Here is a 56,756-nt window from a genome sequence, read left to right on the forward strand (position 1 = left end):
CCCGCTGCTGTTCGTCGCGTACTTCCTCGCCACCGGGCGCTACCGCGACGCCGGCCGCGCGGTGGCGACGTTCGGCGCCTGCGCCGCGGTGGCGGCGGTCGTGCTGCCCGCCGAGAGCTGGACGTACTGGACCGAGGCGGTCCGGCAGACCTCGCGGATCGGCAACCTGGCCTCGCTGGGCAACCAGTCGGTGCACGGGATGCTGTTGCGCATCGGGGTCGACGAGGCGGCGCTGCCCGTGCTCTGGGCCGGGCTGGTGGCGGTGATCTGCGGGGCGGCGCTGCTGCGCGCCCGGCGGTTGGCCGGGCAGGGCCGGCCCGGGCACGCGGCGATCCTCGTCGGCTGCGCCACGGTGGCCGCGTCCCCGGTGTCCTGGACCCACCATCAGGTGTGGCCGGTGCTCGCCGCGATGCTGCTGGTCGGCGCGTCCGGCATCACCCAGCGGGTGGCCGGCGCGGCGTTGCTCGCCGCCATGGTCGTCTCGCTGGGCGCCGTCCTCGGCCCGGTGTCGACGCGGCCGGGCGTGCAGTTCCTGTTCGAGAACGCCCGAGCCGTCGGCGTGTGCCTGCTGTGCCTGGCCGGTTTCGGCGGTGTCGCGGTCGCGGCCGTCCGGAGCAACAGGCGATCCGCCGCCGGCCGGGCCTGGCTGCGGGTGGGCGTCTCGGCCGTGGTGGCTCTCGCCTTCTTCGCCGTGCAACCGCTGCCCGCCGGAGCGGACCCCACGTTCAAGGCGTACGTCCTCGACGACGTCGCCAATCCACGATATTTCTTCGTCTGCCGAGGCCCGGCCGAGTGCGCCGCCTACGCCACCGACGCGCCGGTCACCTTCGGCACCCGTGCCGAGAAGACGAAGGTCCGGGTCAACGGTGTGGTCTCCGCGCGGGTGGCCCGGCTGGCGTACTACTCCGCCCCGGGCGGAGCGCCCCGGGACATTCCCCTGCTGGCGGCCTACCCGGGTACGCGGACGTTCTCGTTCCGGTCGGCGAGCATGGCGCAGGGCCGACTCGTCGCGTACGCCGTGGACGGCCAGCCCATCGCCAGCTACGACGACGAACTCGCCGCCGCCCTGGAGACGGCCACCCGGTAGGCGGTCGTCCCAGGACGGCGGCGGTGCTCAGCGGGTGGCGGCGGCCAGCGCGGCGCGCAGTTTCTCGGCGTCACTCGACGCGGGGTGCTCCCAGTCGGTCGGCGTGGCGGCGTAGAGCGTGCCGTACGCCGGGGTGTCCGGCTGGTAACGCCACCCCTCGGCCAGCGAGCCGGCATCCACCGTGTCGTAGCCGATCCGGTCCAGGAAGGCGGTCACCTCGGCCTTCGCGGCGGCGTCGTCACCGGCGATCGCGAGGGCGCTGCGGTCGGCCGCCCCGGCCGGCCGGCCGAGCGAGGCGAGGGCCTTGAAGTAGATGTTGTTGAAGACCTTGACCACCCGCGAGGTCGGCAGGTGCTGCTGGAGCAGCTCGCTGCTGGTGATCTCACCCGCGTCCAGCTCCGGGAAGGCCCCGTCGCGCTGCGGGTAGTAGTTGTTGGTGTCGATGACGACCTTGCCGGACAGCGGCTGCGCGGGCACCGCCCGGTACGCCTTGAGCGGCACGCTGACCACCACCAGATCACCGATCTGCGCCGCGTCCTGCGTCGTGCCGGCGCTGGCCCGCTCACCCAACTCGTCGACCAGGTCGGTGAGCGTCTCCGGCCCGCGCGAGTTGCTCAGCACCACGTCGTAGCCGGCGTCCACCGCCAGCCGGGCCAGGGTGCCGCCGATGTTGCCGCTGCCGATCAGTCCCACAGTTGTCATGCTTCTTCCCAACTTCGTCCACCCACGACGCATTCCCGACCGGCGCGGTGGGTTATTCTGGTTACCCGACGCGGAGCGGCTGCGCGGACGGCCGGCGCGGTCCACCCGGCCGCGCGCCGAGCCGGTTCTGCTCACGCTACTGCTCGCGCTGGCCGCCAACCCGTCCCGCGGGGATGTGCCACCCGACGGTGGTCGGCCCGGGCACCGCCGCCCCGACCCGCACCTGGTGCTGGTGCTGGTGCTGGTGATCAAGAGGTTTGCGTCAGATGAAGGCTCACCCCTGACGCAAACCTCTTGATCACCGCGAGCAGGCCCGGCGCGGGCGGGCCGGGCGCGAGCAGGCCCGGCGGGGGCGGGCCGGGCGCGGGCGGGGTGGGTCAGGCGGGGGTGGGGAGGGTTTTCTCGATCGCCGTGCGGAGGTCGTCGGAGGTGGGTTCGACAGTGGGAGCGAAGCGGGCGGCGACCGTGCCGTCCGGGGCCACCAGGAACTTCTCGAAGTTCCAGCGGACGTCCCCGGTGTGCCCGTCGGCGTCCGGGGTCTCCACCAGGGCGGCGTACAGCGGGTGCCGGTCGGGTCCGTTCACGTCGACCTTCTCGGTCAGCGGGAAGGTCACCCCGTAGTTGACCTGGCAGAAGTCGCTGATCTCGGCCGCCGTGCCTGGCTCCTGCCCGGCGAACTGGTTGCACGGCACGCCCAGCACCACCAGGCCACGCTCGGCGTACGTGTCCGCGAGGGTCTGAAGGCCGGCGTACTGCGGGGTGAGACCGCAGCGGGAGGCGACGTTGACCACCAGCAGCGCCCGGCCCCGGTACTGGGCGAGGTCGGCGGGCCCGCCGCTGAGGGCGTCGATCGGGATGTCGAAGACGGTCATGGGCCCGAGGCTACGCGCCGGCCCGTGACCCCCGAGCGATGACCTGCGGCTCGGCGCGGGCGCAGTCCACGCACCAGGAGAAATCGAAACATGGACATCTTGACGAACTGATGACGGCGTGAGTACCGTCTCACCATCTCTTTTGGAAAGTTTCCTAACAGTTCGGGAGACGCCTTATGAAAAGATCGCTCCGCCGGGCCCTCTGGGCCGGTGCCGTGGTCGCCGTGACCGTCGCGGCGGTGCCGATGACGACCGCGTTCGGCGCCGGCACGGTCACCACCACGTTCGCCAAGGCACAGGACTGGGGGACCGGCCACGAGACGAAGGTGACCGTGACCAACGGCTCCAGCGCCACGGTCGCCACCTGGCGCATCGAGTTCGACCTGCCGTCGGGCACCACCATCAGCAGCGCGTGGGACGCCGACGTCACGAGCAGCGGCAATCACTACGTCGCGGTCAAGAAGAGCTGGGCCGGTGGGCTCGCCCCGGGCGCCTCGTTCAGCTGGGGCTACAACGGCACCGGCGCCTACAAGGCGCCGCTGAACTGCACCGTCAACGGCGCACCGTGCGGTGGCGGCACCCCGACCACCCCGCCGACCACGGCCGCGCCCACCACCGCGCCGCCCACGACCGCACCGCCGACCACGGCGCCGCCCACGACCGCACCGCCCACCACGCCACCGCCGAACACGGGCGGCAAGAAGGTCGTCGGCTACTTCGCCGAGTGGGGCGTCTACGGCCGTAACTACCACGTCAAGAACATCCAGACCAGCGGCTCGGCCGCCAAGCTGACCCACATCCTGTACGCCTTCGGCAACACCACCGGCGGTCGCTGCACCATCGGTGACAGCTACGCGGACTACGAGAAGGCGTACACGGCGGCGGACAGCGTGGACGGCGTCGCCGACACCTGGGACCAGCCGCTGCGCGGCAGCTTCAACCAGCTGCGCAAGCTCAAGCAGCTGAACCCGCACCTCAAGGTGATCTGGTCGTTCGGCGGCTGGACCTGGTCCGGCGGCTTCACCCAGGCCGCCCAGAACCCGGCCGCGTTCGCCGAGAGCTGCTACAACCTGGTCGAGGACCCGCGCTGGGCGGACGTCTTCGACGGCATCGACGTCGACTGGGAGTACCCCAACGCCTGCGGTCTGACCTGCGACACCAGCGGGCCCAACGCGTTCAAGAACGTGATCGGCGCCCTGCGGTCGAAGTTCGGGTCCAGCGCGCTGGTCACCGCCGCGATCACGGCGGACGGCAGCAACGGCGGCAAGATCGACGCCACCGACTACGCCGGCGCCATCGGCAACCTCAACTGGCTCATGCCGATGACGTACGACTACTTCGGCGCCTTCAACGCCCAGGGCCCGACGGCGCCGCACTCGCCGCTCACCTCGTACACCGGCATCCCGCAGCAGGGCTTCAACTCGGACGCGGCGATCCAGAAGCTCAAGAGCAAGGGCGTCCCGTCCAACAAGCTGCTGCTCGGCATCGGCTTCTACGGTCGGGGCTGGACGGGCGTCACGCAGGCCGCACCGGGCGGCAGCGCCACCGGCGCGGCGCCGGGCACCTACGAGGCGGGCATCGAGGACTACAAGGTCCTCAAGAACAGCTGCCCGGCCACCGGCACGATCGCCGGCACCGCGTACGCCAAGTGCGGCAGCAACTGGTGGAGCTACGACACCCCGTCGACCATCAACGGCAAGATGACGTACGCGAACAACCAGGGCCTCGGTGGCGCGTTCTTCTGGGAGCTCTCCGGCGACACGAGCAACGGCGAGCTCATCGGCGCCATCAAGGGCGGCCTCGGCTGAGCCGACGGTCGACGCACCACCCACACGGCGGGGAGGGGCCCGCACCGCCTCTCCCCGCCCGTGCCGTACCGGCCCGGTCGACGCCCAGCGTCGGCCGGGCCGCCGGCTTGGGTGGGTCGGGCCCGAGTCGCCGGCCTCAGGTGGGTCGGCAGGGGTCGCCGGCCTTGGGCGGGTCGGGCCCGATGTGGCAGACTCGCGGCTCGGCACGTCTCGATTTCCCCGTCGACGGAGGTGGTCATGCGCCCGATCCACCGCAGGCTGGCGGCCGCCGCCGCCGGGCTGGTGCTGCTCCCGGCCGCCCTGGTCGGCTGCGGGATCGGCGGCGGTGACGAGGACGAGTCGGCCGCCAAGCCCGAGCGTGCCCCCGCCGAGGAGGCCGGCACCCGGTCTCGTGAGCGCGTGCAGGCGTACCTCGACGCGATGACCGCCAAGGACGTCGCCGCCGGCCGCAGCCAGCTCTGCGAGCTGCTGCACGACGGGTTCGACCTCGCCGCCACCGGCCCCAACGGTGACTTCGCCGACCACTTCGAGGTGCCCGAGGCGGCCATCACCGACGTCCGGTCCGGGCCGCGCGGCCAGGAGGTCAGCGTCTCGGTCTCGGTCACCGCCGGCAAGAGCAAGGTCACCCGCCCGCTGGTGTTCACCGTCACCCGCGACGGCGGCGACTGGTGCATCGCCGGGGAGGCGCCGGGCGGCAACCCGGCCGCCAGCCCGTCGCCGAACGGGGTCGGCGCCTCACCGGTGTCCTGACCGGCATCGGCGGGGTTGATCTCCCATCTGCCGGAACCGTCCCCCTCGCCGCTCGGGTACGCCCACGGTCGCCGTACGCTTTCTCTCATGCGCCATGAGTGGCATCAGCTGAGCCATCCCGCGGTGGGCAGCCCGGGCCTGCAGACCAGCCGTCCGACAGTCGACTCCGCCGAGGACGCCGCCCTCGGTCTGGACCGCTGGCGGGAGCTGCCCCGCGAGCAGATCCCCCCGTGGTCCGATCCGGCCGCCGTCGCCGAGGTCTGCAAGGTCCTCGACACCGTGCCGTCGGTCGTCGCGCCCTACGAGGTGGACCAGCTCCGGCAGAAGCTGGCCCTGGTCTGCGAGGGTAAGGCGTTCCTGCTCCAGGGCGGTGACTGCGCCGAGACGTTCGTCGACAACACCGAGAGCCACCTGCTGGCCAACGCCCGCACCCTGCTCCAGATGGCGATCGTGCTCACCTACGGCGCGTCGCTGCCGGTGGTCAAGGTCGCCCGGGTCGCCGGCCAGTACACCAAGCCCCGCTCGCTGCCCACCGACGCGCGTGGCCTGCCCGCCTACCGCGGCGACATGATCAACTCGCTGGAGGCCGACCCCGCCGCCCGGGTCGCCGACCCGCAGCGCATGATCCGGGCGTACGCCAACTCGGCCGCCGCGATGAACATGCTGCGGGCGTACCTGGCCGGTGGGCTCGCCGACCTGCACGCGGTGCACGACTGGAACAAGGGCTTCGTGAAGACCTCCCCGGCGGGGGAGCGCTACGAGGCGATCGCCCGGGAGATCGACCGGGCGCTGGCCTTCATCCGGGCCTGCGGGATGACCGACGACGAGGCGCTGCGGACCGTCACCCTCTACTGCTCCCACGAGGCCCTCGCCCTGGAGTACGACCGGGCGCTCACCCGGGTCTCCGACAGTCGGGCGTACGGGCTGTCCGGGCACTTCCTCTGGGTCGGCGAGCGCACCCGGCAGATCACCGGCGCGCACATCGACTTCATCTCCCGGATCGCCAACCCGATCGGCGTCAAGCTCGGCCCGACCACGTCCCCGGACGAGGCGATCGAGCTGTGCGAGAAGCTCAACCCGGACAACATCCCCGGCCGGCTCACGCTGATCAGCCGGATGGGCAACCACCGGGTCCGCGACGCCCTGCCGCCGATCGTGGCCAAGGTCACCGCCTCCGGCGCCAAGGTGGTCTGGCAGTGCGACCCGATGCACGGCAACACCCACGAGTCGTCCAACGGCTACAAGACCCGGCACTTCGACCGGATCGTCGACGAGGTGCTCGGCTACTTCGAGGTGCACCGGGGCCTGGACACCCACCCCGGTGGCATCCACGTCGAGTTGACCGGTGAGGACGTCACCGAGTGCCTCGGCGGCGCCCAGGGCATCGAGGACCTCGACCTGCCCGACCGGTACGAGACCGCCTGCGATCCGCGGCTCAACACCCAGCAGTCGCTGGAGCTGGCCTTCCTCGTGGCCGAGATGCTGCGTGGCTGACGCGAGGAGTGAGCTTGCGAGCCCCGCAGTCGGCAGCCGAAAGGCAGGTCCCGAGGCTGACGCGAGGAGTGAGCTTGGTGTTCGAAGGGATGACAGTGGCTGATCAGTTCGTGGACCTGCGGTCCGACACGGTGACCCGGCCGACCGCCGGGATGCGGGAGGCGATGGCCGGCGCCGAGGTCGGTGACGACGTCTACGGCGAGGACCCCACCGTCAACGCCCTCGAAGCGGAGGTCGCCGCGCTGTTCGGGCACGAGGCGGCGCTCTTCGCCCCGAGCGGGTCGATGGCCAACCAGATCGCCCTGCAACTGCTGGTGTCACCCGGCGACGAGCTGCTCTGCGACGCCGACGCGCACGTCGTCACGTACGAGATCGGCGCCGCCGCCGCGTACGGCGGGATCTCCTCGCGGACCTGGCCGGCCGTCGGCGCGGACATCGACCCGGAGCTGGTCGCCCGGATGATCCGTCCGGACGGCTACTTCGCCGTGCCCACCCGCGCGATCGCCGTCGAGCAGACCCACAACCGCGGGGGTGGCGGCGTGATCCCGCTGGCCACCCTGCGGGAGCTGCGCGGGGTCGCCGACGACGCGGGGGTGGCGCTGCACTGCGACGGCGCCCGGATCTGGCACGCGCACGTCGCCGACGGGGTGCCGCTGACCGAGTACGGCCGGCTCTTCGACACGCTGTCCGTGTGCCTCTCCAAGGGGCTCGGTGCGCCGGTCGGCTCGCTGGTGGTGGGCAGCGCGGAGAAGATCGAACGGGCCCGGTTGATCCGCAAGCGGATGGGCGGCGGCATGCGCCAGGCCGGCATCCTCGCCGCCGCCGGTCGGTACGCCCTGGCGCACCACGTCGACCGGCTGGCTGAGGACCACGCGAAGGCGGCCCGGCTCGCCGAGACGGTCGCCCCGTTCGGGGTGCTCGCCGCGGCGGTCCGCACCAACCTCGTTCCGCTGGACCTGACCAAGCACGCGCTGGATGCCCGCGCGTTGGCAGCGGCCGCCCGCGCGGAGGGCGTACTGGTCTCGGTGCTCGGCCCGCGTACCGCCCGCCTGGTCACCCACCTGGGCGTCGACGACGCCGCGATCGACCGGGCGGCCACCGCCCTGGCCAGGATTCTCGCCGCCTGACCCACTCCCTGTTGATCAAGAGCTTTGCGTCAGATTCCGGTCTCCGCATGACGCACAGCTCTTGATCAACAGGAGGAGAAGGGATCAGGGGTTCAGGCGGTTCAGGGTTGCTATGTCGGCGGTGTGGCCGAGTTGCTTCTCGCTGGGGGTCTCCACCACCACGGGGACGCCGGCGGTGGCCGGGTGGGCCATCAGCTCCGCGAAGGCCGGCTCGCCGATGGTGCCCTTGCCGATGTTCTCGTGCCGGTCCCGGGTCGAGCCGCACAGATCCTTCGAGTCGTTGGCGTGCACCAGCCGCAAGCGGTCCGCACCGACCGTGGCCACCAGGGTGTCCAGGGTCGCGGTCATGCCGCCCTCGGCGGCCAGGTCGTGCCCGGCCGCCCAGGCGTGGCAGGTGTCGAAGCAGACCCCGAGCATCGGGTGTCGGTCCACCGCGTCGAGGTAGGGCCCGAGCTGCTCCACGCGGGAGGCGAGCGAGCGGCCGCCACCGGCGCTCGGCTCGACCAGCAGCATCGGTCCACCGACCTCGGCGGCCCAGTCGAGCAGGGGCAGCAGCTCGCGACGGACCTGCCGCATCGCCTCCTCGGCGTACCCCTCGTCGACCGAGCTGCCGGCGTGGAACACCACGGCCCGCGCGCCGATCGCCACACCCCGGCGCAGCGCGTGCGCCAGCGTCTGCGCCGAGTTCTCGACAGTGGCCGCCGTGGGTGAGCCCAGGTTGACCAGCAGCGAGGCGTGGATGAACGCCGGGATGCCCCGCTCGGCGCAGCCCTCGCGGAACAGCGCGTCCTGCGCCGGATCACCCGGAGGCAACGCCCAGCCACGCGAGTTGGAGACGTACACCTGCACGGCCGCGGCACCTGTCGCGTCGACGTACGGCAGGGCCGCCTTCGCCAGCCCGCCGGAGGTCGGAGTGTGCGCGCCCACCGGACGCGAGGAGACCACAGGCATCAGAAGCACGTGATGACGACCGGGGTGCCCGGCGGCACCTGGGAATTCTCGCCGGGGGCCTGGATCCGGGCCACCGCGTTCGGGTTGATCGCGACAGTCACCGGGAAGCCCTGGCTCTCCAGCACCTGCTTGGCCTGCTGACACGGCAGGTCGATCACCCGGGGCACCACGACCAGCGGCGGGCCCTTGCTGATCTCGAGCTTGACCTCTGTGCCCTTCTCCACGCCTGCGCCGTCGGCCGGGCTCTGGCCGAGGATCTCATCCTTGGGCTTGTCGGAGTCCTTGTAGGTCTCCACCGGCTTCAGGTTGAGCTGGGCGAGGGCGGTACGGGCCTCGGTCAGGCTCTTGCCCACCAGGTTGGGCACCGACACCGGCGCCCGGCCGCGGCTCAGGATGAGCGTGATCTTCGTGCCCGGCTTGACCTCGGCACCCACCTTCGGCGAACTGTCCAGCACGACGCCGGCCGGCAGGTTGTCGTCGTAGCGAGGGGTGCCCTTGGCCGCCACCAGTTTGACGTTGGCCAGATCGGCCTCGGCCAGTTCGTACTCCTTGCCGATCACGTCCGGCACCGGGAAGCGCTCCGGACCCAGCGAGAGGGTCAGGGTGATGGTGCCACCCTTCACGATCTTGCTGGCGGACGCCGGGTCCTGCACGAGCACGCTGTCCTTCGGGGCCTTCTCGTCGTAGCGCGGCTCCCCGTACGCCAGGGTCAGGCCGGCGCGTTCGGCCTGGGCCTGCGCGTCGGTCTTGCTCAGGCTGACCAGTTGCGGGGCGGACGTGTAGCGGCCGACACCGAACCACCAGCCGCCCAGCGCGGCCACCAGACCCAGCGCCACCACCACGGCGGCGACGGCCAGGCGGCCATGGGAGTTGCCCAGCACCGTGTCGCGCAGCGTCGCGAACCGGGCCGCCAAACCCTCCGACGGCTCCGGTGCGGCACGCCGCCGGCCCGGGCCCTGGCTGGCGCCCTCGGGCAGGCGGGCCCACGTCGGCCGTTCGGCCGGGCGGACCGTGGCGACCATCATGGTCGGCTGGGAGACCGGCGGCTCGTCCGTCACCCGGCGCAGCACGGCGGTGCTGGTGCTGTTGACGTCACCCAGGCGGTCCCGGGCGACCTGAACCTCGGCCAGCAGCGCGCCGGCGTCGGCGGGCCGGGCCGCGGGATCACGCCGGGTGGCGCGCTGCACCAGGGCGTCCAGGGCCGACGGCAGGCCGGGCACCAGCGTCGAGGGCGCCGGTACGTCCCGGTCGACGTGCTGCCAGGCCACGTCCACCGGACGGTCCCCGTCGTACGGCACCCGGCCGGTGAGCATCTCGAACAGCACGATGCCGGCGGAGTAGACGTCGGTGCGCGGGTCGGCCCGACCCTCGGTGACCAGCTCCGGGGCGACGTACGCCACGGTCGCCATCAGCTGGTTGCCCTGCTCGTCGTCGGCGCTGGCCTCGACCGCGCGGGCCAACCCGAAGTCGGCCACCTTGACGACGCTGTCCACCAGGTTGGCGACGCCGCCGGTGGGCGCCTCGGCGACCAGCACGTTCTCCGGTTTGACGTCGCGGTGCACGAGGCCGGCCCGGTGCGCGGCGGCGATCGCGGCGAGCATCTGCTCGGCGATGGCCAGCACCTCGTCCGGGTTGAGCCGGCGTCGCTCGGCCAGCACGTCGCGCAGCGTACGGCCGCGGACGTACTCCATCACCAGGTACGGCAGACCGGCGTGGGTGCCCTGGTCGTAGACCGCGACGACGTTCGGGTGGGTCAGCCGGGCGATGGTCTTCGCCTCGTCGGTGAACCGGGCCACGAAGTTGGCGATCCGGGCCCGTGCCTCGGGCGCCTGGGTCGGGTGAATGATCTTGACTGCGACGGTGCGCTCGAGGCGTTCGTCGGTGGCGGTGTACACGGTCGCCATGCCGCCACGGGCCACGCGACCGCGAATGCGGTAGCGCCCGTCGATCAGCGAGCCCAGCAACGTGTCGGCGACCTGAGTGTCCATCGGCAGGGAGTCTATGTGTCCAGGAGGTGGGAGTTGAACAGGATGCTACAGCCCGGAGCCGTTCCTGGTCCGTCCCGTCGTCGTCGCCACCTCGGTCATGGCCCTGATCCGCTGCTCACCGGCGGTGCCCGTCGGCGGGCGCGAACTGGCCGTGCGGGGTGCCGGTGGCCCTCGCCGGCCACGGCGTGGCAGGGTGATCGGGTGACCGAATCCGTACCCGACCAGGCCGTACCCGGCCCCGAGCTCGCCGGCCCCACCGACCCGGAGGGCTGGCTCGCCCTGCCCGACGTCGCCGAGCGGCTCGACGTGTCGATCAGCAAGGTGCACCAGATGATCCGCGACCGGGAGCTGTTGGCGGTCCGCCGCGACGGCATCCGCCGGATACCCGCGGAGCTGGTGGCCAACGAGACAGTTCTCAAGCACCTGCCCGGCGTGCTCAACCTGCTCGCCGACAACGGCTACGACGACGAGGCGGCGCTGCGCTGGCTCTACGAGCCGGACGACACGCTGCCCGGCAACACCCCGGCCGCCGCCCTCTCCGGCGACCAGGCCCGTGAGGTCAAGCGCCGAGCCCAGGCCCTGGGCTTCTGACCCCCTACCGGCCCCCGCGAACCTGCCGTCGATCATGAAGTTGTTGCCACGACACGCCGCGCGTGTGGGCAACAACTTCATGATCGACGCACGTCAGGGCGAGGGGTCAGTCGGCTCGGCGGGTCGCCGCTATGGCCAGGTCCACCAGCGCCTGGCGGGCCTCGGTGTCCAGGTCGACGGCCGCCAGCGCGGCCAGCGCGGAGTCGGTGAGCGTGACGATCCGCTGCTCGGTGCGGGCCAGCGCGCCGCTCGCCTCGATCAGCTCGCGTAGCCGGGCCACGCCCCGCTCGTCCAGGCCCGGGTCGCCGAGCTGGCTGAGCAGCAGCTCCCGGCCCGCGTCGTCGGTGGCCTCCACGGCCGCCGCCACCAGATAGGTGCGCTTACCCTCGCGCAGGTCGTCCCCGGCCGGCTTGCCGGTCTGCGCCGGGTCACCGAAGACCCCCAGCACATCGTCGCGGAGCTGGAACGCCTCGCCCAACGGCAACCCGTACGCCGAATAGGTCGTCCGGACGTCCTCGCCGGCGTCGGCAAGCGCCGCCCCGAGCAGCAGCGGACGCTCGACGGTGTACTTCGCCGACTTGTACCGGGCGACCTTGCTGGCCCGTTCCACCGACGTGTCCCCGGTGGCCTGGGTCAGCACGTCGAGGTACTGCCCGACGGTGACCTCGGTGCGCATCTCGTCGAAGACCGGCCGGGCCCGGGCCACCGCCCGCAGGTCCAGGCCGGCGGAGTGCAGCAGCTCGTCGGACCACACCAGGCAGAGGTCACCGAGCAGGATCGCGGCGGAGTCGCCGAACCCGTCCGGGTCGCCGCCCCAGCCGGCCGCCCGGTGCCGGGTCGCGAACCGCCGGTGCACCGCCGGCTCGCCGCGCCGGGTGTCGGAACGATCCATCAGGTCGTCGTGGATCAGGGCGCTGGCCTGCACGAACTCCAGCGCCGCGAGGGCCGTGAGGACCTGGTCGCCGTCCACCCCGCCGGCACCCCGGAACCCCCAGTACGCGAAGGCCGGGCGCAGGCGCTTGCCGCCACCGAGCACGAAGGCTTCGATCGCCTCCGCCACCGGGACGAGGGCCTCGTCCACCCGGGTCAACCGGGCCCGCTGGCCGGCCAGGAAATCGGTGAGCGCCCGGTCGACCCGCTCCCGCAGGCCGGCGCGGTCGACGGGGGAAACGGGAGCAGCATGGGTCACGCCACGACGCTAGCGGGTCGTCCCGGCTCGCGCTCCACCGCCACGCGTACTCCCGCCGGGTCGCCCGCCGCCGTGGCCCGGACCGACCCGCCCGCCCGGCCGCGTACCCGCCACCTCGCGCCGGCCCGGCCCGCCGGCCGCCGTCGAGCGGGTCCGTCGGGTCCGCGCGGCCGCCTCGGCGAGCACCACCACCGGTACGTCCAGCACGAACGCGAGCCAACCGAGCCAGAACCCGCCGGGCACGCGTCGCTGCCGTTCCCACCGGGACACCTCGTGACGGCTCAACGTCGGCACGCCCGACGCGGCGCACAACTCGGCGGCGGTGCGCCGCTGGCTCCAACCCCGGGCCAGCCGATGCCGGACCAGGAGCGGCCCGAGCTGGGTGCGGCGCGGCGGTGGGGGCGAGGTCATGGGTCCTCCCGGCGGGGCGGTGGCGCGGTGCCACCCGCCCGTCCGACGGGACGGGACCGGCGCACCTCTCGGCTGTGTGACCCCCGCGCCGGACCTCCCGGGCCGCCCCCACCGCCCCTCCCGCGCCACTCCTTCCTACCCCTGGGGTACGACGGCCTTCCCCGCCGTTGGGAAGCGTCTGGGTGCCGGTGGCGCCGCCCGCTAGAGTCGGGTCGTGGCGCTCGGTCTTCCCTCGGTACTCCCCAATCCGCAGCCGGCGATCGGGGAGCTCATCCGTGACCGCCAGCCGACCTTCTCGTTCGAGTTCTTCCCGCCCAAGACCGAGGCGGGGGAGCGGCTGCTCTGGCAGGCGATCCGCGAGCTGGAGTCGCTGCGCCCCTCGTTCGTGTCGATCACCTACGGCGCGGGCGGGTCGACCAGGGACACCACGGTGGCGGTGACCGAGCGGATCGCCACCGACACCACCCTGCTGCCGATGGCCCACCTGACCGCTGTCAACCACTCCGTGGCCGAGCTGCGGCACGTCATCGGCCGGCTCGCCGGGGTCGGGGTGCGCAACGTGCTGGCCGTGCGCGGTGACCCGCCGGGCAACCCGGGCGGCGAGTGGGTCCGGCACCCCGAGGGCGTCGACTACGCCGAGGACCTGGTCCGGTTGGTGCGCGACTCCGGTGACTTCAGCGTCGGCGTGGCGGCCTTCCCGTACAAGCACCCCCGCTCACCCGACGTGGCCAGCGACACCGCGCAGTTCGTCCGCAAGTGCCGGGCCGGCGCCGAGTTCGCGATCACGCAGATGTTCTTCGAGGCCGACGACTACCTGCGCCTGCGCGACCGGGTTGCCGCCGCCGGCTGCGACACCCCGATCCTGGCCGGGGTGATGCCGGTGACCCAGATCGGCACCATCGAGCGGTCCGTGCAGCTGTCCGGGGCACCCTTCCCGGCAGCGCTGGCGGCGCGCTTCGAGCAGGTGGCCGACGACCCGGAGGCGGTGCGCCGGCTCGGCATCGAGCAGGCCAGCGACATGTGCCGGCGACTGCTGGACGAGGGCGTTCCGGGCATCCACTTCATCACCCTCAACCGGTCCACCGCCACCCGAGAGGTCTGGCAGAACCTCAAGGCCGGCGCGCGGGTGTGAACGCGGCCTCTGCGACACCTGATGCCCGGCACGACGGTTGATCCTCAGGTGGGCACACAGCTGAACTGGGACCAGTACGCCACGGCGTGGGCGCGGTTGCACGGCGGGTTCGACCCGCGGGTCGCCGCGCCGGTGGTGCGCGCCTGGCTGCGGTTCGCCTACCACGTCGGGTATGTGCTGGGCCGGCTGCGGGTCGGCCCCACCCCGGTCACCGTGGCGGGGGTGCTGCTCTGCTTCTGCGTACCGCTGCTGGCGACCCGGCCGGGCGACGGCCCGTTCCTCGGCGCGCTGTTCGTGCTGCTCGCCGCGGTGGCCGACAGCGTGGACGGTGCGGTGGCCGTCGCCACCGGCCGCACCACCCGGCTCGGCTACGTCTACGACTCGCTGGCCGACCGGCTCGGCGAGGTGGCGTGGCTGCTGGCGTTCTGGCTGGTCGGCGCACCGGGCGCGCTTGTCGTCGCGGGCGGCGCGCTGTCCTGGCTGCACGAGTACGTCCGGGCCCGGGCGGTCTCCGCCGGGATGCGCGACATCGGCGCGGTGACCGTCGGCGAACGACCCACCCGGGTCTCGGTCGCGCTGGCGGGCCTGGTGGTCGCCGGGCTGGCCGGCCTGATCGAGCCGGAGCTGGCCGCCGGCACCATCACCATGGCGACCGCGGTGTGGGTGCTGCTGGCCGGCTTCGGGCTGGGGCAGCTGCTGTCCACCGTCCGCCGCGCGCTGCTCGACGCCGGCTGAGCGGCCGGGCCTACCAGGCGGGGCCGATCTCGTCGGCGACGATCTGCGCGGAGAGGGTCACCATCGGCAGGCCGCCGCCGGGGTGGCTGGAGCCGCCCACCAGCCACAGGCCGTGCGCCGGGCCCCGGTTGGCCGGGCGGAGCAGGCCACCGGCGGTGCCGTAGATCGCGCCGCCCGGCGCTCCGGTCGCCGCGTCCAGGTCGGCCGGGGTGCGCACCTCGCGGAACAGCAGCCGGTCCCGCACGTCGACGCCGCGCTCGGCCAGGACATCCAGGATCCGATCGGCGTACGCGTCGGCCAGCCCCGGGCGTCGCCAGTCGACAGCGCCCGCGGCGGTGCCCTGCCGGGCGGCGTTGACCAGCACGAACCACGCCTCGTGCCCGGCGGGGCGGACCATCGGGTCGTCGGCCACGGTGACGAACACCGTCGGGTCGGCCGCCGGTCGGGCCCGGACGCCCCGCCCCGGATCGCCGAAGACCGCGTCGAACTCCGCGTCGTAGTCGCGCGGGAAGAAGACGTTGTGGTGCGCCAGGCCGGTGCTGCCGGAGACGCCGAGCAGCAGCACGAAACCGGCCAGGCTGCGATCGGTCAGGCCGGCCAGCCGGCGCGCGTGGGGCAGCAGGTCGCGGTAGACGGTGAGCGCGTCGACGTTGGCCACCACCACGTCGGCGGGCACCGGCGCGGTGACGCCGGCGAGGCGTACCCCGTGCACCCGGCCGCCCGCGGCGTCGATCCGGGTGACAGTGGTGCCGGTCTGCACGACCACGCCGAGGTCCAGGCAGCGGGTCAGCAGCGCGTCGGCGAGCGTGCCCAGCCCGCCGCGCAGGTACCACCCGCCGTAGGTCAGCTCGGCGTAGGGGACCGCGACCAGCGCCGCCGGGGCCCGGCGCGGGTCGGCGCCGGTGTAGGTGGCGTAGCGGTCCAGCAGCATCCGCAGCCGCGGGTCGGACAGGTGCCGGCGGCCCAGCCCGCGCAGGGTGCGGCCCGGTGCGATGGCGGCCAGGTCACCGACGCGCCAGGCCAGCGACGCGAGGTCGCGGGGGGAGTCGACGGTACGGCGCAGGATGTCCCGCGAGGAGGCCTCCCACACCCGGGCGGCCCGGCGCCACAGCCGCTGCCAGTCGGCCGCCGCCCGGTCGCCGAGGGCGGCCCCGATCCGCGTGGCGAACTCCACCGGGTCGGTGCACGAATCCAGTGTCGTGCCGCCGCCTGGAAAGACGTGCCGGACGATCGGGTCCAGCGGCGTCAGGTCCAGGTACTCGTCGAGCTTCGCCCCGGTCGCCTCGAACAGGTCGTGGAAGACCTCGGGCAGGGTGAGCAGGCTCGGCCCGGTGTCGAAGTGGAACGTCCCGGCCGGGGTGTCGTGCGCGTACCTGCCGAGCTTGCCGCCGACCGTGTCGGCGGCCTCGAAGACGGTCACCTGGTGCCCGGTTGCGGCCAGCCGGGCGGCGGTGGCGAGGCCACCCACCCCGGCGCCGACGACCACGATCCGCGCCATGCCGCGTCCTCCTAGCTGACCGGGCGGCCCCGCCAGGTCAGGCGGCGTCGCTTTCGCAGATGGTACGACCGCAGCGTCAGCCAACCGAGGACCACGACCGACACGGGGTGTGCGAGCGCGTCGGGCCACCATCGGCCGCCGGTCGCCCGGGCGGTGAGCACCCGCCCGGCCACCCCGAGCAGGTATGCGCTGAGCGCAACCAGTGACATCCGGGGAGCTGTCGAGGCGACCGCCAGCGCGACCAGCGGCGGAGCGGTGTAGAGCAGGAGCAGCAGCGTCACCACGGCGGCCGCCGCGCCGGGGTGCCCGAACGACGCCCACAGCGACTTCGAGTACCCGTCGCGCAGCTGCGGCCAGTCGTCGTACATCCGGCAGGTGGCCAGCCGGGAACCGTCGGCCAGGGCGATCCGCCTCCCCGCGCGCTTGACGGCCCGGGCCAGCTCGACGTCCTCCAGGATCTTGTCGGCGACGGACGCGTGCCCGCCGGCGGCGGTGTAGCCGGCCCGGTCCACCACCAGGAACTGCCCGCCCGCCGCGGCCAGCGACGGCCGCCGCGAGCGCTCCATGGCCCGCAGCGGCAGGAAGGTCAGCCACAACCACTGCAACAACGGCTGCACGAGCCGGTCGGCCGCCGTCGCCACCACGATCCGGGGGTACGGCGACAGCAGCGTCGCGTGGGCGGCGCGCAGCTCGGTGACCGCCGCGGCCACTGCGTGCGGGGCGAGCACCACGTCGGCGTCGACGAAGACCAGCGCGGTGGCGGCCGGGTCGGCCCGGGTGGCCAACTGCCAGCAGGCGTGCGGCTTGCCCAGCCAGCCCGGCGGCGGGGCGACGCCGCTGAGCAGGGTGACCCGCGGGTCGTCGCCGACGACCGCGCGGACCACGTCGGCGGTGCCGTCGGTGGAGCCGTCGTCGAGGACCACGATGCGCAGCGCCGGCACACCACGCTGGGCGAGCAGGGCGCGCAGGCAGGGCGTGACCCGGGCGGCCTCGTCGCGCAGCGGCAGCAGCACGGCCACCGGCTCGTCGACCTCGCCGGGTCGATCGGTGGGCCGGCGCAGCCACCGGGTGGCGTTGACCCAGGTGTGCCCGGTCAGCGCGGCGACGGCGAGCAGCAGGGCGACGAGAACTGTCATCGGGTCGCGTCGACGCCGGGGCGGTGCGGTTGGTGGTCGTCCCGGCGCGCGTGGTGGGGCCGGCGGGCGCGCAGCAGGGTCACCGCCAGCGGCACGGCTGTCACCGCCATGCCGGCCGCGCCCCACAGAGCCGACGCGGGCAGGTCCAGGAAGACCGCGTGGGCCAGGATGCTGGAGAAGTACGTCCACAGGTAGAGCGCGAGCATCGGGTGGTCCCGCCGGTCGGTGTGCTCGGCGCTCGGGCCGGCCAGCGGGCGCAGCGCGCTCATCAGCAGCACCGCGAAGAGCAGCCAGCCCAGGTAGTTGCTGACCGGGACGCCGGCCAGGCCGGGCAACGCCGGGGTGGCGTCCCGCCAGACCCAGTAGCCCTCGGCCACCATCTGCGGGTCGAGGAAGAGATCCCAGGCGGCCAGCCCCACCGTGGCCAGCGCGATCCGGCCCACCCACCGGCCGGTCGACGTGCCGCTGCCGGCCTCGGTGCCGTTGCCGGTCGACGTGCCGCTGCCGCCGGTCAGGCGGACCGCGGCCAGCCAGGCCGGCCAGGCCATCCAGGTCCAGGCCAGCGGGATGATCAGTGGCACCCCGGCCAGCTTGGGGCCCAGCTCACCGGAGTAGTCGTAACTGCCGAAGGGCACACCGGTGGCCACCCCGATCGCCTCGATCGCGAACCCGCCGCCGGTGGCCACCGCGACCAGCGCAGCCGCCACCCGGGGGCCCCGGCTGAGCAGCGCGTGGCCGACCGAGAGCAGCCAGCCGAGCACGACAGTGGCCACGGTCAGCCCGGCCCGGGTGGTGCCGGTGGTCAACGGGTAGCAGATCTGGGCGAGCACCAGGACGGCCAGCAGCGCCCAGGAGATCCGCCGGCTCATGACGCGGAGGGCTCGAGCGGCAGGTCTCGACCGAGGACGCCGAAGGGCCGCTCGTCACCGGGGAAGTGGAAGTCGCGCAGCACATCGACGAAGCCGAACCGCCGGTACAGCCGCCAGGCCCGCGAGGTCTGCTCCTCGGCCTCCGGGGTGGACAGCAGTGTGGTGTCGCCCTCGGCCATCGTGAGCAGCGCCCGCAACTGCCCGGCGCCCAGCCCGTGCCCCTGCGCCGGCGGACGGACGTGCAGCTCGACCACCTCGAAGCAGTGGGTGAGCCAGCGCTTGCGGGTCGGGCCGTCCAGCGCCCGGTGCACCTGGTCGTGCCACCACTGGCCCGGACCGCCCAGATAGCCGTACCCGAAGCCGGCGAGGTGACCCTCGCTGGTCAGGCTGGCCACGGCCCGGAACCCGGGCCGGCGTACGTGGGTGGCGATGTAGCCGCGCCGGGCCTCCAACAGGTCGGTGCGGTATCCCATCGCCTCGCCGTAGACGGCCACCACGTCGTCCAGCCGTCGGACGAGATCGTCCGGCGTCCAGCGCACCAACCTCATGCCCGTCCACCCTTCACTGTTGCCTGGTCGCCGTCGGCGACCCATCCGAGGACCGTCCGGTCGCCGACCACGTCACGTACCTCGAACCGGGCGAACAACTCCTCGGCGTACCAGCCCGCGGTGGGGGTTCGCATGATCGCCGCCCGATGCTCCGGGTGACGGTACGCGAACGCCACCAGGTCCGTCGGGTCGCGCCACACGCTCACCGTGCCCTGCCATCCCAGTGGGGCCTCACCGACGCCGAACCGGGCCAGCAGCCCGGGCGCGTCGCGCAGGGCGGCGGCCACCGGCGGGATCGCCCGCCAGAAGGTGGCCGCCCGGCGGGCCCGCAACCGGGCGCGGGTCAGCGCCAGCACCGGGCCGGTGACCCGGCCGCCCGGCGGCTCGCCGAACGGTCGCCGGCCGGACCACTCGCCCCGGCTGCTCAGCGGGCGGAGGTCGACCCGGGCCCGGGCGTGGGCGATCCGCGCCCAGGCCCGGCCGACCGGCGAGTCGTCGAAGCCGGCGGCCGCGGCGGGGGAGTCCCAGACGGTCAGCGCCGCCCACCGGGTCAGGTCGGCGTCACCCGGCCCGAAGCCGGTGCCGGTCCCCGTGCCCAGCAGTTTGCCGAACCGGACGCCCGGCAGGGCCCGCAGTCGACGCGGGTCCACCGCCATCCGGGTCAGCGCCCGGGGCAGCGCGCCGCGGGAGGTCCGCCACACGTGCAGGGTGACCAGCTCCGGTACGGCGCTGCGGTGCTCGTTCACGCCACCTCGGCCGGGGTGCCGGCGGTGACGCGCAGCAGCTCGGCGTAGGTGGTCGGGAAGACCGCCTGCGGTACGCCGCCCGCGGCCCAGATCTGCGGGTACGCCGCCAGCGCGGTGTCCACCAGGGTGCGCAGTGCCTGCGGGTGCCCGAGCGGGGCCACTCCGCCGATCGGCTGCCCGGTGTGCGTCCGGACGAACTCCGGGGTGGCCCGACGCAGCCGGGTGACGCCGATGGCCGCGGCGAGGCCGGCGGTGTCGACCCGGTGCGCGCCGGAGGTGAGCACGAGCAGCGGCGCGTCGTCCGCGTCGAAGATCAGCGAGTTGGCGATCTGGCCGACCTCGACGCCGAGCGCCTCGGCCGCGGCCGCCGCGGTATGCACCGCGTCGGGCAGGAGGCGGACCGTGCTGGGCTGGCCGGCGTCGTCGAGCGCGCCGGCGTCATCGAGCGCGTCCTGCACCGCCCGTACGTTCGGGTGTGGCTGCATCCCGTCATTCTTCCCCGGTCCGTCGGTGCCGGTTCACCCCGGTGCGTACGGGCGGCGAGCCTCGGCGCGCGTCACACGTTGCATTTTCGTCGGAGGGGAGGTGTACTGTCAGGAGCAGTTAGAACGAGTGTTCGATTGCCTCGAACGCCCGTTCCAACCAGCCGGAGCGCGGTGTTTCGCGGCGCCAGCTCCGGGCGGTGTGGCTTCGCGGGCCGCACCTGGGTTTCCGGGCAGTCGCGAGCCCGGTCCCATCAGGCAGGAGCGTCGCCCGCCGCCCACGACCCCCGGGCGGCGGGCGACGAACCCGCCGGTACGCCGGCCGGGTGTGGTGTGGGGAAGCATCCACACCCGGCCGGCCACCCCCGGTGCGTCTTCCTCCGCACCACCCGACCTCGGCGTCTCGTCGGCGGCACCACTGCCCCGGCCGACGCGCCCCGGCCACGTGGAGGAGACAGTCCATGCCGACCAACCCGGCTCAGGCACCGACGGTGCCGGCGCACGTGCTGCCGCACCGCACCCCTGCCCAGCTCCTCACCCTGGCCCGCCGTGGGCTGGTCGAGGCCGGCCAGACCCGACCTGACGGCCTGCGCTACGCGGCCGCCCACCTGGCGGCGCTGCGTGCGGCGGCCGCCCTGCTCGCCGCCCGGGCCCGGCCCGCCCCGAGCCGGCGCAACCGGATCACCAGTGTCTGGGTCCTGCTCTGCGCCGTCGCCCCCGAGCTCGACGAGTGGGCCCGGTTCTTCGCCGCCGGGGCCAGCAAGCGAGCCGCCGCCGAAGCCGGCATCCCCCGGGTGGTCAGCGCCCGGGAGGCCGACGATCTGCTCCGCGCCGCCGAACAGTTCGTCACGGTGGTGGAGACCGCGCTCGGCGTGGCGCACCAACCGGCCCTGGACGGCCTCGCCGCGTGAGCCCGCCGTGACGCCGACCGCCTGGAAGGGAAGCCGGGCGGCCGGCGTCACGGTGCGTCGGTCCTGATCTGTTCCACTGCAATGACGGGGGGTTGGTCCAATGGCGGGCCGCATGGTGGTCGGTTCCGCCGCACTGGCCGATCTGGTCCGCCCGGCGAGCGCACCCGATCCGGTCGGCGGCCACCGGGTGCTGCCGGTGGCGCCCGAGCTGACCGGCCTGCTGCCCAACCGGGGCCTGCGTCGTGGCAGCACGATCGCGGTCGCCGCCGGTCAGCCCCGACGCAGTGGCGGCACCTCGCTGGTGCTGGCCCTGCTGGCCGAGGCGTCCCGGGCCGGTTCGTGGTGCGCGGTGGTCGGCGTGCCGACGTTCGGCGCGGGTGCGGCAGCCGAGCTGGGCATCGCCCTGGACCGGCTGGCCCTGGTGCCGAATCCCGGCCCCGAGTGGGCCACCGTGGTCGCCGCGCTGATCGACGGGGTGGACGTCGTGGTCACCGCCGTACCCGCCGCGGTCTCCGCCTCGGTCGCCACCCGGCTGGCCGCGCGGGCCCGCCAGCGCGGCAGCGTGCTCGTTCCGTACGGCCGGTGGGACGGCGCGGACGTGACGTTGCAGGTGGTCCGTGGGGTCTGGGAAGGGCTCGGCCAGGGCCGGGGGCGGCTGCGTCGCCGGGAGGTCACCGTCTCGGCGCGCGGGCGCGGAGCGGCCGCCCGACCCAAGGAGATCAAGGTCTGGCTCCCCGGCGCCGAGCTCACCCGGGTCATTCCCCGGACGGTGCGGTCGACCGTGGGCCGTCCGTCCGTGCCGCTCGCCCTGGTCGGGTCGGGGTGACCGGCTCGCCGATCCGGACCCTGCTGCTGTGGTGCCCGGACTGGCCGGTGCTCGCCGCGGAGATCGTCGACGGGGTGCCGGCCACCGGTCCGGTCGCCGTGCTGCACGCCAACCGGGTGGTCGCCTGCTCCGAGCGGGCCCGTGCCGAGGGTGTGCGCCGAGGGCTGCGCAAGCGGGAGGCGCAGGGCCGCTGCCCGCAGCTCACCGTCGTGGAGTACGACCCGGGCCGGGATGCCCGGGCGTTCGAGCCGGTGGTCGCCGCGCTGGAGGAGCTGGTCGCCGGCGTCGAGGTGGTCCGTCCGGGTGCCTGCGCGGTCGCCGCCCGGGGTCCGAGTCGTTACCTCGGCGGCGAGGAGGCGGCCGCCGAGCGGCTCATCGAGCATGTCGCCCAGTCCTGTCTGGTGGAGAGCCAGGTGGGCATCGCCGACGGGGTGTTCGCCGCGGGGTTGGCCGCTCGCGCCGGCCGGGTGGTGGAGCCGGGCGGGACACCGGCGTTCCTGGCCGGGATGCCGGTCGAGGCGCTCGGTCGGTCCGCACTGGCCGATCTGCTGCGCCGGCTGGGGGTGCGGACCCTCGGCGACTTCGCCGCGCTACCGGCCGGCGACGTGCTGGCCCGGTTCGGGTTCGACGGCGCGCTGGCCCACCGGCTGGCCGCCGGCCGGGATCACCGCCCGCTCGCCGTCCGGCAGCCACCGACCGACCTGACGGTGACCTGCGCGTACGACGAGCCGCTCGACCGGGTCGACGCGGCGGCGTTCGCCGCCCGCGCGCTGGCCGAGCAGTTGCACGACCGGCTCGCCGGGCACGGGCTGGCCTGCACGCGGCTCGGCATCGAGGCGGTCACCGAGCACGGGCAGGAGCTGCACCGGGTGTGGCGGCACGACGGCCTCCTCACCGCCGCCGCCATCGCCGACCGGGTGCGCTGGCAGCTCGACGGCTGGCTCTCCGGCAGCAACGGCCGCGCCGGTGCCCGCCCGGCCCGGCCGACGGCCGGCATCATCCGGCTGCGGCTGATCCCGGACGGGGTGATCGCCCAGGCCGGCCTGCAGACCGGCCTCTGGGGGGAGACGGGTGAGGAGCGGGAGAGGGCGCACCGCGCATTGAGTCGGGTGCAGGGCATCCTCGGCCCGGAAGCGGTGGTCACGGCGGTGCTCGGCGGTGGGCGTTCCCCGGCCGACCAGGTGCGCCTGGTGCCGTGGGGCGACGAACGCCTCCCCGCCCGCCCCGGCCCCCCGGCCGGCGCCGGCGCCGACCCGACCGCCGGCGGTGGCCGTGCTGGCGGTGATCGTGTCGGCGGTGGCCGTGTCGGCGGCGCCGGTCTGCCTGCTGATCGCGGCGGGGGCGTTCCGCCGTGGCCGGGCCGGTTGCCGCCGCCCGCGCCCGCCGTGGTGCTGCCCAGCCCGCTCGCGGCGACAGTGCACGACACCGCCGGCGAGCCGGTGGTGATCAGCGCGCGGTTGGCGGTGAGCGCCCCACCGGTCCGGCTGGTGGTCGGTACCGGCCAGCCGGCGGTGATCGTGGGTTGGGCCGGCCCCTGGCCGGTGGACGAGCGCTGGTGGGCGCCGGCCGAGGCTCGCCGTCGGGCACGGTTCCAGGTCAGCCTCGCCGACGGCACCGCTCTGCTGCTCGCCGTGGAGTCCGGGCAGTGGCTGGTGGAGGCGATCTATGACTGAGTCAGGTAGGTCCCGGCCCGGTGTCGCTTGGCCTGGTGTCGCTTGGCCTGGTGTCGCTTGGCCTGGCGTCGGTGGGTTCGGTATTGGCGGGTTCGGTGTTGGCCAGGGGGCAGATGTCCCAATGAGCGTGATGACTCACAGGCATCAAGATGCCTGTGAGTCATCACGCTCATTAGGCACTTCGCCGCTGGCGGGGCAGCCGCCATCGTGCTCGTCGTCGGCGCGGCCGCTCACCGCCCTGCGCCTGGTCGATCATGCCGCCGCCGGAGCGGCCCGACCGGCCGGAGCGGCCGGCGCGGGCGGAGCGGCCGGATGAGCTTCCACAACCCGAAGATGCCCTGGTCGGAGTTGGAGCGGGTGCTCTCCGGCCGGGCCGACGGCGGCTCCGGCGGCTCCGGCAGGTCGGGCGGCGGGCGGTCGCGCGAGGAGCGGCACCTGCACGTGGTGGACCCGCTCGCCGTGGACGCTGACGGTGGGGACTCCCCGGCCTGGAGTCGCCGGCGCGAGCAGTACCAGCCGCCGGAGCTGCCCCGCCCCGACGGCGTGGTGCCCTACGCGGAGCTGCACGCGCACACCAACTTCAGCTTCCTCGACGGCGCCAGCCATCCCGAGGAGCTGGCCGAGGAGGCGGCCCGGCTGGGGCTCACCGCGCTCGCCGTCACCGACCACGACGGCTTCTACGGCGTGGTCCGCTTCGCCGAGGCGGCCCGCACGCTGGGCCTGCCGACCATCTTCGGCGCGGAGCTGTCCCTCGGGCTGCCCGGCCCGCAGAACGGCGAACCCGACCCGCACGGCGCGCACCTGCTGGTGCTCGCGCACGGTCATGAGGGATACGCCCGGCTGGCCACCACCATCGCCCGCGCCCAGCTGCGCGGCGGTGAGAAGGGCCGCCCGGTCTACGGGGAGCTGGAGGAGGTCGCCGCCGAGCTGCGCGACCACGTGCTGGTGCTGACCGGCTGCCGCAAGGGGCACGTGCCGGGCGCGCTGCTCACCGAGGGGGTGGACGCGGCGGCCCGCGAGCTGGACCGGCTGACCGCGCTCTTCGGCGCGGAGACGGTGGCGGTGGAGCTGACCGACCACGGGCATCCCGTCGACGCCGACCGCAACGACGCGCTCGCCGAGCTGGCCGCCGCGGCCGGGCTGCCGACGGTGGCCAGCAACAACGTGCACTACGCCAGCCCCGGTCGGCGTCGGCTGGCCACCACTGTCGCCGCCGTCCGGGCCCGGCGCAGCCTCGACGAGATCGACGGCTGGCTGCCCGCGGCGGCCACCGCCCACCTGCGCAGCGGCGCGGAGATGGCGGCCCGGTTCGCCGCGTACCCGGGCGCGGTGGCCCGGGCCGCCGAGTTCGGCGCCGAGCTGGCCTTCGACCTGCAACTGGTCGCGCCGCAACTGCCGGCGTACCCGGTGCCGCCGGGGCACACCGAGATGAGCTGGCTGCGCAAGCTGACCGCCGACGGGGCGCGGGAGCGCTACGGCCCCCCGCAGGCGCACCCGAGCGCGTACGCGCAGCTCGACCACGAGCTGAACATGATCGAGGAGCTGGGTTTCCCCGGCTACTTCCTGGTGGTCTACGACATCGTCTCGTTCTGCCGTGAGCAGGACATCTACTGCCAGGGCCGGGGCTCGGCGGCCAACTCGGCGGTCTGCTACGCGCTGCGCATCACCAACGTGGACGCCGTCCGGCACCGGCTGCTGTTCGAACGGTTCCTCGCCCCGGAGCGGGACGGCCCACCGGACATCGACGTGGACATCGAGTCCGACCGCCGGGAGGAGGTGATCCAGCACGTCTACACCCGATACGGCCGCGAGCACGCCGCCCAGGTAGCCAACGTCATCTCCTACCGGCCCCGCTCGGCGGTGCGGGACGTGGCCAAGGCGTTCGGCTTCTCACCCGGTCAGCAGGACGCCTGGAGCAAGCAGATCGACAGGTGGGGCTCGGTCGCCACGGTCGACGTCGAGGGCATCCCGGAGCAGGTGGTGGAGTACGCCAACGAGTTGCAGACGTTCCCCCGGCACCTGGGCATCCACTCCGGCGGCATGGTGATCTGCGACCGTCCGGTGATCGAGGTCTGCCCGGTGGAGTGGGGGCGGATGCCCGGGCGCAGCGTGCTCCAGTGGGACAAGGACGACTGCGCGGCGGTCGGCCTGGTGAAGTTCGACCTGCTCGGCCTCGGCATGCTGTCCGCGCTGCACTACGGCTACGACATGATCGGCTCCCGGCTCGACCTCGGCGACATGACGCTGGACGACCCGGAGGTGTACGACATGCTCTGCCGGGCCGACTCGGTGGGGGTGTTCCAGGTGGAGAGCCGTGCGCAGATGGCCACCCTGCCCCGGCTCAAGCCCCGCGAGTTCTACGACCTGGTGGTCGAGGTGGCGCTGATCCGACCCGGCCCGATCCAGGGCGGCTCGGTGCACCCGTTCATCAGGCGCAAGAACGGTCAGGAGCCGGTGACCTTCGCCCACCCGCTGATGCGCAACGCGCTGGAGAAGACCCTGGGTGTGCCGCTGTTCCAGGAGCAGTTGATGCAGCTCGCCATCGACCTGGCCGGTTTCGACGCGGCCGAGGCCGACCAGCTGCGCCGGGCGATGGGCGCGAAACGCTCGGTCGAGCGGATGAACCGCATCGCCGACCGGCTCTACGCCGGGATGGCCGAGCGGGGCATCACCGGCGAGCTGGCCGACGACGTCTACCGCAAGCTCACCGCGTTCGCCAGCTACGGCTTCCCGGAGAGCCACGCGATGAGCTTCGCCTACCTGGTGTACGCCAGCTCCTGGCTCAAGCGCTACCACCCGGGGCCGTTCCTGGCCGCGCTGCTCAACGCCCAGCCGATGGGTTTCTACTCCCCGCAGACCCTTGTCGACGACGCCCGCCGGCACGGGGTGGAGGTTCGTCGCCCGGACATCAACGCCAGCGGGGCGCTGGCGGTGCTGGAGTCCACCCCGGACACCCGGTGGGGCAGCGGGCCGGGGGAGCCGCCGCACGCCTGGGGGCTGGGCGGTCCGGCCGTCCGGCTGGGGCTGTCCAGCGTGCGTACCCTCGGCGCCGAGGTGGCCGAGCGGATCGAGGCCGAGCGGGCGGCCGGCGGGGCGTACCGCGACATGCCGGATCTGGCCCGGCGGGTCGGCCTCACCGCCGCGCAGCTGGAGGCGCTGGCCACCGCGGACGCCTTCGCCTGTTTCGGGCTGACCCGGCGGGAGGCGCTCTGGGCCGCCGGTGCGGCGGCCCAGGACCGGCCGGGCCGGCTGCCCGGCACGGTGACCGGCGCGGCGGCGCCCACGCTGCCCGGCATGGAGGCGGTGGACCGGCTGGTCGCCGACGTGTGGGCCACCGGCCTGTCGCCGGAGAGCCACCCGGCCCGGTTCATCCGGGGGCAGCTCGACGTGCTCGGCGCGGTGCCGATCGCCCGGCTCGGTCGGGTGGAGCCGGGCCAGCGGATCCGGGTCGGCGGCATCGTCACCCACCGGCAGCGCCCCGCGACCGCCGGCGGAGTGACCTTCCTCAACCTGGAGGACGAGACCGGGATGCTCAACGTCACCTGCTCACCGGGGCTGTGGCAGCGCTACCGGCGGGTGGCCCGCACCAGCGCCGCGCTTGTGGTCCGGGGTCGACTGCAACGGCACGAGGGGGTGACCAACCTGGTCGCCGACCGGCTGGACGCCATCGAGCCGCCGGTCAGCCCCGCGTCCCGCGACTTCCGCTGATCCAGTGATCCACATTACGGTTTCCGGCGCCCCCGGGCGGGAGACTCGTCCTGAGCGGGCAGAGCGGCCCGTGATCCGTGAGGGGGAATGACAAGTGATGGGGAACGACACGTACACCGGCGGCGGGATCGCCAACGCCCGACGGACCCGGCTGGGCGCCGGCTGGATGCCGTCGCACCTCACCGACCCCCGCGAGTACGAGGTGACCAACGGTCCGGTGGCCAACGAGCGCCGGTCCCGGGCCGAGGACGCTGTCGAGGGCGCCGAGTCCTGACCACTAGGCTCGACCGGGTGGAACAGACCCGAGGCCGGTTCGTCGGGCCCCCGCTGACCCCCCGTACCGCCGCGATCTGGTCGGTGCTGCGCGCCGAGCTGGACCGGCGCGGCGACACCGAGCTGACCGTGCTGGACGTGGGCGGCGGGACCGGCGGTTTCGCCGTCCCGCTGGCCCGCGCAGGGCACCGGGTCACCGTCGTCGACGCGAGCCCCGACGCCCTCGCGGCGCTCACCCGTCGGGCCGCCGAGGCCGGGGTCGCCGACCGGATCGTGGCCGTGCAGGGCGACGGCGACGCCCTGGCCGGGCTGGTCGAGCCGGCGAGCGTCGACCTGGTGCTCTGCCACGCCGTGCTGGAGGTCGTCGACGACCCCACACCGGTGGTCGCCGCGCTGGCCGGCGCGTTGCGCCCCGGCGGCGCGGCCAGCGTCCTGGTGGCCGGCCGGGCCGCCGCCGTGCTGGGCCGGGCGATGAACGGCCATCTGGACGTGGCGACCGCACTGGCCGCCGATCCGGCCGGCACCGCCGGGCCGCGCGACACGCTGCGCCGCCGCTACGACGCCCCCGGCGCCGCCGCGCTGCTCACCGCCGCCGGGCTGGCGGTCGAGGAGATCCACGGGGTACGCGTGCTGGCCGACCTGCTGCCCGCCTCGGTCGCCGACGGGCAGTCCACGGCCCTGGTCGAGCTGGAACTGGCGCTTGCCGCGCAGTCCCCCTACCGGGACCTGGCCGCCCAACTGCACCTGTTCGCCCGCCGGCCGGCATGACCGTCGCACCGGGCGGTGGGCCGCCGCCGCTGGCCGTCCTCGGCCCGCCGCGCAGCGGGGACCGACTCGCCGACGTGCTGCCCAGCGCGCTCGCCGTGCTGGGCGTGCCCGGGTCGACCGACCCGCTCGGGCTGGTCCCGGCCCTGGCCGGGGTACGCCGGATCGCCGTACTGCTGGTCGACGGGCTCGGCTGGTACCAGCTGCCGACCGCCGCGCCGCACGCGCCGACCCTCGCCGGGCTGGCGGCGACGGTGGGTCGGCCGCTCATCGCCGGTTTCCCGTCCACCACGCCGACGAGCCTCGTGACGCTCGGCACCGGCGTCGCGCCCGGCGCGCACGGCGTGCTCGGCTTCACGGTGCGGGTGCCCGGCACCGATCGGGTGCTCACCCACACCGACTGGGCCGCCGACCCGTCGCCGCTGCGCTGGCAGCCGGTGCCCACCCAGCTCCAACGGGCCCGCGCCGCCGGTGTGACGACGACCGTGGTGAGCCGGCCCGAGTTCGGCGGCAGCGGGTTGACAGTGGCCGCCAACCGGGGCGGCGACTTCCGGGGCGCCGCCGGCGCCGACGAGGTGGCTGGCACCATGCTGGCCGCGCTGTCCGCCGGCGACGGGCCGACCCTGGTCTCGGGCTACCACGCCGACCTGGACCGGCACGGGCACCTCAGCGGAGTCGACTCGGCGCCCTGGCGGGTCGCCGCGACCGAGGTGGACACCCTGCTCGCCCGGCTGCTCGACGGGCTGCCGCCGGACGCGGCGCTGCTGGTGACCGCCGACCACGGGCAGCTCGACGTGCCCCTGGCGCACCGTTTCGACCTGGACACCGATCCACGACTGCGCGACGGGGTCCGGGTGGTCGCCGGCGAGGCCCGGGTGCGCTACCTGCACGCCCAGCCGGGCGCGGTCGACGACGTGGTGGCCGCCTGGTCGGCGGTGCTCGGCGACGCGGCGCGGGTGCGTACCCGGGAGGAGATGGTGGCCACCGGCTGGTTCGGGCCGGTGCCCGAGGAGCACCTGGAACGGATCGGCGACGTGGTGGTGACCTGCAACGACACGTACGCCGTCATGGCCAGCCGCACCGAGCGGCCGATGGCGTCGAAGCTGGTGGCGTACCACGGGGCGGACACCGCGGCCGAGCTGACCGTGCCGCTGCTGGTCGTGCGGGGCTGACCGGCGCGCGGTCCGGCCGGTCGGCCGGTGGTGCTGTCGTACCCCCGGGTTAACCTGCTCCGATGGGCCGCAGCCAGTCGTTGCCCCGGGGCGACGATCCGCGCTTCGGGCCGGACGCCGACGATTCCGCAAGCCCGATCCTGCACATCGACATGGACGCCTTCTTCGCCGCCGTCGAGGTGCGCCGTCGACCCGAGCTGCGCGGCCGGCCGGTCATCGTCGGCGGTGTGGGGCCGCGCGGCGTGGTCAGCTCGGCCAGCTACGAGGCCCGCCGGTACGGGGTCCGCAGCGCGATGCCGACCAGCCAGGCCCGCGCCCGCTGCCCCCACGCGGTCTACCTGCCACCGGACTTCACCGCCTACACGGCCGCGTCCCGGGCGGTCATGCAGATCTTCCGGGACGTCACCCCGCTGGTCGAGCCGCTCTCCCTCGACGAGGCGTTCCTCGACGTTGCCGGGGCGCGCAGACTGTTCGGCTCCCCGGCGACCATCGCCCGGTTGATCCGGCGTCGGGTCGCCGACGAGCAGGGGCTGACCTGCTCGGTCGGTGTGGCGCCGAGCAAGTTCGTGGCCAAGCTGGGTTCCACCCGGGCCAAACCCGACGGGCTGTTGGTCGTGCCTCCGGGGCAGGTCCTGGAGTTCCTGCACCCGCTACCGGTGAATGCGCTGTGGGGCGTGGGGGAGCGGGCCGCCGAGACACTGCGCCGGCTCGGCCTGGCCACCGTCGGCGACCTCGCCGCGGCGCCGCTGGGCCTGCTCCGCCAGGCGGTGGGTGCGGCGTCCGCGGCGCACCTGCACGAGCTGGCCGCAGGGCGTGACCCGCGGCGGGTGACCCCCGAGCATGTCGACAAGTCGATCGGCGCCGAGGTGACCTTCGACGCCGACGTGGCCGACCCGCTGGAGATCCGCCGCGCCCTGCTGGCGCTCAGCGCGAAGGTCGGTGTCCGGTTGCGCGGTTCCGGCCAGGTCGGGCGCACGGTCACCCTCAAGGTGCGGCTGGCCGACTTTCGCACCGTCAACCGCTCCCGCACCCTCGGCGTGCCCACCGACACCGCCCGCGAGATGTTCGACACGGTCTGGGCGCTCTACACCGCACTGGACCCGGGCGAGCGGATCCGGCTCGTCGGCGTCCGGGTGGAAGGGCTCGCCTCGGCGCAGGGCGCTCCCCGGCAGTTGACCCTCGGCGCACCCGAGCGCGGTTGGCGGGAGGCGGAAGCCGCCGCGGACGCCGCTGCTGCCCGATTCGGGCGGTCCGTCATAGGTCCGGCCAGTCTGATGGGCGACCGTGACGCCCATCGAAAGGAAAATCCGCCCCACCCGTAGGTCGTCCCGCTTTCCGACGCGCGACCCCCCTCGTAGACTTGCGGGTAAGCAGCCGGTTGGCTGCCACGGTCTGTCGGCCCGAGTGGGCCCGACCAACGTGACCGGGGAGGAGTGCCGTGCCGCTCTCGGAGCACGAGCAGCGGCTGTTCGAGCAGATCGAGCGGTCGCTTGCCGAGGACCCCAAATTCGCCTCGGCCGTGCGCGCCAGCGATCCGCGCTTCCACGCGCGGCGTCGCCTGCTCGTCGCTGCCGGCGTGATCATCGCTGGCTTGGCTCTACTGGTCTACGGCGCGGTGATCAAGACTCCACCGCTCGCGGTGGCGGGCTTCGTCGTCATGCTGGCGTCGGCCGCGTTCGCGGTGCAGTCGCACCGGCGGGCGCAGTCACCTGACCTGCACGTGGTGGGTGGCACGACGAGTCGTCGTCCCCGCGGTGGCCGGTCCGGTCGCCGCCGGTCGATCCTGGACCGGATGGAAGACAGGTGGCGGCAGCGCCCGGAGGGGCACCGCTGAGCCCGTCCCGCCGCTGAGGCGGGCCGTACACCGCGACGAGCGGGTCGCCGGGAACGCCCCGGCGACCACTGTCGCATCCGCGTGCCCGCCGCCTCCCGCCGCCGGGCGTCACCCCGCTCCGCGCTCACCCCGCGCGTCACCACCGAGACCGCGCCGATCTTGCGGTTTCTGTCGTCCAGATGCGCAGGATGCCCCTTATGTGGCGACAGAAAGTGCAAGATCGCTGGGGCTGGGGCTGGGGCTGGGGCTGGGGCTGGACGGGGGCGCCATCAGCGGTGCCCCCGTCCGGGCCTCGGTCAGCGCGCCGCCCGGTCGGCCAGCATCCGCCGGGGATTCCAGCGCAGCAGCCGGTAGCGGAGCCGTCCGGTCAGCGCCACCAGGCGCCCGGAAGCGTCCGCCAGGGCGATCCGCCAGCGCAACAGCACCGAGGGCGGCAGCACGGTGGCGACCAGTCGGGTCCGTCGATCCGCCTGGGCGGCGAGCGCCCCGCGGATCGCGCGGAGCGCAGGCGGCAGCGGTTCGCCGGTCAGCGGGTCCCGCGCGTACCGGGCCCGCTCCTCCGCCCGGCCGAGCAGCCGCGCCGCTCCGACCGCCGCCGTGTCGTCGACGAGGGCATCGCGGACCAGCCGGTCCGCGGTCGCCCGGGGCGTCTCGGTCTGGTCCACCCGGACCTTGAAGTCGACCATCGTGTCCAGCAGCTCGGCCCAGGCGGCGTGCGCGTCCGCGCGAGCGCGGGTGGCGTCCGCCTGGACCACCATCACCGGCTTGCCCTCGGCCGACGGGATGTCGTCCGGCATGGCGGTGGCCACCGTGGCCTCCGCCCGGCCGGCCCGCCGCCGGCGCAGCGCCAGTCGACGAAGCGCCGGCACCGCCAGCAGCGCCAACAGGGCCAGCACGCCCGCCGTCCACCATGGCCAGACCGGCGGCTGCTCGGCCGGCTCCGTACCACCGAGGGAGAGGCCGGAGTCGGTGTCACGGTCCGCGTTGTCCGGGCCGGCCGGACCCGCCGAGGAGTCCGGATCCGTCGGGCTGTCCGTGGCGCCCGTCTCCGGGCTGGACGGCTCGGGCGCGTCAGTGTCCGGCGCCCAGGCCGACCGGGTGGAGCCGGGCACGCCGTACGCCGGGGTGGCGTCGAACGGCACCCAGCCGATCCCGTTGAAGTAGACCTCGGTCCAGGCGTGCAGGTTGAGGTTCGTCAGGGTGTACGTGTCGCCGTCGCGCTTGCTGCCGTTGGTGAACCCGAACGCGACCCGGGCCGGGATGCCGGCCGAACGGACCAGCCAGGCCATGGCGGCGGCGTACTGCTGGCAGTAGCCGACCTTGTTGGTCAGGAAGTTGACGATGTCCTGGCCGCTGCTGCCGCTCTCGGTGCTGAGGCGGTACTTGAAACCGTTGTCCGCCGAGAAGTGCTGGTAGATCGCGAGGACCCGGTCGTACTCGGTGCGCTTGCCCTGGGTCAGCCCCTTGACCAGCTCCTCCACCTCGGGCACCGGGCCGGGGGTGGCGGTCTGCTGCCGGCGGACCGGGTGGTCGGCCGGCAGTGGCTCCGCGGCCCGCAGGGCCGCCGGAGTGTACGTCGAGCGGACGTAGTCGAACGTGTACTTACGCCCCCGCGAGCTCTCCCGGTTGGAGAAGACGATCTGCTGGTTGGAGTCGTAGAGCCAGTTGCCGTTCAGGTCCTTGGTGCGCACCGGTACGGCGTACACCGGCATCAGGGACATGCTCAGGCTCTTGGTCACCTCGACGGTCGCCCGGTACTCGGTCTGCTGCACCCCCGGGCCGGCCTGCTCGTTCGGGTTGGGCAGATCGCGGTTGGCCGGCTGGCCGCTCGCCGCTCGGGCCTGGAAGCCACTCGGGCGCAGGTCGTCGGCCACCGCGTAGCGCAGGTAGAACGGGTTCGGCTCAGAGGTGGTCACCTTGACCAGGTCGGCCACCTCGGACTGGTTGAGCTGGCCGGCGAGCGACGCGAACAGGTCGATCCGGCCGGACGAGCCGCCCGAGCCCCGGCCGGTGCCGCTGCCGTTGCCCGTGCCACCGGAGAGCGAGTCGAGCAGCCCACCGGTCATGCCGGGCACCGCCAGGGGCAGCGCCACGGCCACCACCACGCCGACCACGGCGAGCCGGCGGCCCGCGGAGGCCAGCGGCGACGCCTCCCACACGTCCACGTCACGACCGTCGCCGGTGAACCGCCGGCCGAACCGACGGACCCGGTCGACGTTGTCGGTGACCAGCAGCCACAGGTAACCGGCGGCGCCCACCACGAACGGCGTCGGGGGGACGCTGTCCACGTAGACGGCGACCGGCACCGAGTAGATCGCGAGCATCGGCAGCCCGGCCAGCGCGGGCCGTCGCAGCCCCACCGCCAGCACGTCCACGAGCACGGCCACCCCGCCGACGCCGAGCACGGTGATGAACAGCAGCGGGTCCGTGTCCGGAACCTCGACGCCGTACGAGCGCATGTCCTGCATCGAGCCGGCGAGCAGATCGGTGAAGTGCTCGATCGTGGCCGGCGTGGGCAGGAAGGTCAGCAGCTCGCTGCCGCTGGGGAACAGCCAGGTGAGCGCGAGCAACAGGGCGGCCAGCATGCCGAGCACCTGACCCCAGAGCGGTGCGCGGACGAGCCGCGTCAGCGCGGCGACCCCGGCCACCACTGCGACGGCGATCGCGCACTGGACCAGCCACGTCCAGGTCTGGAAGATGGCCGACAGCGGCGCGGCGGCGAGCAGTGTCGCGGCGGCCGCCACCGCGCCGGTGTTCCGGCTGGCGATCATGAGGGGAACCTTCCGTTCATCGCACGCCGCCGGCGACCGTCTCGGCCAGCGCGGCGCGCAGGGCGAAGCCCTGGGATCCTCGGCCGGCCTGCGGCCACAGCGCGGGCAGTCGGCTGCCGTGGTCGACGCCGACCACCCGCCAGCCACTGCGCACCATGGCCAGGACCGCCGAGCCGTGCGCGTGCTCGGCCTCGGCGCGGGCCTTCTCCGGCAGGCTCAGCCAGGTGGAGCTGTCCAACAGGAAACCGGCGCACGTCGCGCCGTTGCCGCGCAGCCCGGCCAGCAACTCGGCCTCGGCGACGCTGACCATGCCGAACAGCCCGATGATCAGGCCACCGTCGGCGCGCTGCCGAACCCGCTGGACCAACCCGGTCACGTCGGCGCGCTGGTCCAGACGGACCTCGGCCAGGTGGTCGAGCAGCACACCGTCGCCGCCGCCCTCCGAGGCGTCCACGTCGACCCCCGAGCCGGTGACCAGGCGCAGCTTGTAGCCGGACTGCCGCAGGTGCACGGCGATGCTGGCGGCGGCGGAGACCGCCCACTCGAAACTCGACGTCGGGCCGTCGCCCCGGTGGCCGTACGCGCGGGTGTCCAGGACGACGGTGGCCCGACTCTCCCAGGGCTGTTCCTCCCGGCGCACCATCAGCTCGCCGGTGCGTGCCGTGGACTTCCAGTGCACCCGGCGCAGGTCGTCGCCCCGGCGGTACTCCCGGGTCGCCGCGTCGTCCTCGCCGTGCACCGCCACCGAGCGGGCCCGGCTGTCGCCGCTGCCCGCGTACTCCCCGGGGAGCCGGACCGACGGCAGGGGGGTGACCTGCGGGATGACCGTCAGATGGTCGGTGCTGGGGAAGGAGCGGGTGAGCTCGCAGAGGCCGAACGGGTCGGTCATCCGGACCACCAGCGGGCCCACGTCGTAACGGCCCCGCACGTCGGCGCGCACCGTGTACGCCACGGAGCTGGCCTGGTGCGCGCCGAGCCGTTCCAGCACGACCCGGGGTCGGCTGCCCAGCGCGTAGGGCAGCCGGTCCTCCAGCAACAGGGTGCCGGTGGGCAGCCGGGAGAGGTTCTGCAGGCGCAGCACGACCCGCGAGTTGGCCCCGACCGGGACCCGGTGCGGGTCCAGCGACCGGTTGCAGGCCAGCTTGTAACGGCTGCGACCCACGTAGGCGGCGGCCAGCAGCGGCAGGACGGCCAGCAGCACGGCCACCCGGAGCAGGTCCTTCTCGCCCAGGATGATGGCCGAGATCGCCGCCGCGATCGCGGCCGCGAGGAACGAGCGCCCGCGGGTGGTCAGCCCGCGCAGCCCGGCACGCACGTCACGGCCTCCGCGGCTCGTAGGGCGCGCGACCGTTGCCGGTGGCGGGTCGGGTGTCGTAGGGGCTGCGTTGCCGGTCGTGCGGCAACGGCAGCCGGTGCACCAGCTCGGAGACGATCGCGTCGGTGGTGCGTCGGGCGAGCTGCGCGTCGGCCGTCGGGATGATCCGGTGCGCGAGCACCGGCACCGCCAGGGCCTGCAGGTCGTCGGGGAGCACGTAGTCGCGACCCTCCAACGCGGCGACCGCCCGGGCCGTGCGCAGCAGTTGCAGGGTCGCCCGGGGGGACGCGCCGAGGCGCAGGTCGGGGGCCTCCCGGGTGGCGGTGACCAGGTCGATGGCGTACTGCTTGACGGCGTCCGCGACGTGCACCTGCCGGACGGTGGCGATGAGCTGCCGGACGATGTCCGCGTCGGAGACCGGGCGCAGCTCGTTCAGCGGGTCGGTGCCGCCGTGCCCGTCCAGCATGGCCAGCTCGGCGCCGGCGTCGGGGTAACCCATCGCGATCCGGGCGGTGAACCGGTCGCGCTGCGCCTCAGGCAGCGGGTACGTCCCCTCCATCTCGATCGGGTTCTGGGTGGCGATGACCATGAACGGGGTCTGGAGCTGGTAGGTCACACCGTCGACGGTGACCTGCCGTTCCTCCATGCACTCCAGCAACGCCGACTGGGTCTTCGGCGACGCCCGGTTGATCTCGTCGCCGACGACCAGGTTGGCGAAGACCGCGCCCGGGCGGAACTCGAAGTCGTGCGTCTCCTGGTTGTAGACGCTGACGCCGGTGACATCGCTGGGCAGCAGGTCGGGGGTGAACTGGATCCGGCGCACCGTGCAGTCGATGGACCGCGCGAGGGCCTTGGCCAGCTTGGTCTTGCCGACGCCGGGAACGTCTTCGATGAGGAGGTGGCCCTCGGCGAGCAGGACGGCCAGGGCCAGCCGCACGGTGGCGGTCTTACCCTCGATGACCTGCTCGATGTTGGCCACGATGGCCTCGCTGGCGGCGCGGAACTCGTCGTGCGGCAACAGGCCGCCCACCTCGTCCCAGGTCTGTTGTGTCACGGGCCTCCTCCTCGTCGCCGTCACGGCAGCTCTGTAGAGAGCACCTGGACCCGCCGTTGGGTTCGCGACGTCGAGCCTCGTTTGCCGCAGGATTCTCACTGGCCTCTCAGGCTAACCATGTTTGTCGTTATCGCCGACCCCCGCAGGTAGTCCGCCGCTTACGCACGGATATTCGCCGAGATGGGGGATCGAGCCGACCGCGCCGGCGGTTCCTCCGGCTCCGTCGGCGACGGGGTACACTGCCGGGCATGGCCGGAGTCTTCCTGCTTCTTACCGGGCCGTGCTGATGCGCTGAACGCGCGACAGCACGGCGGCCCCTCCTGCGCGAGGGGCTTTTTTGTGCCCGCCGCCGGTCCGGCCCGGTGGTGCCGAGACGAAGCGAAGCGAAGCGAGGAGAAACGATGAGTGAGGCAGCCGCACCGGCGGGCGACATCCCCCCGTTCCGGTACACCGCGGCCCTGGCTGACGAGATCGAGACCCGTTGGCAGGACACCTGGGCGCGCGAGGGCACCTTCCACGCACCGAACCCGACCGGTCCGCTGGCCGATCCGGGCCACCCCCGGGCCGGGGCGGAGAAGCTGTACGTGCTGGACATGTTCCCGTACCCGTCCGGCGCCGGCCTGCACGTCGGCCACCCGCTGGGCTACATCGGCACCGACTGCTACGCCCGCTACCAGCGGATGGCCGGGCGCAACGTGCTGCACGCGATGGGCTTCGACGCGTTCGGGCTGCCCGCCGAGCAGTACGCCGTGCAGACCGGCACCCACCCCCGCACCACCACCGTCGCGAACATCGAGCGGTACAAGGCGCAGCTGCGCCGCCTGGGACTGGCCCACGACGAGCGCCGCTCGGTGGCGACCATCGACACCGACTTCTACCGCTGGACCCAGTGGATCTTCCTGCAGATCTTCAACTCCTGGTACGACCGCGACGCCGGTAAGGCCCGGCCGATCGCCGAGCTGATCGCCGAGTTCGAGGGCGGCAACCGGCCCACCCCGGACGGCCGGTCCTGGGCCGAGCTGAGCGTCGCCGAGCGCCGCGGAGTCGTCGACGACCACCGACTGGCGTACGTCTCGGAGGCGCCGGTGAACTGGTGCCCCGGGCTGGGCACCGTGCTGGCCAACGAGGAGGTCACCGCCGACGGTCGCTCCGACCGGGGCAACTTCCCGGTCTTCAAGCGCAGCCTGAAGCAGTGGAAGATGCGGATCACCGCGTACGCCGACCGGCTGCTGGACGACCTGGACAGCCTGGACTGGCCCGAGCCGATCAAGCTGATGCAGCGCAACTGGATCGGTCGCTCCACCGGCGCGCACATCGACTTCCCAACCACCCGGGAGCCGATCCGGGTGTTCACGACCCGCCCGGACACCGTCTTCGGGGCCACCTACATGGTGCTGGCGCCCGAGCACGAGCTGGTCGACACGCTGGCGCCGGCCACCTGGCCCGACGGCACGAGGGACGCCTGGACCGGCGGGCACGCCAGCCCCTCCGAGGCCGTCGAGGCGTACCGCAAGGCGGCGGCCGCCAAGACCGACGTCGAGCGGCAGTCCGACAGCAAGGAGAAGACAGGCGTCTTCATCGGCGCGTACGCCACCAACCCGGTCACCGGTGGGCAGATCCCGATCTTCATCGCCGACTACGTACTGGCCGGCTACGGCACCGGCGCGATCATGGCGGTGCCCGCCCAGGACGAGCGGGACTGGGCGTTCGCCGAGGTGTTCGAGCTGCCCATCGTGCGTACCGTGCAGCCGGCGGAGGGCTTCGACGGCAAGGCGTACACCGGGGACGGCCCGGCCATCAACAGCGCCGCGCCCGAGCGCGGCCTGGACCTGAACGGCCTGGGGGTCGCCGACGCCAAGGCGGCGATCATCGCCTGGCTGGAGGCCAACGGCCACGGCACCGGCGCGGTGACCTACCGGCTGCGCGACTGGCTGTTCTCCCGCCAGCGTTACTGGGGTGAGCCGTTCCCGATCGTCTACGACGAGACCGGCGCGGCCATCGCCCTGCCGGAGGAGATGCTGCCCGTCGAGCTGCCGGAGGTGGAGGACTTCTCCCCGAAGACGTTCGACCCGGACGACGCGGCCTCCAACCCGGAGACCCCGCTGTCGCGACGCCGCGACTGGGTCGAGGTGGAGCTGGACCTGGGCGACGGGCCGAAGCGCTACACCCGCGAGACCAACGTGATGCCGCAGTGGGCCGGCTCCTGCTGGTACGAGATGCGCTACCTGGACCCGACCAACTCCGAGCGGTTCGTCGACGCGGAGAACGAGCGGTACTGGATGGGTCCGCGCGGCGAGGGCGACTGCGGCGGCACCGACCTGTACGTCGGCGGCGCCGAGCACGCCGTGCTGCACCTGCTGTACGCGCGGTTCTGGCACAAGGTGCTGTTCGACCTGGGGCACGTGTCGTCGTTCGAGCCGTTCCGCAAGCTGTTCAACCAGGGCATGATCCAGGCGTACGCGTACACCGACTCGCGTGGCAGCTACGTGCAGGCCGAGGACGTCGTCGAGCGCGACGGCGCCTACTACCTGGGCGACCTGACGGTCAACCGCGAGTACGGCAAGATGGGCAAGTCGCTGAAGAACGTGGTGACCCCCGACGACATGTGCGCCGCCTACGGCGCGGACACCTTCCGGGTGTACGAGATGTCGATGGGCCCGCTGGAGGTGTCCCGCCCCTGGGAGACCCGAGCCGTGGTCGGCTCGTACCGGTTCCTGCAGCGCGTCTGGCGGGCGATCGTCGACGAGCAGACCGGCGCGGTGCGGGTCACCGACGACCCGGCCGACGACGCGACCCGCCGGCTGCTGCACAAGGTGATCGACGGGGTCCGTGGCGACATGGACGGCATCCGGTTCAACACCGCTATCGCCAAGCTGATCGAGCTGACCAACGGGCTGACCCGACTGTCGACCACGCCACGGGAGGTGGCCGAGCCGCTGGTGCTGATGGTGGCGCCGTTCGCCCCGCACGTGGCCGAGGAGCTGTGGCGCAAGCTGGGCCACGACACCTCGCTGACGTACGCGGACTTCCCGACCGCCGACCCGGCGCTGCTGGTGGCCGAGACGGTGACCTATCCGGTGCAGGTCAACGGCAAGGTCCGGGGCCGCATCGAGGTCCCCGCCGACGCCGCCGAGGAGACCGTCCGCGCGACGGCCCTGGACGCGGTGGCCGCCACCCTGGCGGGCAGGGAACCCCGCAAGGTCATCGTGGTCCCGGGCCGCCTGGTCTCGATCGTCGCCTAACCACCCCACCCACCCCTCCCCGCCGCCCCCCGCCCCGCCCCCGCCCCTCGTCCGGTCGATCATGGAGTTGTGGTGCCCGAGTCGCCCCGGGCCAGGGGATTCGTCCCCACCACGACTCCATGATCGACGCGACCGGGCGGGGTGGGGCGGCGCGGGGGCGCGGATGGGGTGGGGGGTTAGGGGGACAGGGGGGTGGCGACTGTGCGGCGGTGGGTGTGCAGCCAGTCCTGCCAGCGGCGGATCACCGCCACCGCGCCCGCGTCGCGCAGGCGGCGCATGGCCGGCACGTCGCGGTCGGCGTCGGCGTCGATGCCCCGCCAGGTGCTCCCGATCTGGTCGAGCATCACGTCCACCAGTTCCGCCCGGGGCAGCAACCCCGGGCCGGCCGCGTCGTAGGCGGCGCAGAGCACACGACACCGCCGACCCAGCTCGGCCGGGTCGGCGCCCTCGCCCAGCGGGGCCCAGTGCCAGCCGGCGAACGCCACGTCCTCGATCCGGCGGCCCGGCCGGGCAAGGTCCCAGTCGATGAAGGCCACGGGCAGCGGCCCGGTCGGGGAGTCCCGGTACACGGTGTTCTTCGGCGACAGGTCGCGGTGGCACACGGTCTCGGCGTCGCCGGCCAGGTCGGTGCCCGCACACGCGTCGTGCAGCCGGCGGATCAGCTCGGCCAGCCGCACCAGCGCCGCGTCGGCGAAGAACCCCGGATCCTCCCGGTCCCGCCACGGCACCCGCCCCGCGACATAGCTGAGCACCTGCCGACCGCGGTCGTCGACGCCCAGGTGCCGGGGCGCGAGGTCCGCGCCCACCTCGGCCAGGTGCCGCAGCAGCGCGCCGACGAAGTCCAGGTTGGCCGGTGGGGTACGTCGTACCGTGTCGCCGATCCGGACCACGTCGGCGACGTAGCCACCGGTGAGCGCCTCCTCGACGTCGCCGCCGGTGGGCGGTTGGTCGGCGTGGCCGCCGGTGGGCGGTTGGTCGGCGTTTCCGCTGGTGGGCGGCTGCTCGGCGGCGCCGTCGGTCGGCCCGGGCATGGTCAGGCCGGGATCCGGCGGCGGCGTCGTTCGCCGCGCCACCACTGGTGGACGAGCACGAGGCTGGCGATCAGGCCGAGGCTGGAAGGGGCGGCGGCGTACCAGTTGATGTGCCCGGGTGAGCTGACGGCCGCGCCGATCGCGGCGTAGCCGAACGCGGTCGGCGCGGCGGCGATCACGCTGCCGGCCAGGAACGGCAGCATTCGGGCGCCGGTCGTGCCGTAGCCGTAGCTGACCAGGCCGAAGCCGGCGATCGGCAGCAGCCGGACGGTGATCACGCCGACCACGCTCTGCCGGGCGAACCACCCGTCGAGGCGGGCCAGTCGGCCCCGGACCCGCTCGGCGACGAACTCCCGGCCGAGCAGCCGGCCCACCGTGAACCCGATCGCCGCCGCCACCAACGCGGCGCCCAGGGCGTACGCCGCGCCCTCCAGAGGGCCGAAGATCGCGCCCGCGGCGAGCGTGATGAAGGTACGGGGGACCAGCGCGACCAGCAGCAGCGCTCCACCGAGGATCGCCGCCACCGGAGCGAGGCCGCCCAACCGGTCGGCCAGGTCCGGCAGGTGCGCCAGATCCGGTCGGGGCAGCAGGAGCAGCAGCAGCCCGCAGCCGCCGATCAGCAGCACGAGCAGGGCGAACCGGGCGGCCGACGGCTGCCGGAGCAGCCGCCGGACGGCTCGGATCATGCCCGGGCGGGGGCCACTGCGGCGCGGCGCTCGTTGCGCAGCCGGTCCGACCAGGTGTCGTCCAGCGGAGGCAGCTGGTGTGCCCCGGTGGCCCAGCGCAGCAGCAGGTCGGCCAGGGCCGGGTTGCGGGCCAGTGCCGGGCCGTGCGAGTAGGTGCCCAGCAGCTTGCCACGCCACGCGCCCTCGGTGGCGCCGTCGTTGCCGACCCCGGTGGTGACCCGGGCGAGCGGGGCGACCTCCGGACCGAGGTGGGTGCGACCGCCGTGGTTCTCGAAACCGGTCAGCGGAGGCAGGCCCAGCCGGGGGTCGATCTCACCGGCCAGCTCGCCGACGGCCCGGCTCTCGCCCCGGTCGGACTGCAGGTCCAGCAGCTCCAGCCCTCGACACTGGACGCCCTTGGCGAAGAAGGAGGTGCCGAGCAGCTGGTAGCCGGCACAGACGCCGAAGACGACCGAGCCCTGGGCGACCGCCCGGTGCAGGCCGCCGTCGGCGATCAGCCGCTGGGCACCCAACGCCTGCGGGCCGTCCTCGCCCCCGCCGACCAGGTAGATGTCGGCGGTCGCGGGCAGCCGCTGGTCGGAGCGGACCTCCAGCACCTCGACCGGCATGCCCCGCTGGCGGGCCCTCCGGGCGAGGATCAGGGCGTTGCCCCGGTCGCCGTAGGTGGACAGCAGGTCGGGGTAGATCCAGACGATGCGCAGGCTCTCAGATGACACGGTCCAACTCCGCTCGGATGTCCTGGAACGCGGTGTAGTTCGCGATGACCTCCAGCCGCCCGGGCGGGACCGACCGGATCGCGTCGTCGAAGGTGCGTACGTGCTGGAACGGTACGTCGTTGACGTCCAGTCGGACCGCCAGGTCGTAGGCTCGGTCGCCGGTGATCAACACCTGCCGGCCGCGCAGCGGGGCGAAGTCGACGTCGTAGAGCCAGGAGGTGTCCAGACCGTCGGGGTCGCGCGCGTTGATGGAGAGCAGTGTCGGCGCGTCGTCGGCCATGTCGAAGGCCTCCAGCCAGCTGGCCGGGTTCTTGGCCAGCAGCAGCCGGATGTTGCGCCCGTCCTTGTCGACCTGCGCGTAACGGCCGGCCACCGAGGTGACGATGCCGAGGCGAGACACCGCGTCGACGGGGCGTACGCCGAACTCGGCCGCCACGGCCAGCGCGGTCGCCGCGTTGCCGAGGTTGACCTTGCCGGGCAGCTGGAGGGAGACCTTGTGCCAGGCCCCGGTGGGGTCGAGCACGCCCTCGTCCTCGACGACCCAGTTCGGCTCCGGTCGGCGCAGCGCACAGCCGGTGCACCACCACTGCTCGCCCGAGCGCTGGATCGTGGAGCCGCACTCCGGGCAGACCCAGGAGTCGTCGTGCCAGCGCTGGCCGGCGCTGAACCAGGTCACGTGCGGCGGGTTGATGCCCCGGGCGGGGTCGCCGGGCGGGGTGGCGGCCCAGACCACAAGCGGGTCGTCGGCGTTGGCCACCACCCGTACGTCGGTGTGCCGGACCAGCGCCGCGCGCCAGAGCTGCGCCATCATGGCGACCTCCTTGGCCCGGTCCAGCTGGTCGCGGGAGAGGTTCAGCAGTGCCACCACGTGCGGTTCGGTCGACTCCAGCACCTGGGCGAGGTAGTGCTCGTCGACCTCCAGCACCGCGTACGGGGTGCTGCCGGCCTTGGCCAGCGCCGAGGTGTGCCCGCTGGGCATGTTGGCGCCGAAGGAGTTGGTGGCGACCCGGCCGAGCACGCCGACCGCGGCGGCGGTCAACCGGGTGGTGGTCGTCTTGCCGTTGGTGCCGGAGACGAGCGCGATGGCGCGTCCGGCCGACAGGTGCGCCAGCAGGTCCGGGTCGATCTTCAGCCCGATCCATCCGCCGATCACCGATCCGTCGCCACGGCCGGCGGCCCGGGAGAGCGCCGCGGCGGTCCGTGACACGGAGCTGGCCACCTTGGCCCGTAGGGGCATTTTCGCGTCCGTCACGCGAGCGAGGTTACCGGACCGCCCGCCTCACCAGATCGCCGCCGACGGTGAACCGTTCGGCCGTGGCGTCCGCGCGGGTGGTCGGTTTGCGCTCCACCGGACGGAGTCGATCTATGTCGGAAAGCGGACCACGCCGGGGGAGGGCTCCGGCCCTCCACTCCGCTCCACCCCGTGTGACGTGCGGTTTTGCGCGTGAATCGACCGCGCCACGCGGGCGAATCTGGTTGCAGGTGGAGGGAAGTGGAGTAAGGTGGGGCCCAATGGTGAGGCCGGGAGGGCTCACCGGCCCGGGGGGTCAGCGGCGCCGCGAACGCCGCTCAAGGGCGAGGGGGTAGGGCCGGATGTTCCTCGGCACCCATACTCCGCGCCTGGACGACAAAGGCCGGTTGATCCTTCCGGCCAGGTTCCGGGATGAGCTGGCGGGGGGTGTCGTGGTCACCAAAGGGCAGGATCGTTGCCTCTACGTCTTTCCGACACCCGAGTTCCAGCGGATCGCGGAGCAGTTGCGCGCGCAGCCGATGACGCACAAGGCGGCCCGGGCCTACAGCCGGGTCTTCTTCGCCAGCGCGCACGACGAGGTGCCGGACAAGCAGGGCCGCGTGACCATTCCGGCACACCTTCGCCAGTACGCCGCGCTCGACCGTGACCTGGTGGTCATCGGCGCGAGCACGCGGGTGGAGATCTGGGACAAGGTCGCCTGGGAGACCTACCTCGCCGAGAGCGAAGACGACTTCGCCGACATCGAGGAGGGGGTGCTGCCCGGCGGTCTGTAGGGCGGAACGGCGCCCGACGTACTGCGAGATCTCCAGCCGCTTTCGAGTTCCTGGCACCCCTTCCCCGGTGCCAGGCGCACGATCCAGTCATCGGGCGCGCGTCCGGTGTCCGGCGGGAGCGGATGGGGATCTGGCGGTACGACGGCAGCGCCGTCGCCACGGCAGGCGCGCGAGAAGAACGGACGTTTCAACCAGTGGGGGTCGACATGGGGGAGTTGCGCGGCACGCACGTGCCGGTGCTGCTCGAGCGGTGTCTCGAGCTGCTGGCCCCCGCGCTGGGTCGAGGCGGCCGGACGGTGCACGTCGACGCGACGCTCGGCCTCGCCGGGCACGCGGAGGCGGTGTTGCAGGCGCACCCGGAGACGGTCCTGATCGGGCTCGACCGGGACACCGAGGCGCTCGCTCACGCGCGGGTCCGGCTGGCGCGGTTCGCCGACCGGGTGCACCTGGAGCACGCCGTCTATGACGAGCTGCCCGAGGTGCTGCAGCGGCTGGGCTATCCGGGAATCGACGGGATCCTGTTCGACCTGGGTGTCTCGTCGCTGCAACTGGACGCGCCCGACCGCGGGTTCGCGTACGCGCAGGACGCGCCGCTGGACATGCGGATGGATCAGACGCGGGGGGTGACCGCCGAAGAGGTGGTCAACACGTACGCCCATCCGGATCTGGCCCGGGTTCTGCGGGTGTACGGCGAGGAGAAGTTCGCCGGCCGGATCGCCTCGGCGATCATCCGGGAGCGGGAACGCGCCCGGATCACCTCGTCCGCGCGGCTGGCGGAGCTGGTCCGGGATTCCATTCCGGCGCCAGCGCGACGAACGGGCGGACACCCGGCAAAGAGAACGTTTCAGGCTTTACGGATCGAGGTAAACAGAGAGCTGGCAGCGCTGGAGACGGCGCTGCCGTCCGCGCTCGACGCTTTGACCGTGGGCGGTCGCATGGTGGTCCTGTCCTACCACTCGCTGGAGGACCGGCTCACCAAGGCGGCGCTCGCGGATCGGGTCCGCAGTAAGGGCCCGATCGACCTCCCGGTTGAGCTGCCCGGGTCCGGTCCGACGTTCCGGCTGCTCAGCCGGGGCGCCGAACTGCCCGGGGAGGCGGAGGTCGCCGCGAACCCGCGCGCCGCTTCGGTGCGGTTGCGGGCCGCGGAGCGACTCGACCCGAACGCGACAGAACAGGGGCGGACCGACCGCGAACGGTCCCGCCGCAGGGTGAAGGGGATGCACCAACCGGGCACTGGGTCAGCCTGATCCGTGGGGGATCAGGGGCACCGGGACGGCAGAGGGACGGATGTAGAGGGGGAGGGGACATGAACATTGACAAGCGCGACCGCCGGGACATCACCGGCGGCGGGCAGCGCGCACCGCGGTCGGGGGGCCGGACCGCGGCGGAGCGAGCCCCGCGCGTGGGGAACGGTACGCCACGCATCGATCGAGTCAACCGGCAGGGGGAGGCTCGCGCCCGGGGGGCGCGCGAGTTCCCGACCCAGGGCAGCGCCGCGCTGCGTCCGGCCGAGAAGGCCGGCGTCGCCGCGACCGCTCGCTCGCCTCGGCTGCGGGTGGCGCCGCCGCCGCCGGTGTCGGTGCCGCGCGCGCCGTTCGCGGCGCTGATCGTGGTGCTGGTGGTCGGTGGGGTGCTCGGCATCCTGGCGGTCAACACCAAGATCAATGAGAACGCCTTCCGGTTGGAGAAGCTGCAGCAGCAGCAGGCCCGACTGGACCTGGAGAAGCAGCAGCTGGACAAGCAGATCACCGAGTACGAGGCGCCGGGCAACCTGACCGCCGAGGCGCGTCGGCTGGGTCTGGTGGACGCCGGTGAGCCGGCGTACATCCGGATGCCGGACGGCAAGACCATCGGCGTGCCGAAGCCGGCGACCGGCCAGCCGTCGGTCACCAGCCAGGGCGCGGGAGGCTGACACGTGTCACCGAGGTCGGACGAGCCGCGCCGGAACCCGCCAGGGTCCCGGCGCGGCTCTTCGCGTGCTGCCGGGCCCGCCGACGAGGAGTCGCGGGCCGGCGAGCCGGGCATCGGGGGCATCTCCGGCGCCCGGGCGTACACCCCGAGGGGCCGGACCGTCCGCGAGGGCACGCCGGCGCGCGGTGGGGCGGCCGAGCAGCGGCGTACCCCGCGCAGCACCCGGTCCGGTGACCCGTTCCGGCCGGCGTTGCAGGTGCTCGACGGCGGCCGGGCCGCCGCCCGTTCCGGCCGGCGGGACGCTCCGGCGGCCGGCCGGGGCGGTGTCGTGCGGACCGTCGCGCCGCGCACCCCGCGCGGCCCGGCCGGCGACGAGCCGCCGCCGCGCCGCCGCACCACGCCGCGCGCGCCCGGCCGCGCCGACCGGCCGGGGGCCCGCCGGCCGTCGCGCAAGCCGCCGCGTCCACCGAAGCTCGCCGACCCACGGCTGCGGCTGCGCCTGGGTACGGTGCTCACCCTGGCGCTCTTCGTCGTCATCGGGGTGCGGTTGGTCTTCCTGCAGGCGGTCGACACCCCGGCGTACGCAGGTGGTGGCGTCGCCGACCGGACCCGCACGGTCGAGCTGCCCGCACCGCGCGGCGCGATCTACGACTTCCGGGGCGAGCCGCTGGCCCACAGCGTCGAGGCGCGGTACGTGTTCGCCGACCCCACCCTGATCGAGGACCGGTCCAACCCCGCGTGGATCGGCGCCGACGCCACCGCGAAGGCGCTCTCTCCGCTGCTCGGCATTCCGGTGTCCAAGCTCACCGAGCTGATGAAGCCCCGCAAGCTGGAGAACGGCAACCCGTCGCGGTTCGAGTACCTGGCCCGGGGGGTGGAGATCCCGGCTGCCAAGCAGGTGCTGGCGCTGGAGCTGCCCGGCATCGGGGTGCACCGCGACGAGCGTCGGGAGGTGCCCGGCGACGACCTGGCGGCCAACCTGATCGGCTTCACCAGCCAGGACATGGTCGGGCTGGAAGGGCTGGAGGCCCGCTACGACGAGCTGCTCGCCGGGCAGGACGGCAAGCGGGTGTACGAGGCGGGCCTCGGTGACCTCGCCGCGCCGATCCCCGGCGGCTACAGCAAGACGACCCCGGCCAAGCCGGGCAGCTCGCTGACCCTCACCATCGACCGTGACCTGCAGTTCCGTTGCCAACAGATCCTCAGCGCGGGGATGGCGGGGCAGCGGGGCGCGACCGCCGCCGCCGTGATCATCGACGTCGCCACCGGCGAGGTGCGGGCCCAGGCCAGCGACCCCACCTACAACGCCGCCAAGCCGGGAGACAGCGACCCGGTCGCCCGCGAGGACGCCGCGACCAGCTTCGTGGTCGACCCCGGCTCGGTGCACAAGGCGATCACCTACGGCGCCGCGCTCCAGGAGGGGGTGATCACCCCGGACACGACGCTGCCGATCGCGAACAGCATCAAGAAGGGTGACACCTGGTTCTCCGACACCCACCCGGCCAACGGCCGCAAGATGAGCGTGCCCGGGATGCTTGCCTTCTCGTCGAACGTCGGCGCGATCACCGTCGCCGACCGGCTCGGCCCGGAGCGGCTGATCGACTACCAGCAGCGGTTCGGGCTGGGCAAGGCCACCGGCGAGGGCCTGCCCGGGGAGGCCAGCGGTCGGCTGCTGCCCCTCGACGAGTGGAGCGGTTCGTCGGCCGGGTCGGTGCCGATCGGCCACAGCGTCGACGCCACGCCGTTGCAGATGGCCGCCGCGTACGCCACCATCGCCAACGACGGCACGTACGTGCAGCCGCACCTCGTGAAGGAGACGATCGGCCCGGACGGCAAGCGCACCCCCGCGCCGGCGCCGGTCACCCGCTCGGTGCTCAGCCCGCAGAACGCGGCGGCGCTGCGCACCATGCTGGAGGCCGTCACCACCGTCGAGGGCGCCACCGGCACCCTGGCGGCGGTCCCCGGCTACCGGGTCGCCGGCAAGACCGGCACCGGCTGGCGTCTGGTGGACGGCAAGAAGCAACCGGGCGAGGTGTCCTCCTTCATCGGCATGGCCCCCGCCGAGAAGCCCCGGTACGTGATCGCGGTCTTCGTGTACGCGCCCGGTGGTGGGGGCGCGGCGATCGCCAACCCGGCGTTCCGCGACATGATGCAGTTCACGCTGCGTCACTACCGCGTACCGCCGTCCGCGAGTGGTTCCGCACCGAAGTTCGTGGTCTTTCCGCGCTGACCAGCGCAGGGGCGACATCATCGGTGAGTGCCGACGAACCACCGGGGCGGCTGTGCGGCCGGAACCGGACGACCGGGTAGGGTCTGACGCCGTGCCCGGCAATCCACGTCCACGTACCGTGACCGGCGTCCGGCTCGGTGACCTCGCCCTCCGGCTCGCCGTCGACCTCCCGGCGGACGCCGCCGACGTGGTCGTCACCGGCGCCACCCACGCCAGCCAGGAGGTCCGCCCCGGCGACCTGTACGCGGCCCTGCCCGGCGCCCGCCGCCACGGCGCGGAGTTCGCCGTCGGCGCGGCCGAGGCCGGCGCGGTGGCCCTGCTGACCGACCCGGCCGGCGCCGAGCTGGCGGCGGCGAGCGGCCTGCCCGCCCTGGTGGTGCCCGACCCCCGCGCGGTGCTCGGCGAGCTGGCCTCGGCGGTGTACGGCGACCCGACGGCGGCGCTCACCGTGATCGGCGTGACCGGGACCGCCGGCAAGACGTCCACCGCGTACCTGGTCGAGTCGGGGTTGCGCGCCGCCGGGCACACCACCGGGCTGATCGGCACCGTGGAGACCCGGCTCGGTGATCTGGTGATCGACAGCGTGCGGACCACCCCGGAGGCGACCGACCTGCACGCGATGCTGGCCACCGCCCGGGAGCGCGGCGTCACCGCAGTGGTCATGGAGGTCTCCAGCCACGCCCTGGCCATGGGCCGGGTCGGCGGGGTGCGCTTCGCCGTCGGCGGGTACACGAACTTCGGCTCCGACCATCTGGACTTCCACGCCGACAGCGCCGACTACTTCGCCGCCAAAGCGCAGCTCTTCGACGGCCGGTGCGCGGTCGAGGTGCTCAACCACGACGATCCGGCGCTCAAGCCGCTCTACAAGCCGGCGACGGTCAGCTACTCGGCTGCCGGCGACCCGACCGCGACGTGGTGGGCCGACGGCGTCGACGGCGAGGGGTACGCGCAGCGGTTCACCGCGCACGGCCCGGACGGCGTGGCGCTGACCGCCGGTGTGGCGCTGCCCGGGCGGCACAACGTGGCAAACGCGCTGCTGGCGATCGCCGCCCTGGTGGGCGCCGGGGTGGACCCGGTGACCGCGGCGGCCGGCGTGGCCGCCTGCGGTGGCGTGCCCGGCCGCCTGCAACTCGTCGACGTCGTCGGGCCGGTGCGCGGGGTCGTCGACTACGCGCACAAGGCCGACGCGATAGTGGCCGCGCTGGCCGCGCTGCGCGAGCTGAGCGCCGGCCGGCTGATCTGTGTGATCGGCGCCGGCGGGGACCGCGACCGGGGCAAGCGCCCGGTGATGGGCGCCGCCGCGGCCGAGGGGGCCGACGTGGTGCTGGTGACCGACGACAACCCGCGTACCGAGGACCCGGCCCAGATCCGCGCCGAGGTGCTCGCCGGGGCGTACCGGGCGGGCACGGCCGCCCGGATCATCGAGGTGGCCGGTCGCCGGGACGCGATCGACGAGGCGGTCCGACTGGCCGAGCCCGGCGACGTGATCGCGCTGCTCGGCAAGGGCCATGAGCGGGGTCAGGAGGTGGCGGGCGAGATGCTCCCGTTCGACGACAGCACCGAGCTGGCCGACGCGCTGCGGGCCCGCTTCCCGGACCGGGCGGGTCAGCGGTGATCGCGCTGACGCTGGCCGAGGTGGCCGATGCGGTCGACGGGCGGCTCGTGGCCGCCGACCCGGCCGCCACCGTCACCGGGTCGGTCGAGTTCGACTCGCGCAAGGTCGGGCCCGGTTCGCTCTTCGTGGCGTTCCCCGGGGAGAAGGTGGACGGGCACGACTACGCGGCGACGGCGATCGAGTCCGGCGCGGTGGCCGTGCTCGGCAGCCGCGAGGTGCCCGGGGTGCCGATGGTGCTCGTCGACGACGCCCTGACCGCGATGGGCCGGCTGGCCCGCGCGGCGGTGGCCCGGCTGCCCGAGCTGACCGTGATCGGGGTGACCGGCTCGTCGGGCAAGACCACCACGAAGGACCTGATCGGCCAACTCACCACCCGCCTCGGCGCCACGGTGGCCCCGCCCGGGTCGTTCAACAACGAGCTGGGCCACCCGTACACGGCTCTGCTGGCCGGTCCGGACACCCGCTACCTGGTCATGGAGAAGGGCGCCCGCGGCATCGGGCACGTGCGCTACCTGTGCGAGCTGGTGCCGCCCCGCATCTCGGTGGTGCTCAACGTCGGGACCTCGCACATCGGCGAGTTCGGCTCACAGGACAACATCGCGCTGGCCAAGGGCGAGCTGGTCGAGGCGCTGCCGGCCGACGGGCTGGCGGTGCTGAACGCCGACGACCCCCGGGTGGACGCCATGGCGAGCCGTACGCGGGCCCGGGTGGTCCGCTACGGCGAGGCGCCCGACGCCGACCTGCGCGCCGAGGACGTCACGCTCGACGAGCGGGGGCACCCGTCGTACACCCTTGTCACGCCGGAGGGAAGCGCGCCGGTACGGCTCGCGCTGACCGGCCGCCACCAGGTCGGCAACACCCTCGCCGCCGCCGCGGTCGCCCGGGAGCTGGGCATGCCGCTGGCCGAGGTGGCCACGGCGCTCGGCGAGCTGGGGCTGAAGTCCACCCGGCGGATGGACGTCTTCGACCGGCCCGACGGGGTGACGGTCATCGACGACTCGTACAACGCCAACCCGGCCTCGATGGCTGTGGCGCTCCGGGCGCTCGCCAGCCTCGGACGTGAGAGGCGTACCGTCGCGGTGCTCGGTTACATGGCCGAGCTGGGCCCGTTCGAGCGCGACGGCCACGCCGAGGTCGGCCGGCTCGCGGCCGAGCTGGGTGTCGACCGGCTGCTCGTGGTGGGTGAGCCGGCCGCGCCGATCCACGAAGGCGCGACAGCGGTAGCGAACTGGGGAGGAGAGTCGGTGCTGCTCACCGATCAGGCGGCGGCCGTCGAGGTGCTGCGGGGCGAGCTACGACCGGGCGACGTCGTCCTGGTCAAGGGCTCCCGGTACCGGACCTGGGAGGTGGCCGACGCCCTGCGCGCCGACGCTGCCGGGGAGGCCAGTCGATGAGGGCCATCATCGTCGCCATCGGGGTGGCCTTCGTCGTCTCGCTGTTCTGCACCCCGATCGCGATCAAGGTGTTCACCCGGCTCAAGGCCGGCCAGCCGATCCGGTCCGACGGCCCGGCCATGCACCAGGGCAAGAAGGGCACGCCGACGATGGGCGGCGTGGTCTTCATCCTGGCCACCGTGATCGCGTACGTGGCCGGCCACCTGGCCCTGACCACGCTGCCGGACGCGCAGATCGCGCAGGTGGAGCCGACCATCACGGCGCTGGTGCTGCTGGGGCTGATGGTGTTCTCCGGCGCGGTGGGCTTCCTCGACGACTTCCTCAAGGTGCGCAAGCGCAACAGCGCCGGCCTCAACAAGCGCGGCAAGCTGCTCGGTCAGATCCTGGTCGGAGCGGTCTTCGGCGTGATCGCGCTGTGGTTCCCGAGCACGATGACCGACGCGACGGGCAACGCCACCAACACCCAGACCGTGGGCAGCACCACGCTGAGCTTCATCCGGGACATCGACTTCCTGGAGGTCAGCAAGGTCGGCGCGGTGATCATCTTCATCTTCGTGGTGATGGCCGCGACGAACGGCGTCAACCTGACGGACGGCCTGGACGGTCTGGCGACCGGCGCCTCGGTGATGGTGCTCGCCGCGTACGCGCTGATCGCGTTCTGGCAGTACCGCCACTGGTGCGCCGACCCGAGCTACACCCAGCCGTACTGCTACGAGGTCCGGGACCCGTTGGAGATCGCGCTGATAGCCGGGGCCGCGGCCGGGGCCTGTGTGGGCTTCCTGTGGTGGAACACGTCCCCGGCGCGGATCTTCATGGGTGACACCGGGGCGCTGGGCCTGGGCGGCCTGATCGCCGGCATGGCGATGTCCACCCGCACGATCCTGCTGCTGCCGATCATCGGCGGGCTCTTCGTGATCATCACGATGTCCGTGGTGATCCAGATCATCTCCTTCCGGACCACAGGTAAACGTGTGTTCCGGATGTCACCGCTGCAGCACCACTTCGAGTTGGCCGGCTGGAGCGAGGTCAACATCGTGGTCCGGTTCTGGATCATCGCCGGCATCGGTGTGGCCATCGCCCTGGGCCTGTTCTACAGCGAGTTCCTCGCCAACATGACCTGACGGCCCCGACCTCGCCCCGACCTCGCCCCGACACCGACCCCGACCCGCCCCGACCCCGCCCCGACCCGCCCGGCGCAGGTCGGGGCGGGCGCGTTGCTGGGCACGAGCGGGGGCAGGGACTGGGTGGCCCGGGTGGTCGGAACGTCCTTTGCTCTGCTTCAACGGAGGCGACACTCCGGTGGCCGAACTGTTGCCTGGGTTGAAGCAGAGCAAAGGACGCGGTGGGGACGGCCGCCCCCCGCCGCGCGCCCCCGCCGCGCGCCCCCGCCGCGCGCCCTGCCCGACACGCCCGGTGCGGCGTTGTGGACCTGTCGGGCACGCCGAGCGGTGATGATGTCCGGGTGGGGGAGGAACGAGAAACCGAGGACAGGACAGTCGGCCGGCCGCGCCGGCCGTCGACCGTGGAAGCGGGACGAGGCACGGAGGTCGGCAAGCAGTCGGACGAGACCCGCGGCGCGGAGCCGCGTGCGGCACGGCGGGACGTGGCAACGGAGACGCCTGCGTCGCTGCGCGGGCTGGACGCGGCCGGTGGACTGGCCGCGCTGCGGGGCCTGCTGGACCGGCCGCTGGCGTCCTACTACCTGCTGCTGTCCAGCGCCGGCCTGCTGCTGCTCATCGGGTTGACGATGGTCTTCTCGGCGACCAGCGTGAAGGACTACGCCGAGGACGGCAACGCGTCCGCGTCGGTGACCAAGCAGGCGATCTTCGCGGTGATCGGCATCGGGGCGTTCTGGGCGTGTCAGCGCCTGCCCGCCAGCACGTACCGCACCCTGGGGCGGCCGCTGCTGTTCACGTCGGTGGCGCTCCTGCTGGTGCTCAACCTGCTGGTGGCCTACGGCCGGCTCACCAACCAGAAGTCGGTCGCGTTCGGGCCGGTCGAGGCGCGGCTGAACTGGCTGTTCGTCGGCGGGATCCAGGTGCAGCCGTCGGAGCTGGCCAAGTTCGCGCTGGTGCTGTGGGGTTCGCACGTCATCGCCCGCAAGGGGGCCGCGCTGGGCTGGTGGCGGGAGCTGGCCACCCCGCTCTTCCCGGTCATGGGCCTGCTCTTCGTCCTGGTCGGCTACAACGACACGGGCACCATGCTCTGCCTGCTGGCGCTCGTGGTCGGCCTGCTCTGGGCGGCCGGGGTACAGACGCGCGTCTTCGGCGCGTTGACAGTGATCGGCCTGCTCGGCGTGGGCCTGCTCATCGCCGTGGCGTCGCTGGGCGCGGGCTCCGGCGAGCGCGGCGCGGAGAACTACCGGCTGGCGCGGCTGACGTCGTTCATCAACCCGCCCGACCCGCAGGAGTGCAAGCTCGACGGCTGCCTCCAGCTCTACCAGGGTCGGTTGGCCATCGAACACGGCGGCTGGTTCGGCGTCGGCCTGGGCAAGAGCAGCCTCAAATGGGACTGGCTGCCCGAGGCGCACAACGACTTCATCTTCGCGATCGTGGCCGAGGAGTTGGGTGTGATCGGCTGCGTCGTGGTGCTGGCGCTGTTCGCGGTGCTCGCGTACACCGGTCTGCGGATCGCCCGGCGGGTCGACGACCCGTTCCGGCGGCTGGCGGCCGCCGCCGTGACCACCTGGCTGGTGAGCCAGGCGGTGATCAACATCGGTGGGGTCGTGGGGCTGCTGCCGATCACCGGCCTGCCGCTGCCGTTCATCTCCGACGGCGGAAGTGCCCTGGTCGTGACGTTGGCGGCGATCGGGATGCTGGCGTCCTTCGCCCGCGCCGAACCCGATGCGGCCAGAGCGCTGCATGCCCGTCCACCGGCCCGGTGGGTCCGACTACTCTGGGCCCCGTTGCCGCCGCTTCCCGGTCGGCGTCGCCGACCGGCGTCGCCGCCGGCTGGCCGAGGGTCCGTGCCCCGGTCCCGCGAGCGGCGCCAGGACGACCAGGCCGCACCGCGCGGCGCCCGGCAGGGCCGGAGCCGCCAGGGTACGGCGAGCGAGAGGAGACGCTGATGGGTCCGCTGCGTTCGGTGGTGCTCGCGGGAGGTGGCACCGGGGGACACATCTACCCGCTGCTGGCCTTCGCCGACTGCCTGCGCCGACACGACCCGGGCGTCCGGATCACCTGCCTCGGCACACCCAAGGGCATGGAGAACGAGCTGATCCCGCCGCAGGGCTACGACCTGCGGCAGATCCCGGCGTACCAGCTGCCCCGGTCGGTGAACATGAATCTGGTGCGTACCCCGGGCCGGATGTGGACCGCGGCCCGCGCCGCGGGCAAGGTGATCGACGAGGTCCGCGCCGACGCGGTCGTCGGCTTCGGCGGGTACGTCTCGGTCCCGGCCTACCTGGCTGCGTGGCGTCGTGAGCTGCCCATGGTGATCCACGAGGTGAACGTGCCGCCGGGTGTGGCCAACCGGCTGGGCATGAAGTTCACCAAGAACATCGCGGTCGGCTTCCCGCACCAGCCGAGCCAGGCCGAGTCGCTGCGCGACGCGACAGTGGTCGGGGTGCCGCTGCGCCGCAGCATCGCCTCGCTGGACCGGTACGCGCTGCGTAACGCCGCCCGCGCCCGGTTCGGGCTCCGCCCGGACCTGCCGGTGCTCTTCGTCGCGGGCGGCTCGTCGGGCGCCCGCTCGATCAACCTGGCGGTCTCCGGCGCGGCCAAGGAGCTGGCCCGCAACGGTGTGCAGGTGCTGCACGTGATGGGCGCCCGCAACGAGCCGGTGCCGATCCCCACCGACCTGCCGGTGCCGTACGTGACACTGCCGTACCTGTCCGAGATGGAGCTGGGCTACGCGGCTGCCGACCTCATGCTGGCCCGGGGCGGCGCGATGACGGTCGCCGAGGTGGCCGCGATCGGCCTGCCGACGATCTTCGTGCCGTACCCGCACAGCAACCAGGAGCAGAAGCGCAACGCGCTGCCCGTGGTGGAGGCCGGCGGCGGGCTGCTCGTCGACGACGCGGAGCTGACCCCGGACTGGCTGGAGCGCGCGGTCATCCCGCTGATCCGGGACCCGCAACGGCTGTACGCGATGGGCGCAGCCGCGTCGGCGTACGGGCGGCGCGACGGTGACGAGGCGCTGCGCTCGTTCGTCCTCGAGGCGGTGAACCGGTGACCGCGCAGTTCACGCCGGCCGGCACGCTCACCGCCGAGGACCTGGGCGCCGTCCACCTGATCGGTGTGGGCGGGGTGGGCATGCTCGGCGTGGCCCGCCTGCTGATCACCCGGGGCATCCGGGTTTCCGGCAGCGACCTGCGCGAGTGGCCCTCGCTGGCGGGTCTGCGGGCGCTCGGCGGCACCATCTATCTCAGCCACGAGGCGACAAACCTCGACGGCGTGGACACCGTGGTCTACTCCTCGGCCATTCCGAAGGACCACCTGGAGCTGGTCGAGGCCCGTCGACGCGGCCTGCGGGTGCTGCACCGCTCGGAGGCCCTCGCGGCGGCGATGACCGGCCGCCGGGCGATCGCGGTCGCCGGCACGCACGGCAAGACCACCACCACCTCGATGGTGACGATGGTGCTCCAGCAGGCCGGTGTGGACCCGTCCTTCGTGATCGGCGGGGAGATCTCCGAGGTCGGCTCGGGCGCCCACCACGGCACCGGCGAGCACTTCGTGGTCGAGGCGGACGAGAGCGACCGCTCGTTCCTCATCTACCGCCCGTACGTCTCGATCATCACGAACGTCGAGCCGGACCACCTGAACACCTACGGCGACTACGAGACGCTGGAGGCGGCGTTCGTGGAGTTCGCCCGCCTCACCGACCCGAACGGGTTCATCATCACGTGTGCCGACGACCCGGGCGGTCGGCGGCTGGCGGCGACCCTGCGCGCCGAGGGGCGGCGGGTGTTCACCTACGGCGCGGCCGAGGACGCCGACCTGCGGTTGACCGAGATCGTCTCCTCCGCGCGCGGCGTGCGCTACCTGGCCGCGATCGACGGGCGGTCGCTGGGCGAGTTCCGGCTGCCGGTGCCGGGGCGGCACATGGGGCTCAACAGCGCCTCGGCGGTGCTCACCGCGTACCTGCTCAAGCTGCCGCTGGAGGCGGCGGAGGCCGCGCTGGCGGTCTTCCCCGGTGTGCGGCGGCGCTTCGAGCGCAAGGGCGTCGCGGACGGCGTGCTGGTCTACGACGAGTACGCCTACCACCCCACGTCGATGACGCTGGCGATGCAGACGCTGCGCGAGGTGGCCGGCGACGGGCGGTTGATCGTCGTCTTCCAGCCGTACCGGCTGTACCGCACCCGCGACAACCAGGCGGAGATCGCTGACGCGCTGGCCATCGCGGACGAGGTGGTGCTGCTGGAGGTCTTCGGGCCGGGCGAGCTGCGCCAGCCCGGTGAGGGCTCGGCGGCGCTGATCGAGGCGGTGGCGCTGCCGGCCGAGCGCAAGGTGTTCGTCGACTCCTGGGAGGCCGCGCCGGTCGAGGTGGT

General features: G+C 73.5%; 47 protein-coding genes and 2 pseudogenes (2 of these 49 running past the window's edge). 30 read left to right on the forward strand and 19 right to left on the reverse strand.

Going from position 1 to position 56,756, the window contains the following annotated elements:
* A protein-coding gene (locus ACLQ27_RS20620; RefSeq protein ID WP_425868178.1) for a glycosyltransferase 87 family protein crosses the window boundary here: on the forward strand, window positions 1–1,087 show its 3' portion. It extends 515 nt beyond the left edge of the window; 1,087 of the gene's 1,602 nt are visible here — the last part of the coding sequence; its start codon lies off the left edge, out of view; it ends in the stop codon at window positions 1,085–1,087.
* A gap of 27 nt (window positions 1,088–1,114) precedes the next feature.
* Here ACLQ27_RS20620 and ACLQ27_RS20625 read toward each other — a convergent pair whose 3' ends face one another.
* Window positions 1,115–1,789: an NADPH-dependent F420 reductase gene (locus ACLQ27_RS20625; protein ID WP_425868180.1), complete on the reverse strand. Its 675-nt coding sequence runs from the start codon at window positions 1,787–1,789 to the stop codon at window positions 1,115–1,117.
* On the opposite strand from ACLQ27_RS20625, the gene ACLQ27_RS20630 reads away from it, so the two are divergent.
* A complete protein-coding gene (locus ACLQ27_RS20630; protein ID WP_425868182.1) occupies window positions 1,755–2,087 on the forward strand; it encodes a hypothetical protein in 333 nt (110 codons plus the stop codon). The genes ACLQ27_RS20625 and ACLQ27_RS20630 overlap by 35 nt on opposite strands.
* Window positions 2,088–2,166: 79 nt before the next feature.
* Here the strand turns inward: ACLQ27_RS20630 and ACLQ27_RS20635 are convergent, their stop codons facing one another.
* Window positions 2,167–2,661: a glutathione peroxidase gene (locus tag ACLQ27_RS20635; protein WP_357496758.1), complete on the reverse strand. Its 495-nt coding sequence runs from the start codon at window positions 2,659–2,661 to the stop codon at window positions 2,167–2,169.
* A gap of 176 nt (window positions 2,662–2,837) precedes the next feature.
* Here ACLQ27_RS20635 and ACLQ27_RS20640 point away from each other — a divergent pair, with 176 nt between their 5' ends.
* The 4 genes from ACLQ27_RS20640 (at window position 2,838) to ACLQ27_RS20655 (ending at window position 7,840) form a co-directional block, all read left to right on the forward strand.
* The gene (locus ACLQ27_RS20640) at window positions 2,838–4,469 is read left to right on the forward strand and encodes a glycosyl hydrolase family 18 protein (RefSeq protein ID WP_425868184.1); all 1,632 of its coding nucleotides are present in this window, start codon (window positions 2,838–2,840) and stop codon (window positions 4,467–4,469) included.
* A 237-nt stretch (window positions 4,470–4,706) separates the two neighbouring features.
* Window positions 4,707–5,219, forward strand: coding sequence for a nuclear transport factor 2 family protein (locus ACLQ27_RS20645; RefSeq protein WP_234589061.1), 513 nt, complete (start codon window positions 4,707–4,709; stop codon window positions 5,217–5,219).
* An 87-nt stretch (window positions 5,220–5,306) separates the two neighbouring features.
* Window positions 5,307–6,713 (forward strand): class II 3-deoxy-7-phosphoheptulonate synthase, encoded by a 1,407-nt coding sequence (locus ACLQ27_RS20650; protein WP_357575209.1) that lies wholly within the window; start codon window positions 5,307–5,309, stop codon window positions 6,711–6,713.
* An 89-nt stretch (window positions 6,714–6,802) separates the two neighbouring features.
* Window positions 6,803–7,840: a threonine aldolase family protein gene (locus ACLQ27_RS20655; protein WP_425868187.1), complete on the forward strand. Its 1,038-nt coding sequence runs from the start codon at window positions 6,803–6,805 to the stop codon at window positions 7,838–7,840.
* A gap of 84 nt (window positions 7,841–7,924) precedes the next feature.
* On the opposite strand, the gene ACLQ27_RS20660 is transcribed toward ACLQ27_RS20655, so the two are convergent.
* Entirely contained in the window at window positions 7,925–8,791 is an 867-nt protein-coding gene (locus tag ACLQ27_RS20660) for a deoxyribonuclease IV (protein WP_425868189.1), read from the reverse strand.
* Window positions 8,791–10,779: a Stk1 family PASTA domain-containing Ser/Thr kinase gene (gene pknB, locus ACLQ27_RS20665; protein ID WP_425868191.1), complete on the reverse strand. Its 1,989-nt coding sequence runs from the start codon at window positions 10,777–10,779 to the stop codon at window positions 8,791–8,793. Before pknB ends, ACLQ27_RS20660 begins: the two co-directional genes overlap by 1 nt.
* 201 nt (window positions 10,780–10,980) lie before the next feature.
* Here pknB and ACLQ27_RS20670 point away from each other — a divergent pair, with 201 nt between their 5' ends.
* Window positions 10,981–11,370 carry an Rv2175c family DNA-binding protein gene (locus ACLQ27_RS20670; protein ID WP_234589071.1) on the forward strand — a complete coding sequence of 130 codons (390 nt, stop codon included), beginning with the start codon at window positions 10,981–10,983 and terminating at the stop codon, window positions 11,368–11,370.
* 106 nt (window positions 11,371–11,476) lie between these two features.
* Here ACLQ27_RS20670 and ACLQ27_RS20675 read toward each other — a convergent pair whose 3' ends face one another.
* Both ACLQ27_RS20675 and ACLQ27_RS20680 read right to left on the reverse strand, forming a co-directional pair.
* Window positions 11,477–12,559: a polyprenyl synthetase family protein gene (locus ACLQ27_RS20675; protein WP_357496768.1), complete on the reverse strand. Its 1,083-nt coding sequence runs from the start codon at window positions 12,557–12,559 to the stop codon at window positions 11,477–11,479.
* Window positions 12,560–12,568: 9 nt separating this feature from the next.
* The gene (locus tag ACLQ27_RS20680; protein WP_357575928.1) at window positions 12,569–12,970 is read right to left on the reverse strand and encodes a helix-turn-helix domain-containing protein; all 402 of its coding nucleotides are present in this window, start codon (window positions 12,968–12,970) and stop codon (window positions 12,569–12,571) included.
* Between the two features lie 214 nt (window positions 12,971–13,184).
* Here ACLQ27_RS20680 and metF point away from each other — a divergent pair, with 214 nt between their 5' ends.
* Entirely contained in the window at window positions 13,185–14,102 is a 918-nt protein-coding gene (metF, locus tag ACLQ27_RS20685) for a methylenetetrahydrofolate reductase [NAD(P)H] (protein WP_234589074.1), read from the forward strand.
* A 21-nt stretch (window positions 14,103–14,123) separates the two neighbouring features.
* Entirely contained in the window at window positions 14,124–14,837 is a 714-nt protein-coding gene (locus tag ACLQ27_RS20690; RefSeq protein ID WP_357496773.1) for a CDP-alcohol phosphatidyltransferase family protein, read from the forward strand.
* A gap of 10 nt (window positions 14,838–14,847) precedes the next feature.
* Here ACLQ27_RS20690 and ACLQ27_RS20695 read toward each other — a convergent pair whose 3' ends face one another.
* The 6 genes from ACLQ27_RS20695 to ACLQ27_RS20720 are packed head-to-tail and all read right to left on the reverse strand — an operon-like array spanning window position 14,848 to window position 20,119.
* Window positions 14,848–16,335: a phytoene desaturase family protein gene (locus ACLQ27_RS20695; RefSeq protein WP_425868195.1), complete on the reverse strand. Its 1,488-nt coding sequence runs from the start codon at window positions 16,333–16,335 to the stop codon at window positions 14,848–14,850.
* 11 nt (window positions 16,336–16,346) lie between these two features.
* The gene (locus tag ACLQ27_RS20700; RefSeq protein WP_357496777.1) at window positions 16,347–17,471 is read right to left on the reverse strand and encodes a glycosyltransferase; all 1,125 of its coding nucleotides are present in this window, start codon (window positions 17,469–17,471) and stop codon (window positions 16,347–16,349) included.
* Window positions 17,468–18,340: a carotenoid biosynthesis protein gene (locus ACLQ27_RS20705; protein WP_357575930.1), complete on the reverse strand. Its 873-nt coding sequence runs from the start codon at window positions 18,338–18,340 to the stop codon at window positions 17,468–17,470. Before ACLQ27_RS20705 ends, ACLQ27_RS20700 begins: the two co-directional genes overlap by 4 nt.
* Window positions 18,337–18,888 carry a GNAT family N-acetyltransferase gene (locus tag ACLQ27_RS20710; protein WP_234589082.1) on the reverse strand — a complete coding sequence of 184 codons (552 nt, stop codon included), beginning with the start codon at window positions 18,886–18,888 and terminating at the stop codon, window positions 18,337–18,339. Before ACLQ27_RS20710 ends, ACLQ27_RS20705 begins: the two co-directional genes overlap by 4 nt.
* Window positions 18,885–19,634, reverse strand: a complete 750-nt coding sequence (locus ACLQ27_RS20715; protein ID WP_357575931.1) for a monooxygenase — start codon at window positions 19,632–19,634, stop codon at window positions 18,885–18,887. The genes ACLQ27_RS20710 and ACLQ27_RS20715 overlap by 4 nt, the downstream gene beginning before the upstream one ends.
* Window positions 19,631–20,119 carry a YbaK/EbsC family protein gene (locus tag ACLQ27_RS20720; protein WP_357496781.1) on the reverse strand — a complete coding sequence of 163 codons (489 nt, stop codon included), beginning with the start codon at window positions 20,117–20,119 and terminating at the stop codon, window positions 19,631–19,633. Before ACLQ27_RS20720 ends, ACLQ27_RS20715 begins: the two co-directional genes overlap by 4 nt.
* Before the next feature lie 458 nt (window positions 20,120–20,577).
* Between ACLQ27_RS20720 and ACLQ27_RS20725 the strand changes: the two genes are divergently transcribed.
* From ACLQ27_RS20725 to ACLQ27_RS20770, 10 genes and pseudogenes are all read left to right on the forward strand, one after another.
* Window positions 20,578–21,027, forward strand: coding sequence for an SAV_6107 family HEPN domain-containing protein (locus tag ACLQ27_RS20725; RefSeq protein ID WP_234589090.1), 450 nt, complete (start codon window positions 20,578–20,580; stop codon window positions 21,025–21,027).
* Between the two features lie 100 nt (window positions 21,028–21,127).
* Window positions 21,128–21,853, forward strand: a complete 726-nt coding sequence (locus ACLQ27_RS20730; RefSeq protein WP_234589092.1) for a hypothetical protein — start codon at window positions 21,128–21,130, stop codon at window positions 21,851–21,853.
* An 11-nt stretch (window positions 21,854–21,864) separates the two neighbouring features.
* A pseudogene (locus ACLQ27_RS20735) lies at window positions 21,865–23,092 on the forward strand (DNA polymerase Y family protein); the annotation flags it as partial.
* A 101-nt stretch (window positions 23,093–23,193) separates the two neighbouring features.
* Window positions 23,194–23,526: pseudogene (locus tag ACLQ27_RS20740) on the forward strand (DNA polymerase Y family protein); the annotation flags it as partial.
* Window positions 23,527–23,838: 312 nt separating this feature from the next.
* Window positions 23,839–27,234, forward strand: coding sequence for an error-prone DNA polymerase (locus ACLQ27_RS20745; protein WP_357496785.1), 3,396 nt, complete (start codon window positions 23,839–23,841; stop codon window positions 27,232–27,234).
* A 94-nt stretch (window positions 27,235–27,328) separates the two neighbouring features.
* Entirely contained in the window at window positions 27,329–27,508 is a 180-nt protein-coding gene (locus tag ACLQ27_RS20750; RefSeq protein WP_425868328.1) for a hypothetical protein, read from the forward strand.
* Window positions 27,505–28,275: a methyltransferase domain-containing protein gene (locus tag ACLQ27_RS20755; protein ID WP_425868329.1), complete on the forward strand. Its 771-nt coding sequence runs from the start codon at window positions 27,505–27,507 to the stop codon at window positions 28,273–28,275. Before ACLQ27_RS20750 ends, ACLQ27_RS20755 begins: the two co-directional genes overlap by 4 nt.
* Window positions 28,272–29,444 (forward strand): alkaline phosphatase family protein, encoded by a 1,173-nt coding sequence (locus ACLQ27_RS20760; RefSeq protein WP_425868199.1) that lies wholly within the window; start codon window positions 28,272–28,274, stop codon window positions 29,442–29,444. Before ACLQ27_RS20755 ends, ACLQ27_RS20760 begins: the two co-directional genes overlap by 4 nt.
* 62 nt (window positions 29,445–29,506) lie before the next feature.
* Window positions 29,507–30,766 (forward strand): DNA polymerase IV, encoded by a 1,260-nt coding sequence (locus ACLQ27_RS20765; protein WP_425868200.1) that lies wholly within the window; start codon window positions 29,507–29,509, stop codon window positions 30,764–30,766.
* A 116-nt stretch (window positions 30,767–30,882) separates the two neighbouring features.
* Window positions 30,883–31,278: a DUF3040 domain-containing protein gene (locus tag ACLQ27_RS20770; RefSeq protein ID WP_234590673.1), complete on the forward strand. Its 396-nt coding sequence runs from the start codon at window positions 30,883–30,885 to the stop codon at window positions 31,276–31,278.
* Window positions 31,279–31,574: 296 nt separating this feature from the next.
* Here ACLQ27_RS20770 and ACLQ27_RS20775 read toward each other — a convergent pair whose 3' ends face one another.
* The 3 genes from ACLQ27_RS20775 to ACLQ27_RS20785 are packed head-to-tail and all read right to left on the reverse strand — an operon-like array spanning window position 31,575 to window position 36,418.
* The gene (locus ACLQ27_RS20775; RefSeq protein ID WP_425868202.1) at window positions 31,575–34,049 is read right to left on the reverse strand and encodes a transglutaminaseTgpA domain-containing protein; all 2,475 of its coding nucleotides are present in this window, start codon (window positions 34,047–34,049) and stop codon (window positions 31,575–31,577) included.
* Window positions 34,050–34,065: 16 nt separating this feature from the next.
* Complete coding sequence (locus ACLQ27_RS20780) at window positions 34,066–35,364, reverse strand: DUF58 domain-containing protein (RefSeq protein WP_357499100.1); 1,299 nt, start codon at window positions 35,362–35,364, stop codon at window positions 34,066–34,068.
* Window position 35,365: 1 nt separating this feature from the next.
* Window positions 35,366–36,418 carry an AAA family ATPase gene (locus ACLQ27_RS20785; RefSeq protein WP_234590654.1) on the reverse strand — a complete coding sequence of 351 codons (1,053 nt, stop codon included), beginning with the start codon at window positions 36,416–36,418 and terminating at the stop codon, window positions 35,366–35,368.
* A 401-nt stretch (window positions 36,419–36,819) separates the two neighbouring features.
* On the opposite strand from ACLQ27_RS20785, the gene leuS reads away from it, so the two are divergent.
* On the forward strand, window positions 36,820–39,660 hold the full coding sequence (gene leuS, locus ACLQ27_RS20790) for a leucine--tRNA ligase (protein ID WP_425868204.1): 2,841 nt from the start codon (window positions 36,820–36,822) through the stop codon (window positions 39,658–39,660).
* Window positions 39,661–39,836: 176 nt separating this feature from the next.
* On the opposite strand, the gene ACLQ27_RS20795 is transcribed toward leuS, so the two are convergent.
* The 4 genes from ACLQ27_RS20795 to ACLQ27_RS20810 are packed head-to-tail and all read right to left on the reverse strand — an operon-like array spanning window position 39,837 to window position 43,330.
* Window positions 39,837–40,691 (reverse strand): aminoglycoside phosphotransferase family protein, encoded by an 855-nt coding sequence (locus tag ACLQ27_RS20795; protein WP_425868206.1) that lies wholly within the window; start codon window positions 40,689–40,691, stop codon window positions 39,837–39,839.
* A gap of 2 nt (window positions 40,692–40,693) precedes the next feature.
* Complete coding sequence (locus ACLQ27_RS20800) at window positions 40,694–41,377, reverse strand: TVP38/TMEM64 family protein (RefSeq protein WP_357499094.1); 684 nt, start codon at window positions 41,375–41,377, stop codon at window positions 40,694–40,696.
* Window positions 41,374–42,093 (reverse strand): type 1 glutamine amidotransferase, encoded by a 720-nt coding sequence (locus ACLQ27_RS20805; RefSeq protein ID WP_354856127.1) that lies wholly within the window; start codon window positions 42,091–42,093, stop codon window positions 41,374–41,376. Before ACLQ27_RS20805 ends, ACLQ27_RS20800 begins: the two co-directional genes overlap by 4 nt.
* Window positions 42,083–43,330 (reverse strand): MurT ligase domain-containing protein, encoded by a 1,248-nt coding sequence (locus ACLQ27_RS20810; RefSeq protein ID WP_234590677.1) that lies wholly within the window; start codon window positions 43,328–43,330, stop codon window positions 42,083–42,085. The genes ACLQ27_RS20805 and ACLQ27_RS20810 overlap by 11 nt, the downstream gene beginning before the upstream one ends.
* 356 nt (window positions 43,331–43,686) lie before the next feature.
* Between ACLQ27_RS20810 and mraZ the strand changes: the two genes are divergently transcribed.
* The 10 genes from mraZ to murC form a co-directional block, all read left to right on the forward strand.
* Entirely contained in the window at window positions 43,687–44,118 is a 432-nt protein-coding gene (mraZ, locus tag ACLQ27_RS20815) for a division/cell wall cluster transcriptional repressor MraZ (protein WP_007463034.1), read from the forward strand.
* Between the two features lie 206 nt (window positions 44,119–44,324).
* Window positions 44,325–45,365: a 16S rRNA (cytosine(1402)-N(4))-methyltransferase RsmH gene (gene rsmH, locus ACLQ27_RS20820; RefSeq protein ID WP_357575980.1), complete on the forward strand. Its 1,041-nt coding sequence runs from the start codon at window positions 44,325–44,327 to the stop codon at window positions 45,363–45,365.
* Window positions 45,366–45,424: 59 nt separating this feature from the next.
* Window positions 45,425–46,030, forward strand: a complete 606-nt coding sequence (locus tag ACLQ27_RS20825; protein WP_234590607.1) for a hypothetical protein — start codon at window positions 45,425–45,427, stop codon at window positions 46,028–46,030.
* Between the two features lie 3 nt (window positions 46,031–46,033).
* Window positions 46,034–48,259, forward strand: coding sequence for a penicillin-binding transpeptidase domain-containing protein (locus ACLQ27_RS20830; RefSeq protein ID WP_425868209.1), 2,226 nt, complete (start codon window positions 46,034–46,036; stop codon window positions 48,257–48,259).
* A gap of 52 nt (window positions 48,260–48,311) precedes the next feature.
* Entirely contained in the window at window positions 48,312–49,874 is a 1,563-nt protein-coding gene (locus tag ACLQ27_RS20835) for a UDP-N-acetylmuramoyl-L-alanyl-D-glutamate--2,6-diaminopimelate ligase (protein WP_234591414.1), read from the forward strand.
* Window positions 49,871–51,268, forward strand: coding sequence for a UDP-N-acetylmuramoyl-tripeptide--D-alanyl-D-alanine ligase (locus ACLQ27_RS20840; RefSeq protein WP_357498840.1), 1,398 nt, complete (start codon window positions 49,871–49,873; stop codon window positions 51,266–51,268). The genes ACLQ27_RS20835 and ACLQ27_RS20840 overlap by 4 nt, the downstream gene beginning before the upstream one ends.
* Entirely contained in the window at window positions 51,265–52,389 is a 1,125-nt protein-coding gene (gene mraY / locus ACLQ27_RS20845) for a phospho-N-acetylmuramoyl-pentapeptide-transferase (RefSeq protein ID WP_234591416.1), read from the forward strand. Before ACLQ27_RS20840 ends, mraY begins: the two co-directional genes overlap by 4 nt.
* 506 nt (window positions 52,390–52,895) lie before the next feature.
* Window positions 52,896–54,335 (forward strand): peptidoglycan glycosyltransferase FtsW, encoded by a 1,440-nt coding sequence (locus ACLQ27_RS20850; protein ID WP_255787975.1) that lies wholly within the window; start codon window positions 52,896–52,898, stop codon window positions 54,333–54,335.
* Entirely contained in the window at window positions 54,335–55,441 is a 1,107-nt protein-coding gene (murG, locus tag ACLQ27_RS20855; protein WP_234591417.1) for an undecaprenyldiphospho-muramoylpentapeptide beta-N-acetylglucosaminyltransferase, read from the forward strand. The genes ACLQ27_RS20850 and murG overlap by 1 nt, the downstream gene beginning before the upstream one ends.
* Window positions 55,438–56,756: the 5' portion of a UDP-N-acetylmuramate--L-alanine ligase gene (murC, locus tag ACLQ27_RS20860; protein WP_425868212.1), read on the forward strand. It continues 247 nt past the right edge of the window; only the first 1,319 of its 1,566 coding nucleotides appear in the window; it begins with the start codon at window positions 55,438–55,440; its stop codon lies off the right edge, out of view. Before murG ends, murC begins: the two co-directional genes overlap by 4 nt.

Source organism: Micromonospora sp. DT63 (assembly GCF_049841615.1).
Taxonomy (GTDB): domain Bacteria; phylum Actinomycetota; class Actinomycetes; order Mycobacteriales; family Micromonosporaceae; genus Micromonospora.

What these genes read in the sequence shown, in the direction of transcription:
- ACLQ27_RS20645 (WP_234589061.1), top strand. Translation starts at nt 4,707, where the DNA reads ATGCGCCCGATCCACCGCAGGCTGGCGGCCGCCGCCGCCGGGCTGGTG.
- leuS (WP_425868204.1), top strand. Translation starts at nt 36,820, where the DNA reads ATGAGTGAGGCAGCCGCACCGGCGGGCGACATCCCCCCGTTCCGGTAC.
- rsmH (WP_357575980.1), top strand. Translation starts at nt 44,325, where the DNA reads ATGGGGGAGTTGCGCGGCACGCACGTGCCGGTGCTGCTCGAGCGGTGT.
- ACLQ27_RS20775 (WP_425868202.1), bottom strand. Translation starts at nt 34,049, where the DNA reads ATGATCGCCAGCCGGAACACCGGCGCGGTGGCGGCCGCCGCGACACTG.
- ACLQ27_RS20730 (WP_234589092.1), top strand. Translation starts at nt 21,128, where the DNA reads ATGGCGGGCCGCATGGTGGTCGGTTCCGCCGCACTGGCCGATCTGGTC.
- ACLQ27_RS20800 (WP_357499094.1), bottom strand. Translation starts at nt 41,377, where the DNA reads ATGATCCGAGCCGTCCGGCGGCTGCTCCGGCAGCCGTCGGCCGCCCGG.
- ACLQ27_RS20695 (WP_425868195.1), bottom strand. Translation starts at nt 16,335, where the DNA reads ATGGCGCGGATCGTGGTCGTCGGCGCCGGGGTGGGTGGCCTCGCCACC.
- ACLQ27_RS20690 (WP_357496773.1), top strand. Translation starts at nt 14,124, where the DNA reads ATGCCCGGCACGACGGTTGATCCTCAGGTGGGCACACAGCTGAACTGG.
- ACLQ27_RS20725 (WP_234589090.1), top strand. Translation starts at nt 20,578, where the DNA reads ATGCCGACCAACCCGGCTCAGGCACCGACGGTGCCGGCGCACGTGCTG.
- murG (WP_234591417.1), top strand. Translation starts at nt 54,335, where the DNA reads ATGGGTCCGCTGCGTTCGGTGGTGCTCGCGGGAGGTGGCACCGGGGGA.
- ACLQ27_RS20660 (WP_425868189.1), bottom strand. Translation starts at nt 8,791, where the DNA reads ATGCCTGTGGTCTCCTCGCGTCCGGTGGGCGCGCACACTCCGACCTCC.
- ACLQ27_RS20765 (WP_425868200.1), top strand. Translation starts at nt 29,507, where the DNA reads ATGGGCCGCAGCCAGTCGTTGCCCCGGGGCGACGATCCGCGCTTCGGG.
- ACLQ27_RS20760 (WP_425868199.1), top strand. Translation starts at nt 28,272, where the DNA reads ATGACCGTCGCACCGGGCGGTGGGCCGCCGCCGCTGGCCGTCCTCGGC.
- ACLQ27_RS20630 (WP_425868182.1), top strand. Translation starts at nt 1,755, where the DNA reads ATGTTGCCGCTGCCGATCAGTCCCACAGTTGTCATGCTTCTTCCCAAC.
- ACLQ27_RS20625 (WP_425868180.1), bottom strand. Translation starts at nt 1,789, where the DNA reads ATGACAACTGTGGGACTGATCGGCAGCGGCAACATCGGCGGCACCCTG.
- mraZ (WP_007463034.1), top strand. Translation starts at nt 43,687, where the DNA reads ATGTTCCTCGGCACCCATACTCCGCGCCTGGACGACAAAGGCCGGTTG.
- ACLQ27_RS20655 (WP_425868187.1), top strand. Translation starts at nt 6,803, where the DNA reads ATGACAGTGGCTGATCAGTTCGTGGACCTGCGGTCCGACACGGTGACC.
- ACLQ27_RS20810 (WP_234590677.1), bottom strand. Translation starts at nt 43,330, where the DNA reads ATGCCCCTACGGGCCAAGGTGGCCAGCTCCGTGTCACGGACCGCCGCG.
- ACLQ27_RS20825 (WP_234590607.1), top strand. Translation starts at nt 45,425, where the DNA reads ATGAACATTGACAAGCGCGACCGCCGGGACATCACCGGCGGCGGGCAG.
- ACLQ27_RS20705 (WP_357575930.1), bottom strand. Translation starts at nt 18,340, where the DNA reads ATGAGCCGGCGGATCTCCTGGGCGCTGCTGGCCGTCCTGGTGCTCGCC.
- ACLQ27_RS20640 (WP_425868184.1), top strand. Translation starts at nt 2,838, where the DNA reads ATGAAAAGATCGCTCCGCCGGGCCCTCTGGGCCGGTGCCGTGGTCGCC.
- ACLQ27_RS20720 (WP_357496781.1), bottom strand. Translation starts at nt 20,119, where the DNA reads ATGCAGCCACACCCGAACGTACGGGCGGTGCAGGACGCGCTCGATGAC.
- ACLQ27_RS20680 (WP_357575928.1), bottom strand. Translation starts at nt 12,970, where the DNA reads ATGACCTCGCCCCCACCGCCGCGCCGCACCCAGCTCGGGCCGCTCCTG.
- ACLQ27_RS20700 (WP_357496777.1), bottom strand. Translation starts at nt 17,471, where the DNA reads ATGACAGTTCTCGTCGCCCTGCTGCTCGCCGTCGCCGCGCTGACCGGG.
- pknB (WP_425868191.1), bottom strand. Translation starts at nt 10,779, where the DNA reads ATGGACACTCAGGTCGCCGACACGTTGCTGGGCTCGCTGATCGACGGG.
- ACLQ27_RS20635 (WP_357496758.1), bottom strand. Translation starts at nt 2,661, where the DNA reads ATGACCGTCTTCGACATCCCGATCGACGCCCTCAGCGGCGGGCCCGCC.
- ACLQ27_RS20745 (WP_357496785.1), top strand. Translation starts at nt 23,839, where the DNA reads ATGAGCTTCCACAACCCGAAGATGCCCTGGTCGGAGTTGGAGCGGGTG.
- ACLQ27_RS20710 (WP_234589082.1), bottom strand. Translation starts at nt 18,888, where the DNA reads ATGAGGTTGGTGCGCTGGACGCCGGACGATCTCGTCCGACGGCTGGAC.
- mraY (WP_234591416.1), top strand. Translation starts at nt 51,265, where the DNA reads ATGAGGGCCATCATCGTCGCCATCGGGGTGGCCTTCGTCGTCTCGCTG.
- ACLQ27_RS20650 (WP_357575209.1), top strand. Translation starts at nt 5,307, where the DNA reads ATGCGCCATGAGTGGCATCAGCTGAGCCATCCCGCGGTGGGCAGCCCG.
- ACLQ27_RS20795 (WP_425868206.1), bottom strand. Translation starts at nt 40,691, where the DNA reads ATGCCCGGGCCGACCGACGGCGCCGCCGAGCAGCCGCCCACCAGCGGA.